The following is a 56721-nucleotide window of genomic DNA, read 5'->3' on the forward strand; positions in this document are numbered from 1 at the left end:
CGCCGCCGGATGCGGGTGGCGCCGCCTGCGGAGCCAGCCGCTTGTGATGGCCCCCGCAGTCAGTGCGGCTTACTCCACAGCCTCGTGGCCGGGCCACTTTTTGGCTTTTTGATTTCCTTCTGCATTTGCAGGACACAACGCTAGGCGCTTGCCGGTCGCCGGTCGCCGGTCGCCGGTCGCCGGTCGCCGGTCAAGCGTTGATCTGCGCCCACAACTTGTCCAGCCGCTTGATGCTCACCGGCTGGGGCGTGCGCAGTTCCTGCGCGAAGAAGCTCACCCGCAGTTCCTCCAGCAGCCAGCGCATTTCCTGCATGCGGGCATCGACTTGGCCCTTGCGCTCGGCCACCAGGCGCCAATAGCGCTGTTCCTGCGGCCGCAGTTCCGCGAGCCGTGCGGCGTCCCGCGCCGGGTCGGCGCGGTATTTGTCCAGGCGCTGGGTGATGGCCTTGAGGTAGCGCGGGAAGTGCGCCAGTTGCGGCCAGGGCGCCGCCGCCATAAACCGACCGGGCATCAGGCGCTGCAGCTGCTGCTGAGCGTCCTGCGTCGCATCGGCGGCGTTCTTCGTGTCCTTGATCTTGCGCACGGCGGTGGCGTATTCCACCAGGATGGTGCCGGCCAGACGGGCGACCTCGTTGGCGATCAGGGTCAGGCGGCCCCGACCCTCTTCCACCCGGCGCTTGAAGTCGGCTTCGCCCGTGGGCAGCGGGTCCTGAAGGAAGGCGCGCTCCAGGGCGATGTCGAGGATCTGCTGGCGCAGCTCTTCCTGCGTGCCCAGGGGCATGTAGGCCACGGCCATCTTCTGCAGGTCGGGCAGGTTCTTTTCCAGGTACTTCAGCGCGTCCCTGATCTGCAGCGCGAACAGCCGCCGCAGGCCGGCGCGGTGCTTCGCGGCGGCCACTTCCGGTTCGTCGAACACTTCGATGGTGACGGCATCGCCGCCGTCGATCAGCGCCGGAAAGCCGATCAGCGTCTGCCCGGCCTTGCGGATTTCCATCAGCTCGGGCAGCTCGCCGAACGTCCACGCGGTGTAGCGCTGCCCCGCCGGCGCCGCGGCATGGGGCGTGCCGGCCGCGGGGGCCTTACCCGTGGCAGCAGCGCCTTTTGCTACACCTTTCATAGCTGCTCGCGCAGATGGATCGGGCGCTGGCGCCTGATTTGGCACTGAAACCGGTGCCCCGGCCGCCAGCTTCAGCCCGGCCAGCGCCTGGAAAGCGCCACGCGCCTTGGCGCCCCATTCGGCCTTGAGGGCACCCAGGTTGCGCCCCTGCCCCAGCTGCCGGCCGTGTTCGTCGACCACGCGGAAGTTCATGAACAGGTGCGGAGACAGCATGTCGAGCTTGAAGTCGGCGCGCTTGACGTCCAGCGACGTCTCGGTCTGCACCTGCTTGAGCAGCACGTCGGTCAGGCTGCCGTGCCCGAAGCGCTCGGGCGTGCCGAACAGCGCGGCCAGGCGTGCGGCGCTCTCGGGCAGCGGCACGAAGCGGCTGCGCGGGCGCTGGGGCAGGCTTTTCAGCAGCGCCTGGATCTTGGCCTGCAGCATGCCCGGCACCAGCCACTCGCAGCGTTCGTCGTTCACCTGGTTCAGCACGAAGAGCGGCACCGTCACGGTGATGCCGACGCGCGCGTGCGCCGCTCGCCTCGGTATCGGTCTCGGTGCGGATGCTGAGCATGGGCACGCGGTGGCGCAGCACGTCGGGCGCGAGCTCGGCCATGTCCTGCGGCAGGGCGTAGCCGCGGCCGCGCAGCAGGGCCAGCGCCTGCGCGCCTTCGGCCAGGGCGATGGTGGCGCGGGGGCTGGCGCCGGTGGCGATGCGGCCGGCCAGCTCCGGCAGGCCGTGGCGCGCCGGCTCCCGCGTGGCGGCCACCAGCCGCACGGCGTACTGCAGCAGGGCCGGGTCCACATAGACCCGCCGGCAGTCGGCCTGCAGCGCCGCCAGCTGCTGGGTGCTTGCCACCGCCGCCACGGCCACGGCGGGCTGCAGGGCCCGCTGGGCGATGACGAATTCTTCTTCCTCGCTGGGGTAGTCCACCCGCACCTTCATCATGAAGCGGTCCACCTGCGCCTCGGGCAGCTGGTAGGTGCCCTCTGTCTCGATCGGGTTCTGCGTGGCCATCACCAGGAACGGGGCGGGCAGGGGGTGCGTCTCGCCGGCGATGGTCACCTGCCGCTCCTGCATCACCTCCAGCAGCGCGCTCTGCACCTTGGCCGGCGCGCGGTTGATCTCGTCGGCCAGCAGCAGGTGGGTGAAGACGGGGCCCAGCACGGTGGCGAATTCGCCCGTGCGCTGGTGGTACATGCGCGTGCCCACCAGGTCGGCCGGCACCAGGTCGGGCGTGAACTGGATGCGCTTGAAGCCGCCCTGCACGGCGCCGGCCAGCGTTTTCACCGTCAGCGTCTTGGCCAGGCCGGGCACGCCCTCCACCAGCAGGTGGCCGCCCGCCAGCATGGCGACCATCACGCGTTCCAGGAAGCGGTCCTGCCCCACCACGACGCGCTTGACCTCGTAGAGGATCTGCTCCATCAGCGTGGCGGCGTGGGCGTGCGTCGGTGCGACGGGGGCGAATTCGGCGGCGGGAGGCTGGGTCATGGGCTGGGTCCTCGATGGGGCGCGGCGATCAGAAGGGCGGCATGCCGACGGCGGAGGCGGCGTTCTCGATGGGCACCGCGAAGCCGATGCCGATGAAGGTGCGTGCGGAAGTGGGGTTGAGGATGGCGGTGACGATGCCCACCACCTCGCCATCCATGGTGACCAGCGGCCCGCCGGAATTGCCGGGGTTGGCGGCCGCGTCGAACTGGATCAGGTTGCGCATTTCCTGGCCGCTCTCGGGCGAGTCGAACTCCCGCTCCAGCCCCGAGACCACGCCCGCCGACACCGACGGGCCGATGCCGAACGGAAAGCCCAGCGCCACCACCGGGTCGCCGGGGCGCAGGTTCTGGGTGGACCGCAGGGGCGCGGCCTGCAGGTCGTCGGGCACCTGCTGGGCCTGCAGCACCGCCAGGTCGTTCTGCGGCTGGATGCCGGTGACGCGGGCAGGCGACTCGGTGCCGTCGGCGAAGGTCACCTGCACCCGGTGCATGCCCTGCACGACGTGCAGGTTGGTGAGGATCACGCCCCGGTCCACGATGACCACGCCGCTGCCCACGCCGCGCTCCACCTCCTTGCCCTTCTTGGTGCGCGCAAAGCCCACCACGCGCACCACCGACGGCGCCACGGCGGCTGCCGCGCGGGCGGTGGGCGAGGGCAGGGTGCGGGTCTGCAGGGTGTGCAGCACGGCGGCGTCGATGTCGTCCTGCGTCAGCCGCTGGGGCGGGGCCTGCCGGCCCGCCCAGAGCGCGGCGGCCAGCAGGGCCGCGAGCACGAGCACGGCGGACCAGAGCGCGGCTTCGGTGCGGCTGCGGCGGGTGGCCGGCGCGGCCGCGGAGGGTGGCGGGCCGGCGGGTGGGGCCTCCGGGGCGGACGCCGGCGGGCCGTCCGGCGGCAGGGCGGCGCCAGCGGCAGGGCGGCGTGACGGGCTGTAGCGGGCGGGCCGGGGCATGCGGGCACCTCTCTGGCAGGCGGAACAGGGCGTGGCGGAAGGGCGGGGCGGGTGGCCCGAACCACGGTAGCACGGAACCGGAGCCCGCGCGCGCCAGGCGGAATCTCCTACGCCCCGGCCGTGGCGCTGCGGCATCATCGGCCGCATGACGATCTGGATCGACACCCATTGCCACCTGGACGAATTCGAGGCCCATGCCGGCATCGACCACCTGGACGGCGTGCGCGCCGATGCGGCCCGCGCCGGGGTCGCCCATTGCGTGCTGCCGGCGGTGGAGCGCGCCAACCTGGATGCGGTGCGCACCCTGGCCCACCGCCACGGCGACAGCTATGCGCTGGGCATCCACCCGCTCTTCACCGGCCGCGCGGGGGACGGTGACCTGGCGGTGCTGGAGCAGCAGGTGCAGGCCCACCGGGACGACCCGCGCCTGGTCGCCATCGGCGAGGTCGGGCTCGACTACTTCGTGCCGGGACTGGATGCGGACCGGCAGGAGCGGTTCTTCCGCGCCCAGCTCGGGCTGGCGCGGCAGGCGGGGCTGCCGGTCATCCTGCACACGCGCCGCTCGGTGGACAAGGTGCTCAAGGGCCTGCGCGACGTGCCCGTCGCGGGCGGCATCGCCCATGCGTTCAACGGCAGCCTGCAGCAGGCGCAGGCTTTCATCGGCCTGGGGTTCAAGCTCGGCTTCGGCGGTGCGGTGACCTACGACCGGGCACTGCAGTTGCGGCGGCTGGCGGCGCAGCTGCCGCTCGAATCGCTGGTGCTGGAGACCGACGCGCCCGACATTCCGCCGCACTGGCTCTATGTGACCGCCGCCCAGCGTGCCGCCGGCCAGCCCGCCGCGCGCAACACGCCGGGCGAGCTGCCCCGCATCGCCGAGGTCATCGCCGGGCTGCGCGGCATGCCCGTTCAGGCCCTGGCCCGGGCCACCCGCGCCAACGCCTGCGCCGCGCTGCCCCGCCTGGCGGCGCTGCTGCCGGATGCCGAGGTCGGGGCCGAGGTTGGGGCCGGGGCTGGTACCTGAGCCCGGCATCACGCCGCGAATCTGGAGTGTTTCAGGCCTCCCGCGCTTGATCCACCTTGGCATCTAGCTATAAAAATAATATCAAGCGTTCCACGCCCGCCTCCTCATGCCCATCGACCCCGCCGCGCCTTCCCCACCCGCCGCGCCCCTGCTGCGCGGCCTGCCGCCCGTGGTGCGCGGCGGCACGCGGGTGCTCATCCTCGGCAGCTTCCCCGGGGCTGCCTCGCTGCGCGCCGGCCAGTACTACGGCCATCCGCAGAACCAGTTCTGGCGCATCCTGCAGGCGCTGTGGCCGCAGCATCCGCCGCCCGGCCCCGGGGACTACGCCGGCCGCTGCGCCTGGCTGCTGGCGCGCGGGCTGGGCCTCTGGGACGTCTATGCGGCCTGCGAGCGCGAGGGCAGCCTGGACGCCGACATCCGCCACGCCCGGGTAAACGACTTCGCCGGCCTGCGCGCCGCGCTGCCCGCCCTGGCCGCCATCGCCCACAATGGGGGGGAAAGCTTTCGCCACGCCCGCGCGGTGCGGGCCAGCCTGGAGCAGGGCGGGGCAGGAGCCCCGGGCACCATCGCGTCGCTGCGGCTGCCCTCCACCAGCCCGGCCCACGCGGCGTGGAGCTTCGAGCGCAAATGCCAGGCCTGGGCCGACGCCCTGGCTCCCTATCGACAGGTATCACCATTTTGACGACCAAGACGACTTCGCCCACCGCTGCCGATGCAGCCGCCCCCGCCCCCCGCAAACGCGCCGCCTGGGCGCCCGCGCTGCCGGAGGTGAGCGTCTCCGACGACGGCGAGGTGCGCCACCTGCACCTGGGCACGCCCTGGATCCAGGGCTCCATGCGCGTGGCTGAGCCGTTCGAGATCGAGCTGGAATACGTGCAGCGGATGATGGCCTGGCTGCTCTTCATGGAGCCTGCGGGCGTGGGCAAGCGCCACGCCATGCAGCTGGGCCTGGGGGCCGGCGCCATCACCAAGTTCTGCCACAAGAAGCTGCGCATGTGCAGCACCGCCATCGAGCTCAACCCGCAGGTCGTCGCCGTGTGCCGCAGCTGGTTCAAGCTGCCGGCCGATGGCCCCAAGCTGCGCGTGGTGCTGGCCGATGCCGCCCAGGAGATCCGCAAGCCCGAGTGGCTGGGCACGGTCGATGCGCTGGCGGTGGACCTGTACGACCACGACGCCGCCGCCCCGGTGCTCGACAGCGCCGAGTTCTATGCCGACTGCCGCGCCCTCCTGACCGACGACGGCGTGATGACCGTCAACCTGTTCGGCCGCGCCTCCAGCTACGACCGCAGCCTCGCCAAGATGGTCGAAGCCTTCGGGCCCGACGCCCTCTGGGCCTTCAAGCCGACCCGCGAGGGCAACACCATCGTGCTGGCCCTGCGCACGCCCCGGGCGTTCAAGCGGGCCGAGCTGATGGACCGCGCCGAGGCCGTGCAGGCCCGCTGGGACCTGCCCGCCGCCAAATGGCTGCGCGTGTTCAAGCCGGTCGCATGACCGGGCGCCGCCACCGACACCGCGCACAGGCCCGCTGACCCATGAACCCCACCCCTGCGCCTTCTGGGCTGCCGCCTTCCGGCTCCGCGCCCGCAGCGTCCCCGTCCGCCCCGTCCGCCGGTCCGCTGGACTGGCGCCGCGTCGTGCAATGGCTGCGCGCCGACGGCGTCATCAGCGACGAAGAGGCCGACCGCACCATCGCGCGCTGCGCCCAGGCTGAGAGCCAGCAGCACCCGCTGGTGCGCCTGGCCAACGTGGCGATAGCCCGCCAGTCCGACGGCAAGCCGCTCGACGTGGAGATGCTGACGCAGTACGTCGCGGGCCGCAGCGGCCTGGCCTACCTGCGCATCGACCCGCTGAAGGTGGACGTGGGCCGCGTGGCCGACGCCATGAGCGCGAGCTATGCCGAGCGCCACAAGGTGCTGCCCGTGCAGGTGACGGCGCAGGAGGTGGTGGTGGCCACGGCCGAGCCCTTCATCGACGACTGGGTGGCCGAGGTGGAGCGGCAGTCGCGCCGCGCCGTGCGCCGGGTGGTGGCGAACCCGCTGGACATCCACCGCTACACGGCCGAGTTCTATGCGCTGGCCAAGTCGGTGCGGGCCGCGCAGAAGGCCGGTGGCAGCGCGGGCTCCAGCAGCTTCGAGCAGCTGGTGGAGCTGAACAAGAGCAACAAGCAGCTGGACGCCAACGACCAGGGCGTCGTCAAGGTGGTGGACTGGCTCTGGCAGTACGCGTTCGACCAGCGCGCTAGCGACATCCACCTGGAGCCGCGCCGCGAGCAGGGCGTGATCCGCTTTCGCATCGACGGGGTGCTGCACCCCGTCTACCAGATGCCGATGGGCGTGCTCAACGCCATGGTCGCCCGCGTGAAGCTGCTCGGCCGCATGGACGTGGTGGAGCGCCGCCGCCCGCAGGACGGCCGCATCAAGACCCGCAACCCGCGCGGCGACGAGGTGGAGATGCGCCTCTCGACCCTGCCCACCGCCTTCGGCGAGAAGATGGTGATGCGCATCTTCGACCCGGACAACGCCGTCAAGGACCTGGACGCGCTGGGCTTCTCGCAGCACGACGCGCAGCGCTGGGAGCAGCTCGTCAAGCGCCCGCACGGCATCATCCTGGTGACGGGGCCGACCGGCTCGGGCAAGACCACCACGCTGTATTCCACGCTCAAGCGGGTGGCGACGGAGGAAGTCAACGTCAGCACGGTGGAAGATCCGATCGAGATGATCGAGCCCAGCTTCAACCAGACGCAGGTGCAGCCGCAGCTGGACTTCAACTTCGCCGAGGGCCTGCGCGCCCTCATGCGCCAGGACCCGGACGTGCTGATGGTGGGCGAGATCCGCGACCTGGCCACCGCCGACATGGCGGTGCAGGCGGCGCTCACCGGCCACCTGGTCTTCAGCACGCTGCACACCAACGACGCGCCCAGCGCCGTCACCCGGCTGATGGAGCTGGGCGTGCCGCCCTATCTCATCAACGCCACGCTGCTGGGCGTGCTGGCGCAGCGCCTGGTGCGCACGCTGTGCAAGCACTGCCGCGCGCCCGATGCCGACGCCCGGCCCGAGGCTTTGGCCGAAGTCATCAAGCCCTGGAAGATCAACGGCAGCTACCAGCCCTTCAAGCCGGTCGGCTGCGTCGAATGCCGGATGACCGGGTTCCGGGGCCGCATGGGCCTGTACGAGCTGCTCACCGTGAGCGAATCGCTGAAGGAGCGCATCCACCAGACGCCCTCCATCGACCAGCTGCGCCGCCAGGCCGTGCAGGACGGCATGCGCCCGCTGCGGCTGGCCGGCGCGCTGCGCGTCGCCGAAGGGCTGACCACGCTGGAGGAAGTCATCGCCTCCACGCCGCCGCTGGAGCACGAGCGGCACTGAGCGGCACTGCGCCGCATTGAGTTGCATTGAGTCGCCTGGAGCGGACGGGCCGGCGGTGCCACGCCGCCCCCGCTCGCTCTTCCCAAGCGCCTGGGCCCGCGCCTGCCGCCCACCGCCGCCATCGCTGCACGCGGCAAGCGAGGAGGACCCGCCGCCCCGCCTGCGGTGGAGCCTTGCGGTTTTCCCTAGGTCCCCGGTAGGTGGTATCCACAACGCACGCATGAGGGGCGAACTGCACAATCGCCCGTCAAGTTCGCGTAAGGAGGCTTTTTCGTGAAAATCAAGAGTCAGAAAGACTTTTTCTCGGGGCTGATGTTCATGGGCATCGGCGTCGCCTTTGCCGTGGGTGCCAGCAACTACACCGTCGGCAATGGCGCCCGCATGGGCCCCGGTTATTTCCCGCTCATCCTGGGCATTCTGCTGGCCGTGCTGGGCAGCGCCATCGTGTTCTATTCCACCGTGGTGGAGAGCGCCGGCGGCGACAAGATCGGCAAATGGGCCTGGAAGCAGATCTTCTTCATCCTGGCATCCAACTTCGCCTTCGGCGTGCTGCTCGCGGGCCTGCCGAGCTTCGGCGTGCCGGCCATGGGCCTGATCGTGGCGATCTACGGGCTGGTGTTCATCGCCAGCCTGGCGGGCGACACCTTCAACGCCAAGGAAGTGTTCATCCTCGCCACGGTGCTGGCGGTGGGCAGCTATGTGGCTTTCGTGTGGGCACTGAAGCTGCAGTTCCCTGTGTGGCCCAGTTTCATTTCGGGTTAAGCAGGAGCATCGACGACCATGGAATTGTTTGACAACCTGGCGACCGGCTTCGGCGTCGCCTTCACCTTCCAGAACCTGATTTACTGCCTGATCGGCTGTATCTTGGGCACCCTGATCGGCGTGCTGCCGGGCATCGGCCCCGTGGCGACCATCGCCATGCTGCTGCCCGCCACCTACGCGCTGCCCCCCGTGGCCGCGCTCATCATGCTGGCCGGCATCTACTACGGCGCGCAGTACGGGGGTTCCACCACCGCCATTCTGGTGAACCTACCGGGCGAGTCATCCTCGGTGGTGACCGTGATCGACGGCTACCAGATGGCGCGCAAGGGCCGGGCCGGTCCGGCGCTCGCCGCCGCGGGCCTGGGTTCGTTCTTCGCCGGCTGCGTGGGCACGCTGATCCTGGCCGCCTTCGCGCCGCCGCTGACCGAAGTCGCCTTCAAGTTCGGCCCCGCCGAATACTTCTCGCTGATGGTGCTGGGCCTGATCGGTGCCGTGGTGCTGGCCTCCGGTTCGCTGCTCAAGGCCGTGTCGATGATCGTGCTGGGCCTGCTGCTGGGCCTGGTGGGTACCGACGTGAATTCGGGCGTCGCCCGCTACAGCTTCGACATTCCCGAACTGACCGACGGCATCAACTTCGTCGTGATCGCCATGGGTGTGTTCGGCTACGGTGAAATCATCGCCAACCTGTCCAAGCCGGAAGAAGACCGCGAGGTGTTCACCGCCAAGGTGCAGGGCCTGTTCCCGACCAAGCAGGACTTCAAGCGCATGATCCCCGCCGTGCTGCGCGGCACGGCCCTGGGCTCTGCCCTCGGCATTCTGCCCGGCGGCGGCGCGCTGCTGGCGGCCTTCGCGGCCTACACCATCGAGAAGAAGACCAAGCTGCAACCGGGCGAAGTGCCCTTCGGCAAGGGCAACATCCGCGGCGTGGCGGCTCCCGAGTCGGCCAACAACGCCGGTGCGCAGACCTCCTTCATCCCGCTGCTGACGCTGGGCATTCCCCCCAACGCCGTGATGGCGCTGATGGTGGGCGCCATGACGATCCACAACATCCAGCCTGGTCCCCAGGTGATGACCAGCAACCCCGAACTGTTCTGGGGCCTGATCGCCTCGATGTGGCTCGGCAACGCGATGCTGATCATCCTGAACCTGCCGCTGATCGGCATGTGGATCAAGCTGCTGACGGTGCCGTACCGCTGGCTATTCCCCTCCATCGTGCTGTTCTGCGCGGTGGGCGTGTACGGCACCAACAACAACACGTTCGACGTGTGGCTGGTGGGGATCTTCGGCTTCATCGGCTACGTGTTCCACAAGCTGGGCACCGAACCCGCGCCGCTGCTGCTGGGCTTCATCCTGGGGCCGATGATGGAAGAGAACCTGCGCCGGGCCCTGCTGCTGTCGCGCGGCGACTGGAGCGTGTTCGTCACGCGTCCGATCTCCGCCGGCCTGCTGGTCGCCGCCGTGCTGCTGCTCATCATCGTGCTGCTGCCCGCGGTGAAGAACAAGCGCGAAGAGGCCTTCGTCGAAGACTGACGAGCTCCCGCACACCGCCGCCACCCGCCGCCGCTCCCTTGCGCGACGGCTGGGCTGGCGAATCGAGACGGCACCTTCGGGTGCCGTTTTGCGTTGGGGAGCCGTCCAGGCGCGGACAATGCGGGCAGCACCCCGATCGCGGCCACACCGCCGGCGGCATGCGGCCTGAACCAGGCCTGCCGGGCCGGAGTGCCGCTCCGGCCGACCGCCGCTCCCACGGAACCCCCCACCTTGCCTTCCTCTCCACCGCCGCCGTCAACGCCGCCGTCCTCGCCCGCTCCGCCATCCCAGGCCACCGGGCTGCTGCTCGCGTTCCTGGGCGCCATCGCCTTCAGCGGCAAGGCGATCATCGTCAAGCTGGCCTACCGGCACGGGGTGGATGCGGTCACGCTCATCATGTACCGGATGCTGTTCGCGCTGCCCATCTTCGCGGTCATGGCGTGGTGGGCCAGCCGGGGGCGCGCCCCGCTCACCCGGCGCGACTGGGCGGGCGTGGCGTGGCTGGGGTTCACCGGCTACTACCTCGCCAGCTTCCTCGACTTCGCGGGACTGGCCTACGTCAGCGCCAGCCTGGAGCGGCTGATCCTCTATCTCAATCCCACCCTGGTCGTGCTGCTCGGCTGGGCGCTGTACGGGCGCCGCGTGCGCTGGCCGCAGATGGTGGGCATGGGCATCAGCTACTGCGGCGTGCTGCTGGTGTTCGGCTCAGAGGCCAGCCTGCAGGGCCCCCACGTGGCCTGGGGCGTGCTGCTGGTGTTCCTCTCGGCGGTGAGCTACGCCGTCTACCTGGTCTACAGCGGCGAGATGGTGCGCCGCCTGGGCGCGCTGCGGCTGGTGGGGCTGGCGACCACGGTGGCGTGCCTGTGCTGCCTGCTGCAGTTCGCCGTGCTGCGGCCCTGGTCCGCCGCGCTGGTGGCGCCCGAGGTGGTGTGGCTGTCGCTGCTCAACGCCACGCTCTGCACGGCGGTGCCGGTGCTGCTGGTCATGCTCGCCATCGAGCGCATCGGCGCCGACCTCACGGCGCAGACCGGCATGATCGGCCCTCTGTCCACCATCCTGCTGGGCGTGTGGCTGCTGGGCGAGCCGTTCACGCCGACCGTCGCCGCCGGCACCGTCCTGGTGATCGCGGGCATCTACGTCTTCACCCGCATGGCACGCCGGCCCTCGGCCTGACGCCGTGCCTCGCCCACGGCGCGGTGCCTGGCGGAAAGCTGCCGCCGGCAGCCGGCCGGGGCGGGCGCGCCGCACTATCATCTTCGCGAACCGAGGCGGCCCTAGGGCCGCCGCACCCTTCGACGAATCAACGGAGCGAACGACTTATGGATTTGGGCATTGCCGGAAAATGGGCGCTGGTCTGCGGCGCCAGCAAGGGGCTGGGCCTGGGCTGCGCCGAGGCGCTGGTGCGTGAAGGCGTCAACGTCGTCATCAATGCGCGCAACGCCGAGGCGCTGCAGCAGGCTGCTTCTTATTTGATAGCAGCAGGCGCAGACGCCACCAGGGCGGGAGGCTTCAAGGGCCCCCAACCCGAAGTGCTGGCCGTGGCCGCCGACATCACCACGCCCGAGGGCCGCGCCGCGGCTTTCGGCGTGGCGGGCGGGCCGGGCACGGCGTTCGACATCGTCGTCACCAACGCCGGCGGCCCGCCCACCGGCGACTTCCGCGACTGGGACCGCGACGCCTGGATCCGGGCGGTCGACGCCAACATGCTGACACCCATCGAGCTGATCCGCGCCACGGTGGACGGCATGGCCGGGCGCGGCTTCGGGCGCATCGTCAACATCACCTCCAGCGCGGTGAAGGCGCCCATCGACATCCTGGGCCTGTCGAACGGCGCGCGCAGCGGCCTGACGGGTTTCGTGGCGGGGGCGTCGCGCAGCGGCATCGCCGCCCGGGGCGTCACCATCAACAACCTGCTGCCGGGCAAGTTCGACACCGACCGCCTGGCCGCCACCGTGCAGGCCGCCTCGTCCAAGTCGGGCAAGAGCGTGGACGACGTGCGCCGCAGCCAGCAGGCCGCCATACCGGCCGGGCGCTACGGCACCCCGCAGGAATTCGGCGCCATCTGCGCCTTCCTTTGCAGCGTGCATGCCGGCTACATGACCGGGCAGAACGTGCTGGCCGACGGCGGCGCCTATCCCGGTACCTTCTGACGGGCGGGAGCGGCTGCCGCTTTTCCCGGCTTTGGCGCCGCCAAAACCCGATCACAATGGCCACGGTGGATTCGCTCTCGTGCCCGGTCCAGAGGAGTTGTGATGCCGTCGTCGTTATTCCCGTCGGTTCGCCGCGCAGTGCGCCGGCTCGCACTGTGCGCGTGCCTGGCCGCGCTGCCATGGGCCGCAGCGGGGCAGGACGCAGGCACGCCGGGCGACGGCTCCGCGTCGGCCCCGGGGCCCAAGCCGGCGGCCGCCCGGCCCCGCCCGCACAAGAGCCCTGACGCGCCGATCCGGCTGCGGGTGGTGGGCGGGCTGGGCCTGGTCACGCAGTACACCCAGTTCGAAGAGCCCTTCTGGACGCGCGAGCTGCCGCGCCTGAGCGGCGGCCGGCTGGTCGCCGACATCGTTCCCTTCGACCGCGCGGGCGTGCCTGGCGTCGAGATGCTGCGCCTGCTGCAGCTGGGCGTGGTGCCCTTCGGCACCGCGCTGATGAGCTCCTTTTCCGCCCAATACCCGCAGTACGCGGCCGTCGACCTGCCCGGCCTGAGCGCCGACATCGCCAGCCTGCGGCGGGCCTCGGCCGCTTTCCGGCCGTACCTGGAGCAGGCCCTGCGCGACGAGCATGGCGTGGAGTTGCTGGCGGTCTACGTCTATCCGGCGCAGGTGGTTTTCTGCAAGAAGCCGCTGGCGCGGCTGGACGACCTCGCCGGGCGGCGGGTGCGGGTGTCCTCCCCGGCGCAGGCGGACTTCGTCGCCGCCCTGGGCGCCGAGCCGGTGGTGACGGCCTTCAACCAGCAGCGCGCCAGCCTGGAGTCCGGCGACGTGGAGTGCGCGGTCACCGGCGCCATGTCCGGCAACACCCTGGGCCTGGACCTGGTGGCCTCGTACCTGTACCCGCTGCCGCTGAACTGGGGCATGGCGGTCTTCGGCGCCAACCGCGCCGCGTGGAACGCCCTGCCGGCCGAGGCCCGCACGCTGCTGCGCACCGAGCTGGGCCGGCTGCAGGCGGCCATCTGGGCCCAGGCCGAGCGCGACACCGCCCAGGGCATAGCCTGCAACACGGGCCAGGCCGCATGCCGTGACGGGCGCAAGGGCGCGATGGTGCTGGTGCCCGTCTCCGAACGCGACGACCTGCGCCGCGTGGAGGTGTTCCGCACCTCCGTGCTGCCCAAGTGGCGCCGCCGCTGCACGGTGCGCTGCGACGAGATCTGGGATCGCACCATCGGGGCGGACAACCGGGTCGGCACGCCGGCTCCCGGTCGATGATGGGCTCCACGACCTCCCGCACCCGCTTCGCGGTCTGGACCGGCGTGGGCCTGCTGCTCGCCGCGCTGGGGCTGGCGGCCTCGTCGCTGATCCTGAACGCGCGCAACACGGCGCTGTCCGAGAGCGAGGAGCAGGTCCGGCGTTTCGCTTCCGGGGCGGAATCGGCGATGAACCGGGCGCTTCTTTCGTTCGACGTGCTGCTGGCCAGCACGGGCGATCTGCTCGACCTGTCCACCAGCCAGCCGTCCGAACTGGGCGGGCGGGGCGCGCGGCAGTTGCTGCGCAGCGCCGCACGGCAGAATCTGATGGTGCGCTACGTGGCGCTGATGGACGAAGGCGGCGCGGTGGTGGCCGCGTCCGACCAGGCCGGCCTGCACGCGGCGCGCGATCTGCCCCCCGGCTTCTTCGACGAGGCGTTGGGCCAGGCCGTGCCTGTGCTGGTGGCCAGCGCGCCCACGGTGAGCTTCACCAGCTCCGAGCGGGTGATCTTCTTCGCCAAGCCGGTGCAGATGCCCAGCGGCCAGCGGCTGCTGGCGCTGGCGCAGGTGCCCTCGAACATGCTGGTGTCCGTGCTGATGCAGGGCAGCGACATCCCCGCGCTCGAAGTGACCATGGAGCATGGCGCCGGCGACGTGCTGCTGGGCATCTCCAGCCGCGGCGAGGTGCGCCGCGCGGCCACGGTGCAGCCCCTGGGCGAGCAGGCGCCGCCGCCGGAAGGCGCGGGTGGCGCCACCCCCGCACGCTGGCAACAGCCGGCGCGGCTCTCGGGCACGCCCGGCATGGTGGTGGCGCGGCCCATTCTCTATCCGGACCTGTGGATCTCCGCCAGCCTGCCGCTGCGCGACGCGCTGGAGACTTGGCGCAGCGAGCGCAACACCATCGTGGTGGTGGCGCTGCTCTTCGGCGCCGCGCTGCTCGCCATCGCGGGCTTTTCCGTGGCCTACCTCAACCGCCTGCACCGCGCCCGGCGGGCCATGGCGCAGTCGCAGGCCACGCTGGAGCAGGCGCTCTCGTCGCTGGTGACGGGCTTTCTGCTGCTGGATGCCGAGCAGCGCGTGCGGCAGTGGAACCTGCGCTTCGAGGAGATCTACCCCTGGGTGATCCCGTCGCTGCGCGTGGGCATGCCCTTCGAGGAAATGCTCAGCCTCTGCTCGCCCTACCAGCTGCCCGCGGGCACCGAGGCGCAGCGGCGCGACTGGGTGGAAAAGCGCATGCTGCTGCAGCGCTTTCCCCGGGGCACGCACGAGCAGGAGCTGCGCAACGGCCACTGCATCCAGATCACCGAGCGCCAGACGCCCGACGGCGGCATGGTCATCTCCTACCACGACGTCACCGACATCCGGCGCGCGTCGGCCGAAATCGAGAGCCTGGCCTTCTACGACCCGCTCACCGGCCTGCCCAACCGGCGCCTGCTGCTGGACCGGCTGCACCAGGCCGAGTCGGCCGCCGAGCGGTCGGGCGAGCGCGGCGCGCTGCTGTTCCTCGATCTCGACCAGTTCAAGACGCTCAACGACACCCTGGGCCACGAGGTGGGCGACCAACTGCTGCAGCAGGTGGCCCGGCGCCTGTCGGACAGCGTGGGCATCACCGACACGGTGGCCCGCCTGGGCGGCGACGAATTCGTGGTCATGCTGCGCGACCTTTCCCCCGACGAGGGCGAGGCCGCAGCCGCCGCCCGCCGCACCGGCGAGAAGATCCTGCACCAGCTCAACCGCCCCTACCTGCTGGGCGCCCACAGCCACCAGAGCAGCTGCAGCATCGGCGCGACCCTGTTCGGCCACAAGCCGCAGTCCGCCGCCGAGCTGCTCAAGCAGGCGGACATCGCCATGTACCAGGTCAAGGCCCAGCGCGGCAACGGCCTGTGCTTCTTCGACCCCGGCATGCAGGAGGCCATCAGCGCCCGCGCCCGGCTGGAGCACGACCTGCAGGAGGGCCTGGCCGCCGGGCAGTTCGTGCTGCATTACCAGCCGCAGTTCAAGCTGAGCGGGGCGCTCGTGGGCGCCGAGGCCCTGCTGCGCTGGCAGCACCCGGAGCGCGGCATGGTGCTGCCCGGCCAGTTCATCGGCGTGGCGGAAGACAGCGAATTCATCATTCCGCTGGGCCTCTGGGTGCTGCGCACCGCCTGCGAGCAGCTGGCGCTCTGGCAGCAGGAGCCGGCGCTGCGCGATCTGCACCTGTCGGTGAATGTGAGCGCCCGGCAGTTCCACCAGCCCGACTTCGTGCCGCAGGTCATCCAGATCCTGCAGGACACGGGCGTGCGTCCCCATCTGCTCGACCTGGAGCTGACCGAATCGATGGTGCTGGACAACGTGGAGGAAACCGTCGCCAAGATGCACCTGCTGCGCACCAAGGGCGTGCGCTTCTCGGTGGACGATTTCGGCACCGGCAATTCGTCGCTGGCCTACCTCACCCAGCTGCCGCTGCACCAGCTCAAGATCGACCAGTCCTTCGTGCGCAACCTGGGCGTGCGCCACACCGACGACGTGATCGTGCAGACCATCATCGGCATGGCCCGCAACCTGGAGCTGGAGGTGATCGCCGAGGGCGTGGAAACCGCCGGGCAGCGCGACTTCCTCGCCCGCCACGGCTGCGACCTGTACCAGGGCTACCTGCTGGGCCGGCCCATGCCGGCGCAGGCGCTGCGCGCGCTGGCGGACGCCCCGGTGCGCCCACTGGCGGAATGATCGAAACGCTATTTACTTGATAGCAACAGGCGCCCATACGACGGGCGTTACGGCCTATTTTTATGGTCCAAGCCGGCCTGGCGGCGGGCCGTTCAGCGGCGCGACGAGGCCACGATCCCGCCGACGATCAGCGCGAAGGCCACGGCATGGTAGAGATGCGGCACCTCGCCCAGGAAGGCCGCCGACAGCACCGCCGCGAAGAGGGGCGTGAGGTTGATGAAGAACCCGGCCACCGCCGGCCCCGCCCGCTGCACGCCCACGCCCCAGCAGCGGTAGGCCAGCACGGCGGGCCCCACGGCGATGAAGGCCAGCGCGGCCGCCAGCGGCCAGCCCCATTCCACGTGGCGCGGCGCCACGGCCCACTCCGCCCCCGCGAAGGCGCCCGACCATGCCAGGCCGAACACCATCTGCGCCATGAGGAAGGCGGCCCAGTGGCCGCGCACCGAGGCCGGCTCGCTGGTGCGCGACAGCAGCCAGCTGTAGAAGGCCCAGCACATCGTGGCCAGCACCATGTAGAGGTCGCCCGGCACCAGCCGCAAGGCCGCCAGCTGCCCCCACTCGCCACGGCTCAGCACCACCGCGACGCCCGCGATGGACAGCACCGCCCCCAGCACGTGCCGCCGCGTGACCGGCGCGCCGAAGAAGAGCGCCCCGATGGCCAGCATCCACACCGGCAGGCCCGCGCCCACCAGGGTGACGTTGAGCGGCGTGGAGGTCTGCAGCGCCAGGTACTGCAGCGCGTTGTAGCAGCCGACCCCCAGCAGCCCCAGCAGTGCGAAGCGCCGCCAGTGCGGCCAAACGGGGCTGCCGGGCCGCAGCACGCCGTGCGCCAGCGGCAGCAGGATGGCGAAGGCCAGCGCCCAGCGGATGAAGTTCAGCGTGAGGGGCGGCACCAGCGTGTGCACCAGCCGGCCCACCACGGCGTTGCCGGCCCACAGCAGCGGCGCTGCGGCCAGCATGCCCACGGTGGCGGGCGAGAGTCGTTGCGTCATGGGCTGCAACTGTAGTCGCAGGCGGGCGCCAGCACGGCCCGCCGAAACATGGCAGGATGCCCCGCGTGCCCGCATTCCACGCGCGAGCCGTCCCGCAGACTTTCCCCTCGTTCCCACTGCACCAGGAGACCGATTTCCATGAGCCTCGCCGTCCAGATCCGCCAGCATGGCGGCCCCGAAGAACTGCATGTCACCGACGTCGAGGTGGGCCAGCCCGGCCCGGGCCAGGTGCGCATCCGCCACCATGCGGTGGGCCTGAACTTCATCGACGTCTATCACCGCACGGGCCTGTACCCGCTGCAGATGCCGGCCGGCATCGGCATGGAAGGCGCCGGCGTGATCGAGGCGGTGGGCGAGAGCGTCACCCACCTGCGGGCCGGCGACCGCGCCGCCTATGCTGCCAACCCGCCCGGCAGCTACTGCGAGGTGCGCGTGATGCCGGCGCAGAACGTCTGCCGCCTGCCGGACGGCATCGACTTCGAGACCGGCGCGGCCATGATGCTCAAGGGCCTGACGGCGCAGTACCTGCTCAAGAAGACGCGCCCGGTGGAGGGCCTGGAGCCGGGCGACTTCGTGCTGTTCCATGCCGCCGCCGGCGGCGTGGGGCTGATCGCGTGCCAGTGGGCCAAGGCCCTGGGGCTGCAGCTGATCGGCACGGCCGGCTCCGACGCCAAATGCCAGCTGGCGCTGGACAACGGCGCGGCCCACGCGATCAACTACGCCCGCGAAGACTTCGCGGCGCGGGTGAAGGAGATCACCGGCGGCCGTGGCGTGAAGGTGGTCTATGACTCGGTGGGCAAGGACACCTGGGACAAGTCGCTCGAATGCCTGCGCCCCTTCGGCCTGATGGCCAGCTTCGGCAACGCCTCCGGCCCGGTGCCGCCGTTCGCGCCGGGCAGCCTGGGCGCCAGGGGCTCGCTCTACGTCACGCGCCAGACGCTCTTCACCCACATCTCCAGCCGCGAGGCCACCCAGGCCATGGCCGACGACCTGTTCAAGGTGGTGGAAAGCGGCGAGGTCAGGATCCACATCGACCAGCGCTACCCCCTGGCCGATGTGCAGCAGGCGCACCGCGACCTGGAGGCGCGCAAGACCACCGGCTGCACCATCCTCACTCTGCCGTGAGCGCACCCGTGGTGGTCCGGCCCGGCTGGGTCGATGCGGCCCGCGCCCGCGCGCAACGCCCGCCCGCACGGCCCCGGCTGCCGTTCGCGGTGGGCGGGCACACGGTCGGGTCGGTGGATGCCCAGGTTTTTGGACAAATCGCTGCCCGGCGCTTGCTGGATGAGCGTTGGCAGCTATCAAAAGAGGAGCGTTCGGACGGCTGGGCGTGGCAGCTGGGTGCGGCGGATGTAGGAGAGTTAGATGCCACCGACGCCCTGAACGCGCTGGCGCGGGTGCTGCGCGCCACCGGCCACTGCGGCCCCTGGCGCGACGAGCAACTGGCCGTGTGCGACGCCGCCGGCCGGCGCATCGGCACCGTGGAGCGCGGGGCGGTGCGGCCGCTGGGCATTACCACCCGGGCGGTGCACCTGGTGGCAGCGACGCCCGAGGGCGACCTCTGGGTGCAGCAGCGCGCCTTCAGCAAGCCCTCCAACCCCGGCATGTGGGATACGACCATGGGCGGCATGGTCTCCGCCGCCGACACGCTGGAGCAGGCCCTGGCCCGCGAGACCTGGGAAGAGGCGGGCCTGGCGATCGATACCTTGCAGCGCGTGGCCCACGGCGGCCATGTCGATTTCGCCCGGCCGTGCGAGGCCGGCGGCGACGGCGGCGATGGGGGAGGTGAGGGCGCGGAGACGGGCTATATGCAGGAGCGCATCGACTGGTTCAGCGCCACCGTGCCGGCGGGCACGGAGCCCGTGAATCAGGATGGCGAGGTCGAGCGCTTCGAGGCCTGGCCCGCCGAGGAAGTGCAGGCGCGCCTTGCCGCCGGCGCGTTCACGCCCGAGGCGGCACTGGTGCTGGCGGGCTACTACGGCTGGTAGCCGTCCGGCTGCGCGCCACGTCCCGCACCAGCTCCCATGCGGCCTGGGCGAGCGGCGACAGGGCGCGGCCCTTGCGGTGCACCAGCATGATGGCGCGGTCGATGCGCGGCGCCAGCGGGCGCACCACCAGGCGCTGCAGCCCCTCGGGCGGCACGGCCAGCGTCGGGATGACCGAGATGCCCAGGCCGGCATCGAGCATGCGGAAGATGGTCGTGGGGTGGCCGACTTCCTGCGCCACCGTGTGCGGCACGGCGTGCGCGGCCAGCGCCCGGTCGATCAGGCGGCGGCTGCCCGAGGCATGGTCCAGCAGCACCAGCGGTTCGCCGGCCAGGTCGGCCCAGCGCACCCGGCGCCGGCTGGCCAGCCGGTGGCCGGGCGGGCAGGCCAGGCAGAACGGGTCGGTCAGGATGGTCTCGCAGTGCAGGGCGTCCCGTTCGCTCGGGTCGATCACCACGCCGAAGTCCACCTCGCCCGAGAGCACGCTGGCCAGCACGTCGTTCTGGATGCGGTCGAGCAGCAGCAGCTCCACCCCCGGCAGCGCCTCGCGGCAGCGGGCGATGCAGTCGGGCAGCAGGTGGGCCGACAGCGTGGGGCTGCTGGCCACGCGCACCCGCCCGCGGCGGGCCGTGCCGATGCCGCGTACGTCCAGCAACAGCCCCTCCAGCTCGTCCAGCAGCCGCGGCAGGCGGGCGGCGAGGCTCGCGCCCGCCTCGGTCAGCTCGACCTCGCGGGTGGTGCGGTGGACCAGCTTCACGCCCAGCTGCGCCTCCAGCTCGGTGATGGACCGGCTCACGGCAGGCTGCGTCAGGCCCACCGCGTCGCCCGAGCGGCTGAAGTGGCGGTGGGTGGCCACGGCCTGGAACACATGCAGCTGGCGCAGGGTGACATTCATGCGCCGAGATCATAGAACCATCACTCGAATCCATTTCACTTCTAGATGGGGCTAGGTTCCAATCGGAGCCTTCCCGTTCATTCACCCTGATCCGAAACCGCCATGGCCCGACCCCGATTCCTGCCCGACAACTACGTGCTGGCGCTGCTGGCCACCGTCGCCCTGGCCAGCGTGCTGCCCGCCTCCGGCCTGGTGGCCCGGGCGTTCGAGGGGCTGACCATCGCGGCCATCGCGCTGCTGTTCTTCCTGCACGGCGCCAAGCTCTCACGCGAGGCCATCGTGGCCGGCATATCGCACTGGCGGCTGCACCTGCTGGTGGTGGCCTGTACCTTCGTGCTGTTCCCGCTGCTGGGCTGGGCGCTGCGGCCGGTGCTGGAGCCGCTGGTGACGCCCGAGCTGTACCTGGGCGTGATCTACCTCTGCGTGCTGCCGGCCACCGTGCAGTCGGCCATCGCCTTCACCGCCATGGCGCGCGGCAACATGCCGGCGGCGATCTGCAGCGCGTCGGCCTCCACCCTGCTGGGCATCGTCATCACGCCGCTCCTGGTCAGCCTGCTCATGCCGCAGATGGTCAACGGGAGCGGCTCGGCCCAGCATGCCGACACGCTCGCCAGCATCGGCCGCATCATGCTGCAGCTGCTGGTGCCGTTCATCGCGGGGCACCTGCTGCGGCCCTGGATCGGCGGCTTCATCAAGCGCCACGGCGGGGCGCTGAAGTACGTGGACCAGGGCTCCATCCTGCTGGTGGTCTACACCGCCTTCAGCGCCGCCGTGATCGAGGGGCTGTGGCAGCAGATTCCGCTGGGCGCGCTGCTGGGGCTGCTGCTGGTCTGCGCGGTGATCCTGGCGCTGGCCATCGTGTCCACCACGCTGCTCGCCCGGCGGCTGGGTTTCTCGAAGGAGGACGAGATCACCATCGTTTTCTGCGGCTCCAAGAAGAGCCTGGCCAGCGGCGTGCCCATGGCCAAGGTGCTGTTCGCCTCCAGCGCCGTGGGCGCCCTGGTGCTGCCGCTGATGCTGTTCCACCAGATGCAGCTGATGCTGTGCGCCGTGCTGGCCCAGCGGTATGCCCGCCGGCCGGAGGCGGCCGAGCCGGTGGCGGCGGCTGCGACCGTGGCTGCGGCCGTGGCGCCCGCCGGTGCCGAGCCACCGCGCCGCTGAATCCGGCGCCCGCCCGCGTTGCCGCGGCGGGCTACACGCCCGCCTGCTGGTGGCGCCATTCCTGCGTGCGGCCGCCCCAGCCGTAGGCCGCCGCCCGCGCATCGATCAGGTGCACGTAGCTCACCTCGTGCAGGCGCGGCAGCAGCGCGGCGAAGGCCGCGTGGATCTCGCGCAGGTAGCGCGCCTTCTCGGCCTTGGTGTTGGTCTCGTCGGTGATGCTGATGTCCAGGTGAAAGGCGTTCTGGCCCAGCTCGGCTAGCGACGCGCCGCCCACGAACCATTGGTCTGCCGCGATGAACTGCACGGTGGTGGCGATCACGGCCAGCTGCTTGCCCAGCACGCGCTGGGTGGGCTCGGCGACGGCATCGACCGCGCGGCGGGCGAGGGCGGCATCGGGCGTGCCGCTGAGGTGGATGACGATGTGGGGCATGTGGGGCCTTCGAAGCGAAGAAGTTGTTGGAAAGGCCATTGTTGGACTTCTCCTTTCAGCAGAAAAGCGGGATGATGCGATGCCATCCATCGGCATACCCGTTGGATCGGTCCACCACCATGCAGCACTTTCCCCTCGACCAGCTCCAGTCCTTCATCGCGGTGGCCGACGCCGGCAGCGTGACGGCCGGGGCACCGCGGGTGTTCCTGTCCCAGTCGGCCGTCAGCGAACAGCTGCGCAAGCTGGAAGAGCGGGCCGGCCAGCCGCTGCTGGTGCGCTCCAAGGCCGGCGTGGCGCCGACCGAGGCGGGCCTGCGCCTGCTGGCCCATGCCCGCCAGCTGCTGGCGATGAGCGAGGCCGCGTGGCGCGACCTGCACGGGGTGCCGCTGCAAGGCACGCTGCGCCTGGGCGTGACCGACTACTTCCGCCCCGCCGAACTCGCCGCGCTGCTGGCGCGCCTGCAGGACCGGCACCCGGGGGTGCGGCTGCAGGTCAGCGTGCAAAAGAGCGGCGAGATCGAGGCCGCCTATGCGCAGGGTGCGTTCGACGTGGGCATCACGATGCGGCTGCCCCAGGCGCCCGGGACCGGGTCAGGTTCAGAGGCGGGCGTTGTGCTGCGGCGCGAGCCGCTGCGGTGGATGGGGGCGGCGCAGTCTCTGGGCGCGCCGCCTGCCGCCGGGGCGCCATTGCACCTGCTGGCACTGCCCGATACCTGTTCGCTGCACCGCTTCACGGTTGCCCTGCTGCAGCGCCGCCGCGTTCCGTTCGTGGTCACGCTGATGGCCTCGGGCGTGGCGGGGCTGCAGTCGGCCCTGGCGGCGGGCCTGGGCGTGGCCTGCCTCAACGCATCGGCCCTGTGCGACGGAGTGCGGGTGCTGCCCGCCGCATGGAAGCTGCCGGCCCTGCCGCAGGCCCGCTTCGTGGTGCTGGCGCCGCGGACGGGCGAGCCCGAGTTCACCCAGCGGGCCCGTCAGCTGCTGGTGGCCGACTTCGCCTGACGGCGACGTCAAGCGGCAAGGCGGCACTCAACGTTTGGCGCGCTCCGCCTGCTCTTCCTCGCCGGGCGGCACTTCCAGCCGCTCGTTGCGCACTTCCTTCATCATGTCCTCGCCCACCGGATCGGTGCCGTCGAGCGGCACGTCGCGTTCCTGGGTGACCTCGGGTTCGTCGCTGGCGGGCTTGCGGGGACTGGTGGACATGGTGGGCTCCTGGAAATGGGCGAAACGGCGGGCCACCGGACTCCAGGGCAGTCCCGCAGGGTCCTGGCAGGCAGGTCGCGGGGTTCTGCAGCGGCGAGGGCGGCCCTCTCGCCACAGGTTAAGCCGTGGTGGCAAGGGCCACCGTAGGACGGCGGGCCAAGCCCGCCGCAGAGCCGTCCCGACGCGCCAGCGCGGCCCCAGCGCGTGGCTCAGGAGGGCAGGGACGCCTCCGGCGCGGGCGCGCTCGCCACGCGCAGCCGGTTGGGCGCCAGCGCCCCGGCCGAATCGAGGATGGGATAGGCGATCGAGCAGATATGCGAATTGATGCGCTTGAGCTCGCTGATGAGGTCGATGTGCAGCGAGCTGGTCTCCATGCTGGGCACGGTCTTGTCGGACAGGCGCACCAAGTGGGTCGCGGCGTAGGCACGCTCCAGGTCGCGGAAGCGCGCCTTTTCTTCCAGCAGCTTCTGCGCATCGCGCACGTTGCCGTTGAGGAACACGCTCATCCCCAGGCGCAGGTTGTCGATCAGGCGGCGGTGCAGCTCGGTGATCTCGGCCGTGCCGGCTTCAGAGAACTGGCGGCCCTTCTTGATCTTCTTGTCCTCGATGTCCAGCAGCACGCGCTCGATGATGTCGCCCACCTGCTCCATGTTGATGGTGAAGCTGATGATGTCGGTCCAGCGCCGGCTCTCTTCCTCGCCCAGCGCCTCGCGCGAGATCTTGGTCATGTAGTACTTGATGGACGAATACAGCTCGTCCACCTCGTCGTCCATCTTGCGCAGCCGCTCGGCCAGTTGCAGGTCGTTCTTCTGGATCACGTCGAGCACGCCGACCAGCATGGTCTCCACCACGTCGGCCTGGTAGAGCGCCTCGCGCGCGGCGCAGGAGATGGCAAGCGAGGGCGTGGAGAGGGCGGACGGGTCGAGGTGGTGCGGCCGGCGGCTCTGCACGCCCTGCGGCTTGGGCAGCAGCCGCGTCACCCAGTGCGCCACCCACTGCGTGAAGGCGATGAAGCCCAGGCTGATCACCACGTTGAAGCCCAGGTGGAACAGCACCACGCCCTGCGCCGCGCCCGGCAGGTGCGGGTGCACGTGCCGCAGCCACAGGCCGATGAAGGGCGCCACCAGCACCACGCCCATGAGCTTGAAGACCAGGTTGCCCACGGTGACCTGTCGCACCTCCACGGCCGACTTGGCCGTGGTCAGCACCGCCAGCAGGCCGCTGCCCAGGTTGGCGCCCAGCACCAGGCCCAGCGCCACGTCGAGCGGCACCACGCTGGAGGCCGCCATCGCCGCGATCAGCAGCACGATGGCCAGGCTGGAATAGGCCAGGATGGCGAGCAGCGAGCCCATCACCACTTCCAGCACGATGTCGCTGTTGAGCGAGCCCAGCATCGCCTTGATGATGGGCGAGGACAGCATCGGCCCGCTGGCCTGCACCACCATCTCCAAGGCCAGCAGCATCAGCCCGAGACCGATCAGCACCCGGCCGACGCGCCCCGCGGTGCTGGCCTGGCGCGAGATGAACAGCACCACGCCCACGAAGATGAAGAGCGGCGACAGCCACGACAGGTCAAACGAGAACAGCACCGACATGAGCGCCGTGCCCACGTCGGCCCCGCGCATCACGGCCAGGGCCGCCGGCAGGGTGATGAGGCCCTGCCCGACGAAGGACGAGGTCATCAGCGAGGTGGCCGTGCTGGACTGCACCAGCGCCGTCACGCCCATGCCCGAGAGCGCGGCGGTGAAGCGGTTGCCCATGCTGCGGGCCAGCATGGTGCGCAGGTTGGCGCCGAACACGCGCAGCACGCCGGTGCGCACCAGGTGGGTGCCCCAGACGAGCAGCGCCACGGCTGCCAGGAGATTCAACAAATGCTTCATGAAAAAGGAAAATCGGGTCCTGTGCCGGGAAGGTGCGGAAGGCACGCGGGGGTGCGGAGGGCGGTCGCCGGGCTCGCGGACAAGCGGTACAGCATACTCCTGCTTCGATAGCAGAAGCCGGGCCCGCGCCGCCGGTTCGGGCCTTGCGCGGCGCTGTCAACGCCCTGCGTCGGGGGCCGAGAGTATGCGCCGCACGCGGCGGCCCCGGTGTAGGAGCCGGACTACGGCAGCAGGCCGCTGCCCGGCTTTTCGGCCGGCGGAAAGCAAGAAGCCCGCATGGCGCGGGCTCGTGATGTGCGGGCGAGACGCGCTCGCTCGCTCGCCCCGCCGCCGGTCAGCGGCCGCGCCGCACCCGCAGCAGCTCGTCCACGATCAGGCACACAGCCCCGATCGTGATGCCCGCATCAGCGATGTTGAACGCCGGAAAGTGCCAGCCCCGCAGGTGGAAGTCGAAGAAGTCCACCACGTAGCCGTGCATCATGCGGTCCACCACGTTGCCGACCGCGCCGCCCAGGATGCTGGAGAGCGAGAAGCAAAAGAGCTTCTGCCCCGGATGGCTGCGCAGCTGCCACACGATGAAGAGCGCCGCCGTGACCCCGATGGCGGTGAACAGCCACCGCTGCCAGCCGCCCGCGTCCGCCAGGAACGAGAACGCCGCCCCCGTGTTGTGCGCGCGGACGATGTTGAAGAAGCTGGTGATGTAGGTCGCGTCGCCCAGGCGGTAATAGCCGAGGATCAGCGTCTTGGTGAACTGGTCGGCCACCAGGATGAGCACGGCCCAGGCCAGCCAGGGCCAGACGGAGCCGCCCCCGGCGGACGGCTTGAGCGAGAGGGAGGAGCCGGATGCGCCGCGGGCCATTTATGCGTGCTCCCGCTGTTCGCCCGCGCCGAACAGGTTGCTCACGCAACGGCCGCACAGGGTGGGGTGGGCGGCGTCCGCGCCCACGTCGGCGCGGTAGTGCCAGCAGCGCTCGCATTTCGCGTCGGAACTGGGCTTGACGCCGATGGATAAGTCGTCTCCTGCTACCAATTCAATAGCGGACGTGATGAACACGAACTTCAGGTCGTCGCCCAGGCTGGCCAGCAGGGCGTGGTCTTCCGGCGCGGCCGTCAGCGTCAGGTTGGTCTGCAGCGACGAGCCCACCTGGCCGGTGGCGCGCAGCGCCTCGATTTCCTTGTTCACCACGTCGCGGATGGCGCGCAGGCGCATCCACTTGGCGGCCAGGCCTTCGTCGGCGCTGGCGATGGGCTGGTAGGTCTCCAGGAAGATGGAGTCCGAACTGCCGAAGGTCTTCCAGGCTTCTTCGGCCGTGAACGACAGGAACGGCGCCATCCAGCGCAGCATGGCGTGGGTGATCTGGTAGAGCGCCGTCTGCGCGCTGCGGCGCGCCAGGCTCTTGGGGGCGGTGGTGTAGAGCCGGTCTTTCAGCACGTCGAGGTAGAAGCCGCCCAGGTCTTCCGAGCAGTAGAGCTGCAGCTTGGCGACCACCGGGTGGAATTCATACGCCTGGTAGTGCGCCAGCAGGTCGGCCTGGAACTCGGCGGCACGCGTCAGCGCGTAGCGGTCGATCTCCAGCATCTGCGGGAAGGGCACGGCGTCCGTGGCCGGGTCGAAGTCGCTCACGTTGGCCAGCAGGAAGCGCAGCGTGTTGCGGATGCGGCGGTAGGCGTCCACCACGCGTGCCAGGATCTTATCGTCGATACCCAGGTCGCCCGAATAGTCGGTGGAGGCCACCCACAGGCGGATGATCTCGGCGCCCAGCTTGTTGCTCACCTGCTGGGGCGAGACGGTGTTGCCCAGCGACTTGCTCATCTTCTTGCCCTGGCCGTCCACCGTGAAGCCGTGCGTGAGCAGGCCGCGGTAGGGCGCGCGGCCGAAGATGGCGCTGGCCAGCAGCAGCGAGGAATGAAACCAGCCGCGGTGCTGGTCGTGGCCCTCCAGGTACAGGTCGGCCTCGGGGCCGCTGTCGTGGTGCATGCCGGCGTGCGTGCCGCGCAGCACGTGCCAGAAGGTGGAGCCCGAGTCGAACCAAACCTCCAGGATGTCGGTGCTCTTGGTGTAGTGCGCGGCGTCGTCGGCGCCCAGGATCTCCTCGGCCGTCACGCGGCTCCAGGCCTCGATGCCGCCGGCTTCGACGATGGCGGCGGCCTGGTCCATGATCTCCAAGGTGCGCGGGTGCAGCTCGCCCGAGTCCTTGTGCAGGAAGAACGGGATGGGCACGCCCCAGCTGCGCTGGCGCGAGATGCACCAGTCGGGCCGGCCGGCGATCATGTCGCGCAGGCGGGACTGGCCGTTCTCGGGGTAGAACTTCGTTTGCTCGATGGCGGCCAGGGCGATCTGGCGCAGGGTCTGGGCGGGCTTTTGCGCCGGGTCGGTGAACACGCCTTCGCCTTCATCCATGCGGATGAACCATTGCGCGGCGGCGCGGTAGATCACCGGCGTCTTGTGGCGCCAGCAGTGCGGGTAGCTGTGCGTGATGTCCTTGGTGGCCATCAGGCGGCCGGCGTTCTTCAGCGCCTCGATGACGACCGGCACGGCCTTCCAGATGTGCTGGCCGCCGAAGAGCGGGAAGTCCGGCGCGTAGGCGCCGTTGCCCTGCACGGGGTTCAGGATGTCGTCCAGCGCCAGGCCGTGGCCCACGCAGGAGTTGAAGTCTTCCAGGCCGTAGGCGGGCGACGAGTGCACGATGCCGGTGCCGTCGTCGGCGGTGGCGTAGTCGGCCAGGTAGACCGGGGACAGGCGCCGGAAGCCGTGGCTGCCGTCCTCGCTGGCCACGTCGTAGAGCGGATGCTCGAATTCCAGCCCGCCCAGCTGCCGGCCGGCGGTGGTGGCGATCACGCGGCCCGTCAGGCCGTAGCGCTCCAGGCAGGACTGCACCAGCGGTTCCGCGACGAGCAGGATGCGCTCGCCCGTGTCCACCAGCGCGTAGGTGATCTCGGGGTTGAGGTTCAGCGCCTGGTTGGCGGGGATGGTCCAGGCGGTGGTGGTCCAGATGACGACGAAGGCTTCCTTGTCCAGCGCGGCCAGGCCGAAGGCGGCGGCGAGCTTGGCGTTGTCGTGCGCCTTGAAGGCCACGTCCAGGGTGGTGCTCTTCTTGTCCTGGTACTCGATCTCGAATTCGGCCAGCGACGAGCCGCAGTCGAAGCACCAGTAGACGGGCTTCAGGCCCCGGTAGACGAAGCCGCGTTCCATGACTTTTTTGAGCGCGCGCAGCTCGCCGGCCTCGCTCGCGAAGTTCATGGTCTTGTACGGATGGTCCCATTCGCCCAGCACGCCCAGGCGCTGGAAGTCCACCATCTGCTGGGCGATCTGCTCGGTGGCGAAGGCGCGGCCCTTGGCCTGCATCTCGTCGCGCGGCAGGTTGCGGCCATGCAGCTTCTCGATGGCGTTCTCGATGGGCAGGCCGTGGCAGTCCCAGCCCGGGGCATAGAGCGCGTCGAAGCCCTCCAGCTGGCGGGCCTTGGTGATCATGTCCTTGAGGATCTTGTTCACCGCGTGGCCGATGTGGATCTGGCCGTTGGCGTAGGGCGGGCCGTCGTGCAGGATGAACTTCGGCGCTCCCCGGCGGGCGTCGCGCAGGCGCTTGTAGATGCCCTTGTCTTCCCATTCCTGGACCCAGCCCGGCTCGCGCTTGGGCAGGTCGCCGCGCATCGGGAAGGGCGTGTCGGGCAGGTTCAGCGTGGCGCGGTAATCCGTGCCGGCGGCGGGGTTGGATGCGGTGGGTTGGTTTTCGGACATGGCAGGACCTGGGGGCTTTCCGGGCGGCGGCCCGGAAGGCGAGGGAAGAGGAGGGGGTGAGCGTTCGGCGGCGGCGCCGCGGCGTGGAGGGCGGCGGCGTCGGGCGGATCGTCAAATTCGGTCGCGCGTGGTCTGGCGGTGGGTTTCGGCGTGCGCGCTGCCGGCGAAGAACGCCCGCGCGTCGTCGCAGTCCTTGGCGATGCCGGCGGTCAGGGCGTCGAGGCTGTCGTATTTCAGCTCGTCGTGCAGTTTGAGCAGGAGTTCCACGCGGATGATTTTACCGTAGGCCCCTTCCGGCCCCAGGCTGGCGGGCCATTGCAGGCAGTGCGTCTCCAGCAGCACGCGGCCGCCGTTCACGTCGTTCGGGTCGAGCGAGGGGCGCACGCCCAAGTTGGCCACGCCGGGCAGGGGCGTGTCGCCCAGGCCATGCACGCGCACGGCGAAGATGCCGCTGGCGGCCGGCTTCCAGTGCGAAAAGCGCAGGTTCAGTGTGCGGAAGCCGTCGGCAGCGCCCGCCGCGCTGGCGCCCAGTTCACGGCCGAGCTTGCGGCCATGCACCACGTGGCCGCTGATGGCATAGGGGCGTCCCAGCAGGCGGGCAGCGCCGTCCATGTCGCCACGCGCAAGCGCATCGCGCACGGCCGAGCTGGAGACGCGCAGGCCGTGCACTTCATAACTGTTCATGCGCGCCACATCGAAGCCGCGCTCGCGGCCGGCCGAATCGAGCAGTGCATAGTCGCCCGCGCGCTGGGCGCCGAAGCGGAAGTCGTCGCCCACCAGCACGTAGCGGGCGCCCAGGCCGGCCACCAGCACCTCGTCGATGAAGGCCTGCGCCGGCTGGCGGGCCAGCCGCTCGTTGAAGGGCAGCACCACGGCCTGCTGCACGCCGCAGGCGGCGAGCTCGGCCAGCTTGTCGCGCAGCGTGCCGATGCGGGCGGGGGCGAGCTCGGGCCGCTGGCGGGCGGCGGCGAAATAGTCGCGCGGATGGGGTTCGAAGGTGAGCACGCAGCTGGGCACGCCCCGGTGCGCGGCTTCGTTGTTCAGCAGCGCCAGCATCGCCTGGTGGCCGCGGTGCACCCCGTCGAAGTTGCCGATGGTGAGCGCGCATTCCCGGGCGATGCTCGGGTGTTGGAAGCCGCGGAAGATCTTCATCCGTTTGCTCTGCTTTTGATAGCGTCAGGCGCAGGTAAATCAAGCGCTGGACGCGAATTTGTCATGAAAAGAGTATATTGTGCGCCAGGGATGCTCTTCACGGATGGAGCGGCCAGTGCGCACTGCGGATCAGGATGGGCTGCAAGGTGCAAACCGCAGTGATAGCCGCAGCTATCACGAGGATTTGCAACGCCGCAGACCCCCTGAGGCCGCAGATGCACACGGCGCGGTGATTCGTGAAGAGCATCCCCAGGGGACTGCCGGTTTCCGTGACACGCACGGCGAGCGCTGGATGCGTGCAGCGGCAAGGCCGGGCGATCTCCCTGGGCGGCCCGGCGCGGCCGCCGCGAGACATCAGCGTTCCGATCCTCGTTCTTTCGGCAGGAGGCGTGTTGTGAAGGTCCTGAAGTTGTCGGCCCAGGGGCTGCCCCAATCATGGATCACGCTCGAGCAGGCGGTCATCCACTACGCCGCCGGCGAAGTGCGCTGGGAATCGGGCGGCCACGTGGCGCGCTTTCGCGGCGGGCACAACGCCATCACCGGCGAGCAGTCGGTGATCGACGTCAACAGCATCATCGGCACCCGGGGCGTGCCGGCGATCAACCCGTTCGAGCTCAAGCCCGGCCTCACCAACCAGAAGCTCTTCGCGCGCGACCGCAACGTGTGCGCCTACTGCGGCGGCCACTTCCACGAAGACGTGCTGACGCGTGAACACATCGTGCCCTACGCCCGCAACGGGGTGGACCACTGGATGAACGTGGTCACCGCCTGCCGCGCATGCAACCACCGCAAGGGCCCGCGCACGCCCGAACAGGCGCACATGCCGCTGCTCTATGCGCCCTACGTGCCCAGCCTCTGGGAGGACTTCATCCTGCGCAACCGCCGCATCCTGACGGACCAGATGGAGTTTTTGCTGGCGCACGTGCCCAAGTCGTCCCGGCTGCTGGAATGAGCCGCCGGGCGGCTCGCCGCAGGCCGGGGGGCAGGCGGGCGGCGCGTGGTTTCCCGTACACGGGCCGCGCCGCCGAGGGGGGATAATTTCGCCTCGCTTTCTCGTCACCCGGCCCTGCGGGGCTTCACAGATCGGACCGTTCCCATGCGCATCGTTTCCCGCCGCCTGGCCCTGGCTGCTGCCTCGGCCGCTGCCGTTGCCGGCTTCGCCGCCACTCCCGCATTCGCCCAGCAGGCCAAGGAAGTCAAGCTCGGCTATGCGCTGGCCGTCAATTCGCACTACGGCGCCGCCGCCCAGGCCTGGTCGGAATCGGTGGAGAAGGCCACCAACGGCAGCATCAAGTTCAAGCACTTTCCCTCCAGCGCGCTGGGCGGCGAGCGCGAACTGATCGAAGGCCTGCAGCTGGGCACCGTGGAGGCCGTCATCGTCTCCACCGGCGCTTTGAGCAACTTCGTGCCCGACGTCGGCGTGGTGGACATCCCCTTCCTCTTTCGCGACACGGCCCATGCCCGCGCCGTGCTCGACGGCGCCTTCGGCCAGGAGCTGCTGGGCAAGTTCCAGAAGCGCGGCCTGATCGCGCTGGCCTGGGGCGAGCAGGGCTTTAGGCACCTCACCAACAACAAGCACCCGGTGAACACGCCCGCCGACCTGAAGGGCCTGAAGATCCGCGTGACCGAGAACCCGGTGCACATCACCGCCTTCCGCACGCTGGGCGCATCGCCCACGCCCATGTCCTGGCCCGAGGTGATCGGCGCGCTGCAGCAGGGCACCATCGACGGGCAGGAGAACCCCATGTCGGTGATCGTCTCGGCCAAGTTGCCGCAGGTGCAGAAGTACCTGTCGCTCACCGGCCACGTGTATGCGCCCATGGCGCTCATCGTGTCGCCCGGCTTCTGGGGTGGCCTCTCCGACGCGCAGAAGGCCGCCTTCACGCAAGGCGCCAAGGCCGGCGCGCTGGCCTCGCGCAAGTTCGTCGATGACGTCGAGCAAAAGGGCCTGGCCGAGGTCAAGGCCGCCGGCATGCAGGTGGTGGAATCGGTGGACAAGAGCGCCTTCCAGAAGGCGCTGGAGCCCGCCTACAAGCAATACGCCACCAAGTTCGGCCAAAAGACCCTGGACCAGATCACCAGCGTGAAGTGAAGTGAAGGCTTCTGCGGCCCGCCCGGCTCGAGCCGGGCGCCGCCGCACCGTGCCAGCCCGCCCGGCCCCGCGTCCGGGCTTTGTTTTTTCCAGACTACCCACCATGCTCCAACGCCTCGAGCGCGCCCTGGTCGCCGGCAACCGCTGGCTGCTCATCATCCTGCTGCTGGCCATGGCCTGCATCGTCTTCGCCAACGTGGTGCTGCGCTACACCACGGGCGATTCCATCGTCTGGGCGGAGGAAGTCGCGCGGCACCTCATGATCTGGGGCACCTTCCTGGGCGCGGGCCTGGTGCTGCGCTTCGGCGGCCACGTGGCCATCGACAACCTGCACCACGTGCTGGGCGAGCGTGCCGCGCGCGTGCTGCGCGGCTTCGTGGTGGTGGCGCTGGGCGTGTTCTTCCTGGTGATGGCGTGGTTCTCGGTGCAGTACGTGTGGGCCACGCGCTTTCAGACCACGCCGGCCACCGACATCGCCTTCGCGTGGATCTACTCTGCCATGCCGGTGGGCTTCGTGCTGCTGTTCGTGCACCTGCTGTTCATAGCGCGCGGCTACATCCTGGGCGGGCGTTTCGCCGAGTCCGACGAAATGGACGCCGAATCGGCGGCCTCGCTCTGATGCCCCGGCAACGCACCCGCGCAAGGACCTGACACCATGGCCATCACCCTCTTCGTTTCCGCCATCGTCCTCATGGCGCTGGGCTTTCCCGTCGCGTTCGCGCTGGCCATGTCGGCCGCCATCGCGGTCTTCGTGGGCGGGCGCTATCCGCAGCTCATCGTGTTCAAGGAGATGTTCACCGGCATCGACAGCTTTCCGCTGATGGCCGTGCCGTTCTTCATCCTCGCGGCCGAGATCATGTCAGGCGGCGCGCTCACCGTGGTGCTGCTGCGCTTCGCGGCGCAGTTCGTGGGCCACCTGCGCGGTGGCCTGGGGCACGCCAACATCCTGTCGCTCACGCTGTTCTCGGGCATCTCCGGCTCGGCCCTGGCCGATGCGGCGGGCCCGGGTTCGATGATGGTCAAGATGATGGACAAGGCCGGCTATTCGCGCGCCTATGCCGCGGCGCTCACCGCCAGCACGGCCATCGTGGGGCCGATCATCCCGCCCTCGATCATCATGATCATCTACGCGCTGCAGGACGAGCAGGTCTCGGTCGGCGCGCTCTTCATCGCCGGCTTCGCGCCCGGCATCCTGATCGCCGTGGCCATGGCCATCGTCAACTGGCGCGTCTGCGTCAAGCGCGACTACCGCTCGCGCGAGCCGCGCCCGAGCGGCCGCGAGATGCTCGCCAACAGCATCCGCGCCATTCCCGCGCTGATGCTGGTGGTGCTGATCCTGGTGGGCATCCGCTTCGGCATCTTCACGCCCACCGAGGCTTCCGTCGTGGCCGTGTTCTACGCGCTCGTCTGCGGCAAGTGGGTCTACCGCACGCTGGAATGGAAGGCCCTGCCGCACATCGCCGCGCGCTCGGCGCTGCTCACCGCGTCGGTGCTGCTGGTGGTGGCCGCCTCGGCCGCCTTCGCCTGGGTGCTGACCGTGGAGGGCGTGCCCCAGCAACTGGCAGAGACCATCGTCGGCTGGAACCTCTCGCCCGTCACCTTCCTCATCGCGGTCAACATCCTGCTGCTGCTCTTCGGCATTTTCATGGAGCCGCTGCCGGGCGTGATGATCCTGGTGCCCATCCTCGCGCCCATCTCGGCGGCGCTGGGCATCGACCCGATCCACTTCGCGATGGTGGTGATCGTCAACCTGACGCTGGGCATGATCACGCCGCCGGTGGGCGGGCTGCTGTTCGTCACGTCAGTGGCCACCAAGGTGCCCCTCGCGGCACTCACGCGCGAGCTGCCGCCCTTCCTCGTCGCACACCTGGTGGTGCTGGTGCTGCTGACCTTCGTGCCGGCGATCTCCACCTGGCTGCCGCACGCGCTGGGCTTTTGACGCGGGGGCCGCGTAGGGCCAAAGAAAAAGCGCCCGTCCCGGGCGCTTGCGTCAGGTGGCGGTGGCAGGGGCGGTGCCCTGCCAGCGTGCCGATCAGGCGGGCTTGCGCGCCGTGACCAGAAAGCCCTGCACCGGTTGGCCGCCTTCCTGGCGCAGCACCATGTCTTCGATGTCCACCGGCTGAAAGCCCGCGTCGCGGCACAGCTGCTCCACGTGGCTGCGCTTGTGGGCGTAGCGGCCGGTGCCCTGCAGCACCAGGTCGGGGCCGTCCTCCGGCGCGGCTTCGCACGAGAAGTACAGGTCGCCGGCGGGCTTGAGGATGCGGAAGGCGTCGGGAATGGCTTCGCGCAGGTCGCCCGCGTAGATGAACACGTCGAGCGCGGCCATCACCTCGTAGATGTCGCCGGGCGTCTCGCGCAGGGCGTCCAGCAGGTTCACCGTGTGGAAGCGGTCGTACACGCCGTGGCGGATCGCCTGTTCGATCATCTTCTTGGAGATGTCCACGCCGATGAGGTAGCCGTCCAGCCGGCCCAGGCACACGCCCAGCAGGCCGGTGCCGCAACCCAGGTCCAGCACGTTCAGGGCTTTCTCGGGAAAGCGCGCCAGGATGCGGTCGGCCACGATCTTGGGCAGCTGGTAGCGCAGGCCGCGCACGGTGTGCTGGTCGTAGATCTCCGCCAGGTTGTCGAACAGGCTGCGGTTGAGCTCGGTGGGCTGGTGCGCGGGCGTCACGCCATGCGCCAGCGCGTTGTAGTAGGCGTAGACCGAATCGCCGGGCGCCAGCTCCAGCAGGCGCGTTGTGTCGCCCACGGCCTGCGAGGGCTTGCCGGCGGCCAGCAGCGTCTGCACGCGGCCCAGCAGCGCCTCGGTGTCGCCCGCGTCCTGCACGATCAGGCTGTCCCACACCTGCAGCGACTCCGCGTGCTGGCCCAGCGAGGACAAATCGCGCGCCAGCAGGCGGCGCAGCTGCACGTCGCCCGGCACCATCTCCAGGCCGCGGCGCAGGTGGCGCACGGCCATCTCGGTGTGGCCGGCACGGTGGGCGATGTCCACCACGCCCGCCAGCACGACCGGGTTGCCCGGCTCCAGCGCCGCGACCTTCTCGGCCAGCTGCAGGGCTTCGTCGTTCTGGTGGTGGCGCGCCAGCATCAGCGCCAGCTCCAGCAGGCCCGGGCCCCAGTCCGGCGAGATGGCCACGCTGTGGCGCAGCGAATCGATGGCCTTGGGGATGTTGCCCGCCTGCTCGGCCATGAGGCCGGCCAGCATGAAGACGCGCGGGTCGTTGGGGATCTTCTGCTGCGCCTTGTTGAGCGTGCGCGCGGCCTCTTGCAGTTGGCCGTCGGCGATCTGCGTGCGCGCGGTTTCGAGGAGCTTGCGGTTGGGGTCGGCTTGGGGGGCGATGGCGCTCATGGACTCGGAAAAGTAAGAGCCGGGCGCTGGGCCCGGCTGCATGGAAATTGGGGGGGATTATCCCGGAATCCCGATGCGGGCCTCAACTGGCCGCGCGCTGGCGGGCGATGGTCAAGGTGAAGCATGTCCCCCGGCCGATCTGGGAGGCGACATCGATATCGCCTCCGTGCAACCGGGCCACCCTGCGCGCCACCCAGAGCCCGAGACCGAATCCCTGCGTACGGTCCGTCCGGTCGCCGCGCTCGAACTGCTCGAACATCCGCTGGATCGATTCCGGCGAAATGCCATGCCCCTCGTCAGACACTGAGAACTCCAGCTGACCGGTGGTGTTCACCGCCGCCGTGACCACGATTTCCCCGCCCCTGGCATGCTTGACCGCGTTGTCCACCAGGTTGGACAAGGCGATGCGAACCAGCGTGGCATCGCACATCCATTGATCGGGCGCTTCGTGAGTGACCAGGCGCAGTTGGTGCCGCGGCGACCAGCGCACCAGTTGCGCCGCGTGTTCCAGAAGCTCGTTGACCGCAACCATGGTTGGAAAGATGTGAAAGCCCGAAGCGTCCATGCGGTCCGTGATGAGGCAGCTGTCGACCAGCGAGGTCAGCCGCCGGCAGGCCCGCCGGATCTGGGACGCCCGCTCCATCTGGCCTTCGAGCGCATGCGTGGGAAAGCTCAGCTGCTCCGAGGCGGCACTGTCGATCACCGCCAGCGGCGTCCGGAACTCATGGCTGATCATCTGGAAGAACTGGCGCTGTTCCTGGCGCAAGGCGCGTTCGCTTTCCAGGGCCTGGGCCAGGGCCGCCTGGGCCCGCAACGCGTCCGTGGTGCGGCGTTCCACGCGCTGCTCGAGGATCTGCTCCGACTGCGCGAGGTGCCGCAGCGCGGCCGTCTGGGCCTCGGTGGCCTTCCGATACCGCAACACCATCTCGACGAAGACGGCGCAGGCCGTCAACAGCATGAAGAGCAGGGACTCGGTTTGCCAGACCAGCGTGGCGTTCACTTCCATGCGAAACCAACCCAGCAGCGAGAAGGTGGGAAGAATGCCCGACGCCGCATGCACCATGTAGGCCGCCAGCAGCACCGCGTGAACTGTGCTGCGCCGATGGCGGTGCAGGGTGGCCACGCACAGCGTGATCGCCATCGCGTCGCACGCACCCATCAGCACCAGGTTCATCCATGCGACGGAACCGTAGAGTCCGACGACAGGACTGATGGCGCCGGCACACGCCAAGCACGCGACCACGGACAGGGCCTTGCGCATGGACCGATGCTGTTGCGCAGAGGTCAGCTGCAGCCTGATCTGCCACGCGAGGGCAGAGGTGAGGGCAAACGCCCCCATGCCGACCGCGTGGCTGGCCCATTCCGTCATCGTGGCTGGCACCCACAGGCTAAGGTATCCGTGCAGGTTGAAGATGTGGATGCAGCCCACTGTGCACAGTCCAGCCAGCCCGTAGAGCTGCGGTGTGCGGAAGATCGCGGCGGCCCCCACCACAGCGGCCAGCAAGGCGAACAGCACCCCGAAGAACAATCCCTGGTGCCGCTCGTCCTCGACGAGCGTCTGCCGCAGCTGAGAGTCCGTCAACACCCGGGCGTCGAACTGCATGGCGCTGGTGGTGCGGATGCGCACGAGTGTCAGCTGGTGGGGCTGCAACTCGAAGAGCGGCTGCCGCACTCCCGCCTTCTCGCGCCCGGGCACCAGATCGCCGGAGGCCTGCGCCTTCCACGAGCCCGGCGCGCTTTCGTCCGGTTGGTAAAGCGTGATCGAGTCCACATAGCTCGGACCTGCCAGAAGCCAAAGCGTGGATGTTGGCCCACCGTCCGCGCCCGGGCTGTGGAAGCGCAGCCATACCGTTTGGCTGACATAGCCCGCGCTCAACGGCAACTGCATGTTGGGGACGATCCGGCCCTCGCCCGCCGCCGCTATGTCCGCTGGCGTGAGCGCATGGGTGGGGTCGTTGATGCGCTCGACCGACAGGCGACCTTGCATGCCCGAGGGCGGGCGGCTGTCGTCATCACGCGTCCCTGCCGCGCAACCCAGTGTCTCCAGCACCGCGAAGGCGACAAGCAGCCAGCAGCACACCCGGCGGAGCGAGGCGGCCCGGAACCAGCGGAATGTGAGTTTTTGTGAGTGTTCGTGCATGGAGCAGCAACGTGGCTCAATCGACAATACGGAATCAATTGTTTACGTTTGATCTCTGGAATGTTGCCGGAATTCGAGATAGCCGTCGTGGAAGACGACGAAGACATCCGCAACAACGTGTGTCGATATTTGGAAAAGACAGGGTTCCGCGCCTGGTCGGCGGAGTCGACAGAGGACTTCTACGTTCAGCTGTTGCGCAAACGTGCGGATCTGGTTGTCGTCGACATAGGGTTGCCGGGCGAAGACGGTCTGAGCCTTGTGCGCCGACTCTCCGAAATGGGGATAGCCGCCGTACTCATGACGGCAAGGGCCGAAGTGGAGAGCCGCATCCTCGGCCTGAACTCGGGTGCGCTCCAGTACTTCGTGAAGCCTGTGGACATGGAAGAGCTGGTGGCAGGGATCCGGTCGCAACTGCGCCGCGGGGTGTCGCAACTGGCCAGGCCAGCGCTTGCGCCGGCTTGGCGGCTTGACCGCTCCCGTGCGCGCTTGATCGCGCCCAATCAGGAGGCCGTGGAGTTGACCAGCCGGGAACTGGAACTGTTGGGCTGCCTGATGGCGCAGCAGGGTGCCCTGGTGACCAAGCAGGACTTGACCGAGGCGGTGGGCGCCGACGCCGCCGAAGACGGGTTCCACCGGGTCGAGTCGCAGCTGACTCGTCTGCGCCGCAAGACGTTGGAGGCCACCCGACTGGCTTTGCCGGTTCGATCGGTGTTCGGGCGGGGACTGGTATTCGTGGGCTGAGTGACCGACAAGGCTCGGGGCGCATCGGCCTTTGTTTGGCCGAGGCCGGTGCCGGCCTCCTGAGCCGGGTCGTCGTTCCTGCGCATGTGGTTCGAAGGGATGCCGAGCCACGGGCCGCGGAAATCACCTGCATTGATGGGTTGGGCTTGGCGCAAGGCTGCAGGCAGATGCAGTGGTGCCCGGCCCGCAAGTTTTGACGACAGAAAGTGCTTCACAGAGGAGATGGGAAATTGATCACCGAAAACTTTTTTGCAGCGCTGCGCGGAAGGCCTGACAGGCTGCTGCGCCGCACGGGGTTGTTATGGCTGACCTTGCTCGTCCTGCTGCTTGCCGCAGGGTCTGCACGCGCCGGCTTCTTGAACGGTGGGTTCGAGAACGACCTGGCCAACTGGAACATCCGTCACCTGCTGGTACCCGGCTCGGGCATACCTTCGGCCAACTTTCCGCCTGACACCGAAAGCGATCTGGGTCTCACGACCAACACCTCGTCCACCCCTGCGCCTACCGATGCCGTGGGCAATGGCGCGGACACCAACGTAAACAACCAGGTGCGCTTTCCGCTGTATGGCGCCAAGAGCGCTCGCATCAACTACCTGGGTGCCTCCAACCGTGCTGCGTCCATCGACCAGACCGCCACGATGACCCTGGGCGATGTGGACCCGGCCGACGGCAAGGCGCACGTGCGCTTTGCCATCGCGCCCGTGCTGCAAAACCCGGGCCATTCGCCAGAGGAGCAGCCCTATTTCTTCGTCGAGGTGTACAACGTCACGAAGAACAAGCAGCTGTTCTATACGTTCAATTTCTCCGGGCAGTCCGGCGTACCCTGGCAGACCGTGGGCGGCTTCCAGTACACCAACTGGCAGACCATCGACATCGCGCCAGGCGCCGGTGTGCTGGACGTGGGCGATCAGGTCAAGGTCACCGTGATCGCAGCCGGCTGCAGCGCGGGCGGCCACTCCGGTCACATCTACGTCGATTCCGGAGCCGGGCTCACCAACCTTCCAGGCCCGGGCATCAAGGCCGACGCGCCTGAATACGCGGCTGCCGCCAGCAACGTGACGTACAGCTATCTGTACTCCAACCAGGGCGATGTTCCGCTCACCAGCACCGTGGTGACCATCGTGTCGCCGCAGGACAACACGGCCGGCACGCCGAAGAACCTGCGTGTCGACCCGTCGTCCGTGCCGGGCTCCTGCACCGTCAGCACGTCGGGCGCTGCCGGCAACCAGATCGACACCGTGTCCTGCCCCGTCGGAACGCTGAACCCGGGGAGCAGCGGAACCCTTCCGTTGACCTTCATCACGCCCGGCACCACCACCGGCCCGATCAACCATGGCAACTACTCCATCGTGGGAGACGCCATTTCTCCACTGCTGGGACCGCTGGTGCAAAGCCAGATCACGACCGATCCGCTGGTCGACCTGGCCGTGACGCTGACGGACGGACAAAATTCCGTGATCTGGGGCCAGGCCCTGAACTACACGATGTCCGTCACCAATTCGGGACCAACGGCGGTCCCGGCCGGCACGACCATCCAGGAGACGGTTCCCTCCTCGCTGACCAACGTCACCTGGACCTGCACTGCCAGCGGCGGTGCGGTCTGCCCGGTGGCTTCGGGCTCCGGAGCGGTCAGCCAGATCCTGCCAGGCCCTGTCCCGGTGGGCGGCGTGCTCACCTACGCCATCTCCGCGCAGGCCGATCCGGCAGGCAGCGGTGCCAGCACCATCCTGCACACGGCCACCGTGACCGCGCCAGCGGGCGTGAGGGATCGCGAGAACTCCAACGACACCGCCACCGACGCTGATCCCGTCGGCTCGGGCCTGTTCGCGCTGACGGTGAGCAAGGTCGGCACGGGAGTCGTGACCTCGGTGCCTTCGGGCATCAGCTGCGGCGCCACCTGCACCACCAATGCGCCCGGCGGCTCTCAGGTCATCCTGTATGCCACTGCGCCTTCAGGGTCGATCTTCTCCGGCTGGAGCGGTGGCGGTTGCTCCGGCACCGCCCCCAGCTGCACGGTGTCCATGGATGCCGCGAAGACCGTGACGGCCAACTTCACGGTGCCCCTGGACGTGACACCCACGGTGGGTGCGAACGGCGCGGTCACCCCCGCCGTCACGCAGCCCGTGGCGCCTGGTGGCACGACGTCGTTCACCGTGACGCCCAACGCAGGGTATGCGCCCGTCGTCACCGACAACTGCGCAGCGGGCGGCACGCAAACCGGCGGCGCCCTGGTCGGGAGCACCTACACCACCAACGCCATCGCGCAAACTTGCACGATCAACTTCAGCTTCGTGAATACCGGCGTGTCCACGGTCACGCCCACGGTGGGCACCGGCGGCTCCCTGACGCCCAATGCGCCCAAGACCGTGGTGACCGGTGGCTCCGCCGCCTACGTGGTGACGCCGAACACCGGCTACACCCGAGGCGCGACCACGGGCACCTGCGCTGCAGGCACCTGGTCCGGCACCACCTACACCATTGCTCCGGTGACGGGCGACTGCACGGTCAACTTCGCGTTCGTGCCCCCGGTGGCAGTGACGGCGTCGGTGGCCTCGGGCAACGGCGCGGCCAGCCCCGCTTCCCAATCGGTAGCCGTGGGTGGCACGGCGGTGATCACGCTCACCCCCGGGGCCGGGCAGCGCGCCACCCTGGCGGCCGGCAGCACGTGCACGGGCGGCAGCTTCAATGCCGACACCACGGTCTACACCATCCCGGCCGTGGCGGGTGCCTGCTCTGCAGCGTTCGCGTTCGTGCCCAACCCCGTCGCGACCGCATCGGTCCTGTCGGGCACTGGCACCGTGTCGCCGGCCTCGCAGTCCGTGATGCCCGGCTCCAGCGCCGTGTTCACGCTGACTCCCGGTGCCGGCTTGCGTGCCTTGCTGGATGCCTCCAGCACGTGCACGGGCGGCAGCTTCGACGCGGCCTTCACCACGTACACCGTGCCCGCCATGGCGGCCGACTGTACGGCGGTGTTCCGGTTCGAGGCGGTTGCAGGCCCTGCGCCCGTTCCCACGCTGTCCGAGTGGGGCATGATCCTCCTGTCAGGGCTGCTGGCTTTCATGGTCTGGCTGCATCGCCGCAGGTTCGGCGGTTGAAGTGGCCTGAACACTGATCCGATCCATCGCTCACAGCGCTACGCGAACCTCGCCAGACGCCCCACGGGGCTCTGGCACCCCCATTGCCCCTGCTCCATGAAGAAAATCCTCTTGTGCGTTGCCGCTGTCTCACTCTCGGCTGGCTTTGTATGGGTGTCGCCGGCCCGCGCCGATGACCTGCCCGTTCGCAAGCCCGGTCTGTGGGAGGTGTCGATCATCGGGGCGGGCCAGTCCGTCATGCGCCAGCAGAAGGTGTTGCAGTGCACGACGAAGGACGTGGATGCGGTCACCATGCTCGCCGTGGTGCCCGGGCAGGACCATTGCCACGAGACCTCGGTCAAGAAGGTCGACGGCCAGTTCACCGTCCAGACCGTGTGTTTCGTGCATGACAACCGCGTCACTGCGCGGATTCGACTGCAGGGCGACTTCCAGCAGTCCTATCAGGGGGACTTCGAAGTGGCCTATTCCAAGCCTGTTGGCAACCAGGCCCGCGGGGTCACCCAGTTCAGCGGCCGGCGGCTGGGGGATTGCAAGGCCGGCATGAAGCCGGCCGACATGGTGCTGCCCAATGGCGTCACGGTGAACATCGTCGAAAGCATGAAGCAGCGTGAAAGCCACGAAGGGCACAAGCACTGAGCAGTGAGCAAACCGGCGGCTCCTGCCGGCCCGACCAGCGAATTCCCACAGGTTCTTCCTGTGGGTTTTTTTTTGCCTGCCGCGCCTGATGGCGCGCTGGCGCCCCGCACGCGTGGGGTGCCAGGGCGGCAGGCGTTCAGTCGAACACGCCCGCCGTGTCCCGCATGGAGTCCGACACCACGCCCAGGTGGTGCAGCGTGTCGCCCCAGGTCATTTCCAGCTGGGTGAGCTTCTTGAAGTAGTGGCTGCCGATGTATTCGTCGGTCACGCCGATGCCGCCGTGCAGCTGCACCGACTGCTGGCCCACGAAGCGCATCGACTGCCCCAGCTGCACCTTGGCGCGGGCCAGCGCGCGGCGGCGTTCCTGCGGCGCCTCGCCCAGCTTGAGCGTGGCGTAGTAGCTCATCGAGCGGGCCAGCTCCAGCTGCATCTTCGCGTCGGCCACCCGGTGGCGCAGGGCCTGGAAGCTGGCGATGGGCACGCCGAACTGCTTGCGTTGGTTCATGTAGTCCACCGTCAGCGCGAGGGTCTGGTCCATCACGCCCACCGCTTCGGCGCAGGCGGTGGCGATGCCGACGTCCACCGCCAGCTCCAGCGCGGCCAGGCCGTCCGTGGTGACCAGGGTGGCGGGGGCGCTGTCGAACTGCACCTCGGCGGCGCGCCCTTCGTCCTGCGTGCGGTAGCCGCGGGTGGCAACGCCAGGGGCCGAGCGTTCGACCAGGAACAGCGCGATGCGGCCGTCCAGCTGCGCGGGCACCAGGAAGGCGTCGGCCTGGTCGCCGGCGGGCACTATGCTTTTGATAGCTGTCAGCGTATATGAATCGGGCGCTGGAGCCGCTTTTGCCTCGCAAATGTCGAGGCGGTAGCGCGCCTTGCGCTCCTGGTGGGCCAGCACCACCAGCGTCTCGCCACTCGCGATGCGCGGCAGCCAGTCGGCCTGCACGGCCTGGGATGCATGGTCGCCCAGCACGCGGCTCACGATGAAGGCCTGCGCCAGCGGCTCCAGCACGATGCCGCGCCCCAGCTCCTCCATCGCCACCATGGCGTCCACCGCGCCCTGGCCCAGCCCGCCGTGGGCCTCGGGCACCGTCAGCGCGGTCAGGCCCAGCTCGGCCAGCTCGCCATAGGTCGCACGGTCGAACCCGCCCGCCGCCACGATGCGCTGGCGGCGCTCGAAGCCGTAGCCCTTCTCGACCCAGCGGCGCACCGCATCGCGCAACGATTGCTGGTCTTCAGAAAAATCAAAATCCATGTCATGTCTCCAAAAGCCGATCAGGGCAGGGCGCTTGTGCAACCCCGACAAAGATCAGCGAAGCTCTAGCGGGAACCCCCTCGCGGAGGAGGCAAGGGGGAGCAGTCCTGTCGCGCCCCGCGCGGACCGTTCCGGGCGTCAGCCCAGAACGGTCTGCGCGACGATATTTCGTTGCACCTCGTTGGAGCCGCCGTAGATCGTGGTCTTGCGCAGGTTGAAGTAGGTCGATGCGAGCGGCGCGTTCGCCACATCCCCGCCCGGGAATCCACCCAGCGCCCCAGCGGCAGCGTCGCCCTGCCAACCCGCCTCCATCGCCTCTTCGATGAAGGGCAGGCTGAACGGGCCGGCGGCCAGCATCATCAGCTCGGCATAGCGCTGCTGGACCTCGCTGCCCCGGATCTTCAGCAGCCCGGCGATGTCCAGCGAGTTCTTGCCCGACTTCTCGTTGGAGAGCACGCGCAGCACCAGCATCTCGAGCGCGACGATGTCCACCTCCAGCAGCGCGATCTGGTCGCGGTACCGCGGGTCGTCCCATACGCCTTCCGCCTTGGCGATGCGCTTCAGGCGCTCCAGCTCGCGCTTGCTGCGGTTCACGTCGGCGATGTTGGTGCGCTCGTGGGAGAGCAGATGCTTGGCATAGGTCCAGCCTTTGTTCTCCTCGCCGATCAGGTTCTCGGCGGGCACCTCGACGTTGTCGAAGAACACCTCGTTGACCTCGCATTCGCCATCGAGCAGCTTGATCGGCCGCACGGTGACGCCGGGCGACTTCATGTCCAGCAGCAGGAAGGAGATGCCGGTCTGCGGCTTGCCCTCGGTGCTGGTGCGCACCAGGTTGAACATCCAGTCGCCGTGCTGGCCCAGCGTGGTCCAGGTCTTCTGGCCGTTGACGATGTACTTGTCGCCCACCCGTTCGGCGCGCGTCTTGACCGAGGCCAGGTCCGAGCCCGAGCCCGGCTCGCTGTAGCCCTGGCTCCACCACACCTCGCCGCTGGCGATGCCGGGAAGAAAGCGTTGTTGCTGCTCGGCATTGCCGAAAGCCATGATGACCGGCGCCACCATCACCGGCCCGAACGGAATGATGCGCGGCGCCCCGGCCAGCGCGCATTCCTCCTCGAAGAGGTGCTTTTGCACGGCCGTCCAGCCCGGGCCGCCGAATTCCTTGGGCCAGCCGTAGCCCAGCCAGCCCTTCTTGCCGAGGATCCTGGCCCAGCCCTGCAGATCGTCACGCGACAGGCGCAGCGCGTTGTGCACCTTGTGCGCGGTCTCCTGCGGCAGATGGGCGCGGACCCAGCTGCGCACTTCCTCTCGGAAGGCCTGTTCTTCGGGGGTGAATGCGAGATCCATGCAGCCTGTCTCCTGTCCTGAAAAGCCGTCGTATCGATCTCACTGTTGTAGCACGGTCGTGCTTTTCAGTCCTGTCCGGGCGGCGACACGGGCGGCTGCGGCGCGGCGATGCCCAGCTCCTGGCACAGCTGGCGCACCACGCCGCGCAGCTCGGCGACTTCCGCCTCCAGCGCGGCCACGCGGCCGGCCAGTCCTCCCGTGCCGCCTTCGCCGCCGGCCGGGGCCGCGGCCAGGCTGGCCACGTCCACCGGCCCGCACAGCAGGTGCGCCCAGCGCGGCTCGCGGGCGCCCGGGGCGCGGGGCAGCAGCACGACCAGCGGGCCGCCCTTTTCGTCGCTGCGCTCGGCCAGCTCGTTCAGAAAGCCCTCCACCGACGAGATGTCGGCGAAGCGGTGCCAGCGCTCGGCGTTGATGCGCAGCTCGCCGGCGGTCTGCGGGCCGCGCAGCATCAAGAGCGACAGCAGCACCGCCGACTGGTCGGGCACGCCCGCGCCCCGCGGGAAGTTGTGCTCGAAGCGGGTCGCCCGGTTGCCGCCGATCTCCACCGACAGCGTGCGCTGGCGCAGGGCGTCCAGCGCCTCCTGCGCCTCTGCATCGGTCAGCTGCATCACCGGGTCGCGGCCGGACTTCTGGTTGCAGCCGGCCACCACGCCGTTCAGCGTGAGCGGGTAGCTGTCGGGCACGGTGCGCGACTTCTCCATCAGCGTGGCGAGCACGCGTGCCTGGATCGGAGTCAGGGGTTGGGTGCGGGGATCGAAGGGCATGGCGGACGGGATAATTGCGGGCAAATGAAGAACATCGTGATTTTGATCTCAGGCGCCGGCTCCAACATGGCAGCCATCGTGCAGCAGGCCCGCGAGCAGGACTGGGCCGGCCGCCACGGCGTGCGGGTGGCCGCCGTGCTGAGCAACAAGGAAAGCGCGGGCGGCCTGGCGCTGGCCCGCGCCCAGGGCATCGCCACCCAGGTGGTGGACCACCGCCAGCACGCCACGCGGGAGGACTTCGACGCCGCGCTGGCCGCCGCCATCGACGTGCACCAGCCGGCGCTGGTGGTGCTGGCCGGCTTCATGCGCATCCTGACCGAGGGCTTCGTGGCGCACTACGCCGGGCGGCTGGTCAACATCCACCCCTCGCTGCTGCCGGCGTTCACCGGCCTGCATACCCACCAGCGCGCCATCGACGCGGGCTGCAAGGTGGCCGGCTGCACGGTGCACCAGGTGACGGCCGAGCTGGATGCCGGCCCCGTCCTGGCGCAGGGTGTGGTGCCGGTGCTGCCGGGCGACACGGCCGGCAGCCTGGCCGCCCGCGTACAGGCGCAGGAGCATGCGATCTACCCGCCGGCCGTGCTGGGTTTGCTCATCAATCGATAGCTACAGGCGCTTGCGCAGTCGGCGCTGGAGCCGGATTTCGCCTGAAATTCCGGCGCAGGATCAGTCCCGTACCGGCGCGAAGCGCGGCTGCGCGACGCCCTCGATCACCACCGTCTCCTGGAACATGGCCGCCGGCCGCACCCAGAGGCCGTGCGCGCCGTAGAGCGCGCGGTACACCACCATCGGCGCCAGCGTTTCGCTGTGGCGCGCCAGCCCCAGCACGTCGTAGAGGCCGCCCTTGTAGTGGCGGTAGCGGCCGGCGGGCAGGTCGGGGAGCGGCGGGAGGTCGTCGTCTTGCGGGATGGTGTTCATGGCGAGTGCGTGTATTGCTATAAAAATTATAGCTGCCGGCGCTGGATGAATGAGCGCTGGTGGTCATTTTGATGCTGGACGGCGCGCCCGGGCAGGCACGGGGTGCCGCCGCCGGCCCGGCAGCGCGGGCCGCGATGGGACAATCGCCCCATGCACCCTAAAGCCCTTCTGGACGCCTGCGCCGAACTCGTCAGGCTGACCTTGACCTTCGAACACCCGGCGGATTCCGTCGTTTCCCGGTTCTTCCGCGACAACCGCTCGCTGGGCCCGCGCGAGCGCGCGACCCTCGCCGAGACCACCTACGCCGTGCTGCGCAAGAAGCTCCTGTTCGAGCAACTCGCCCGCTCCGGCAGCGGCCCCAAGGAGCGGCGCCTGGCCATCCTGGGTTTCCACGGCCCGCGCGACTTTCTGAAAAGCGCGCTCAACGACCAGGAGAAGAACTGGCTGGAGCAGTGCGACACCCTGCAGCCCGGCGACCTGATGGACCGCCACCGCCACAACCTGCCCGAATGGCTGGTCGCGCCGCTCAAGGAGCAGCTGGGCGACGGCTTCTGGCCGCTGGCCGAGAGCATGCAGCAGGGCGCGCCGCTCGACTTGCGCGTGAACGCCCTGTCGGACAAGCGGGCCGAGGTGCAGAAGGAGCTGTCCCAGGCCGGCATCCAGGCCGTCGCCACGCCCTATTCGCCCTGGGGCCTGCGCGTTGATGGCAAGCCGGCGCTCACCAAGCTGCCCGCCTTCGTGCGCGGCGCCATCGAGGTGCAGGACGAAGGCTCGCAGCTGCTCGCCCTGCTGCTGGACGCCAAGCGCGGCGAGATGGTGGTCGATTTCTGCGCCGGCGCCGGCGGCAAGACGCTGGCCATCGGCGCCAGCATGCGCAACACCGGCCGGCTCTATGCCTTCGACGTGTCGGCCCACCGGCTGGATGCGCTGAAACCCCGGCTGGCACGCAGCGGCCTGTCCAACGTGCACCCGGCCGCCATCGCGCATGAGCGCGACGACCGCGTCAAGCGCCTGGCCGGCAAGATCGACCGGGTGCTGGTCGATGCGCCGTGCTCCGGCCTGGGCACGCTGCGCCGCAACCCCGACCTGAAGTGGCGGCAGTCGCCCGAGGCGCTGCAGGAGCTGGCCGCCAAGCAGACCGCCATCCTGGCCAGCGCTGCCCGGCTGCTGAAAGCCGGCGGCCGGCTGGTCTACGCCACCTGCAGCGTGCTGCCGCAGGAGAACGAAGCCATCGCCGATGCCTTCGGCGCCGCGCACCCCGACTTCGTGCCGGCCGACGCGGGCGAGCTGCTGACCCAGCTGAAGGTGGAGCACGCCGCCAGCCTGTGCAGCGGCGGCGCCACCGGCACCCGGAACCTGCGCCTCTGGCCCCACACCCACCAGACCGACGGCTTCTTCGCCGCGGTGTGGACGCGCAAGGGCTGAGACCGCTGAGGCCCGGGTGGGGCGGGCCGGAGCGCTCGCAAATCAGCAGGGCGACCTCAGGCCTGCGATGCCTGCGGTGCTTACGATGTGGCGCCGGCAGTGGCCGTCGCCCGCGCCCGCTGCCGCCAGCCCGCCAGGCGTGCCGGCAGGCCTGCCAGGGCGCTGGTCCATGCGGCAAAGCGGGCGGGCGCCGGAGGGGGGTCGGCCAGCGCGACGCACGCCCTGTCCGGGCCGGCGTTCGTCAACTGCACCCAGGCCGCGCCACCGCCTGATGGCACGCACCAGGCCTGGCCGGCCTCCAGCAGGTGGGGCAGGCCGCTCGCCAGCAAGACCTGTCCGCACATCGCCGGCCCGCCGGCCAGCCGGATGCGGCCGCTTTCCACCTGCAGCGTGGCGCCCGGCGGCAGGCTCACCCAGGTGCTGGAGCGGGCGGGCAGGTCGGTGCGCGCAGCGGCGTTCGCCAGGGCGCCGGCGGCGCGGGCGGCGGTGGTGTTCGGCATGGGGCTGGAAGGCATGGAGGGCTCCTTGAGCGGTGAGTGGCCTGAAAACGGGGGGTGAGACAGCTTTCAGGAATGGCCTTGAGCTTAGGTTTCACGGCCCGGTCGCGGCAGGCACAGGCGCCGATCCACCGGTCCATAACAGCCGTGGATTTTTCTGCGCTGTTATGGTGATTGGCCCGCCTGCCTGTATCTGCCCGGCCCAGGCGGGCTTTGGCATGATCGTTGTCGCCGCCTCCAAGCCCGCGCCGTGCTCCCATGACCCTCCACTCCGTCCATCCCCCCTTGCCCGACCCCGCCGGGGCCGCGGCGGCACCCCGGCCGGCGGGCGGCAACGCACCGCGCTACCGCCAGCTGGCGGCCTTGTACGAGCAGGCGATTGCCGCCGGCACGCTGGCGCCAGGCATGCGCCTGCCTTCGGTGCGCGAGCTGTGCCAGCGCCACGGTGTCAGCCTGACCACGGCCTTGCAGGTGCTGCGGCAGCTCGAATCCGACGGCCGCGTGGAAGCGCGCGAGCGGGTAGGCTACTTCGTGCGCAGCCCGCAGCGGGCCGATGCGCTGCCCACCGTGCGCGAGCCCGACCTCCACGAGCCGCTGCAGCCCGACCCGCAGGTGTTCGCCGGCATCAACGAGCGCATCTCGCTGTTTCTGGAGAAGGCGAGGCTCGCCGGCCCGGGCGTGCTCGATCTGGGCAGCGCCATGCCGGCGCCCAGCCTGTTCGATGCCGCCGCGCTCAACCGGCTGGCCACGCAGCTGCTGCGCGAGCAGCCCGACGTGCTGGTCTACGGGCCCTCGGCGCCCACCACGCACCCGGAGTTCCAGCAGGCCATGGCGCGGCATGCGCTGACCTTCGGCGTCAGCCTGTCGCCGGACGACATCGGCGCGACGCACGGCAACTCGGAAGCCGTCAACCTGGCGCTCGACGCCATCGCCGGGCCGGGCGACGTCATCGCGGTCGAGTCGCCCACCTTCTTCGGCATCCTGCAGGCGATCGAGGTGCGCGGCCTGCGGGCGCTGGAGATTCCGAGCAGCCCGCGCACCGGCATCTCGCTGGAGGCGCTGGAGCTGGCGGCCCGCAACGAGCCGCGTCTGAAGGGCGTGGTGGTGGTGCCGCACCTGCAGATGCCGCTGGGCAGCGTCATGCCCGATGCGCACAAGGAGCGGCTGGTGGCCCTCTGCGTCGAATACGGGCTGGCCCTGATCGAGGACGACATCTACCGCGAATTCGTCGAATCGCCCGTGCCCCTGCGGCCGGCCAAGGCCTGGGACCGCCCGGGCGACGCGGGCCAGGTGATCTATTGCGCCTCGCTCAGCAAGAGCTTCGCGCCCGGCCTGCGGCAGGGCTGGATGAGCGCGGGCCGCTGGCATGCCCGCGTGCAGATGCTGAAGTTCGCCCGCACGCGCAACATGCAGTCGTGGTCACAGCTGCTGGCGGCCCGGAGCGTGGATTCGCCCGCCTATGAGCGCCACATGCGCCGCATGCGCGGGCAGCTGCGCGCGCAGCGCGAGGCGGGCGCCCAGGCCATCGCCCGGTACTTTCCGCCGGGCACGCGCCTGAGCCTGCCGCCCGGCGGCATCAGCCTGTGGATGGAGCTGCCGGCCGGCATTTCCACCAGCCGCCTGTATGACGACGCCCTGGCGCGCGGCATCCGCGTGGCGCCGGGGTCGATGTTCTCCAACACCGGGCGCTACGAGCACTTCCTGCGTATGAGCTGCGGCATGCCGTTCACCCCCCAGGTCGAGGCGGGCTACCGCGTGCTGGGCGAACTGATGGCGGCGCAGCAGCGCCAGCCAGCGCCCGCGGTACCCGCCGCCCGGATCTTGCGGGCATAAAAAAACCGCCCGGTGGGGCGGTTCTTCGAGGGGAATGCGCCGAAGGATTACTTCAGCTTCATTTCCTTGTATTCGACGTGCTTGCGAGCCTTGGGATCGAATTTCACGATCAGCATCTTCTCGGGCATCGTCTTCTTGTTCTTGGTCGTGGTGTAGAAGTGGCCGGTACCCGCAGTGGATTCCAGCTTGATCTTGTCGCGTCCGCCTTTGGTTGCCATGGTCGGTCTCCTGTTTAAGCCTGGCCGCGTGCACGCAGGTCTGCGAGCACGGCGTCGATACCGTTCTTGTCGATCAGGCGCAGACCGGCGTTGGAAATGCGCAGGCGCACCCAGCGGTTTTCGCTCTCGACCCAGAAACGGCGGTATTGCAGGTTCGGCAGGAACCGGCGCTTGGTCTTGTTGTTGGCGTGGGAAACGTTGTTCCCGACCATGGGGCCTTTGCCCGTGACTTCACATACGCGTGCCATAAGGACACTCCGAAAGTTTTTTAACGGCCGCTTCGCGAAGGGCCCTGCGGCGACTGCCGCGGGGCCTGCTCTTGCGGCCTCACCTCGCCAGAAAGGGTGGCGGTAACCCGATTGCTTTCGTCCCGATGCACCCGTGAAAAAGTGCGCAGAAATCAGCAAAGCCGCAGATTATAGCCTGCGCCTTCAGATCACGCCATCCTGCTCCAGAAAGCGCTGCGCATCGAGGGCCGCCATGCAGCCCGTGCCGGCGCTGGTGATGGCCTGGCGGTAGACGTGGTCCTGCACGTCGCCAGCCGCGAACACGCCCGGCACGCTGGTCTGCGTGGCGAAGCCCTTGAGCCCGCCCTGCGTGACGATGTAGCCGTTGTCCATCGCCAGCTGGCCGTTGAAGATGTCGGTGTTGGGCGCGTGGCCGATGGCGATGAAGCAGCCCTGCAGCGCGATGTCGTGCGTGCTGCCGTCCAGCGTGCTCTTCACGCGGATGCCGGTCACGCCGGTGGCGTCGCCCAGCACCTCGTCGAGCGTGTGGAAGGTCTTGAGCTCGATCTTGCCGGCGGCGACCTTCTCGTTGAGCTTGTCCACCAGGATGGGCTCGGCCTTGAACTTGTCGCGGCGGTGCACCAGCGTCACCTTGCGGGCGATGTTCGACAGGTACAGCGCTTCCTCGACGGCGGTGTTGCCGCCGCCCACCACGCACACGTCCTGCTCGCGGTAGAAGAAGCCGTCGCAGGTGGCGCAGCCCGACACGCCCTTGCCCATGAAGGCTTCTTCCGAGGGCAGGCCCAGGTACTTGGCCGATGCGCCGGTGGCGATGATGAGCGAGTCGCAGGTGTAGGTGCCGCTGTCGCCCGTGAGCGTGAAGGGCCGCTTGCTGAAGTCGACGGTGTGGATGTGGTCGAACACGATCTGGGTCTTGAAGCGCTCGGCGTGCTCCAGGAAGCGCTGCATCAGCTCGGGGCCCTGCACGCCGTTCACGTCGGCGGGCCAGTTGTCCACCTCGGTCGTGGTCATCAGCTGGCCGCCCTGGGCGATGCCGGTGATCAGCACCGGGTTCAGGTTGGCGCGCGCGGCATACACGGCGGCGGTGTATCCGGCGGGGCCGGAGCCGAGGATCATGACTTTGGCGTGTTGGGAGTTGGGCATGTGAGTGTGGAGCGGTGATGAAGAAGGCGCAGGCGGGTCGCCCCGGCGCAGGGTCCTGGAACTCGTTCCCAGATGGGCGGCGCTTGCCGAGTATCAACCCGGCCGGTGCCGGGCAAGCCCCAGGATTTCCAATCGCGCCGATTGTAAGAACGTGTTGACGATCTCGCAGGGGATCGCGTTGGAGCGCAATCGGGATGAGTGGATGCTGCGGATGCGCCGCATGGGCTCGTGCCCATGCAAGCAGCCGGAGCCTCCAATCGCCCGATTTCGCTCCAACCCGAAGGGCAGCGGTGTGGGCGGGCGCTCTGCGGCGTTGCGGCGCTTGTGGATAGCATTGCTATTCACTGCGCACCGCGCCTTGCACCCCACCCGCCCACACCGCTGCGCGACCCCTGGGAGATCGTCAACACGTTCTTAGAACCCATCGCCAGCCCCTGCAGTGGCGGGCCCATCCGGCAACGGTGGGCCCGCCATGGCCATCGGGTAAGCTCGGCCGCGCACCGCTATGACCTATTCCCTCAATACCCTGAACGCTTCGTCTGGAAAGTCCGCTCCTCCCACCAGGGCGGCGCGCTTCGGCCATGAAATCGGCCTGGTGCTGGGCCTGCTGGGCCTGGTGTTCTGGCTGCTGGCGCTGGCCAGCTATTCGGGCCACGACGCGGCCTGGTCCACCTCGGGTGCCAACGACGGGCGCGTGCTGACCAACTGGGCCGGCCGCCTGGGCGCGTGGCTGGCGGACTGCAGCTACTTCGCCTTCGGGTTCTCCGTGTGGTGGTGCCTGGCCGCGGGGGCGCGGGCCTGGCTCGCGTCGCTGGCGCGCTGGATGGGCGGCGGCGAATCGGCGCAGGACGGCAGCCCGCGCAGCCCGTGGGCGCGGCGGCTGCTCTTCTGGGGCGGCCTGGTCATTCTGCTGTGCGCCAGCACCGGCCTGGAGTGGTCGCGCCTCTACCGGTTCGAAGGCGCCTTGCCCGGCCAGGCCGGCGGCGTGCTCGGCCACGCCATGGGCTCGCTGGGCGTGAAGTGGCTGGGCTTCACCGGCTCGGGCCTGGTGGGCGTGATGCTGGTGGTGCTGGGCGCGGCGCTGGTGTTCCGGTTCTCGTGGGGCCACGTGGCCGAACGGCTGGGCGGGCGCATCGACGGCATGGTGCAGTTCGGCCGCGCCAAGCGCGAGAAGGCGCGCGACGTGGCGGTGGGCAAGCGGGCCGCCCGCGAGCGCGAGGAGGTGCTGCAGGAAGAGCGCCACGACAGCGGCGAGCACCCCCCGCAGCCGGTGCAGATCATCGAGCCCGTCTTCACCGACGTGCCGCAGAGCGCGCGCGTGGTGAAGGAGCGGCAAAAGCCCCTCTTCACCGACATGCCCGACAGCCGCCTGCCGCAGGTCGACCTGCTGGACGCGGCGCCTGCCCAGCGCCAGGAAACCGTGTCGCCCGAGACGCTGGAGATGACCAGCCGGCTGATCGAGAAGAAGCTCAAGGACTTCGGCGTGGAAGTGCGCGTGGTCGCCGCCATGCCCGGGCCGGTCATCACCCGCTACGAGATCGAGCCGGCCACGGGCGTGAAGGGCTCGCAGATCGTGGGGCTGGCCAAGGACCTGGCGCGTTCGCTGTCGCTGGTCTCCATTCGCGTGATCGAGACCATTCCCGGCAAGAACTACATGGCGCTGGAGCTGCCCAACGCCAAGCGGCAGTCGATCCGGCTGTCGGAGATCCTCGGCTCGCAGGTCTATCACGAAGCCAGGAGCATGCTCACCATGGGCCTGGGCAAGGACATCGTCGGCAACCCGGTGGTGGCGGACCTGGCCAAGATGCCGCACGTGCTGGTGGCCGGCACCACCGGCTCGGGCAAGTCGGTTGGGATCAACGCCATGATCCTCTCGCTGCTCTACAAGGCCGAGGCGCGCGACGTGCGCCTGCTGATGATCGACCCCAAGATGCTGGAAATGTCGGTCTACGAAGGCATTCCGCACCTGCTGGCCCCGGTGGTCACCGACATGAAGCAGGCCGCGCACGGCCTGAACTGGTGCGTGGCCGAGATGGAGCGGCGCTACAAGCTCATGTCCAAGCTGGGCGTGCGCAACCTGGCCGGCTACAACACCAAGATCGACGAGGCCAAGGCGCGTGAGGAATTCATCTACAACCCCTTCAGCCTGACACCCGAGGAGCCCGAGCCGCTGCAGCGCCTGCCGCACATCGTGGTCATCATCGACGAGCTGGCCGACCTGATGATGGTGGTGGGCAAGAAGATCGAAGAGCTGATCGCCCGCCTGGCGCAGAAGGCGCGCGCCGCCGGCATCCACCTTATCCTGGCCACGCAGCGCCCCAGCGTCGATGTGATCACCGGGCTGATCAAGGCCAACATTCCGACACGGATCGCCTTCTCGGTGGGCTCCAAGATCGACAGCCGCACCATCCTCGACCAGATGGGTGCCGAGGCGCTGCTGGGCATGGGCGACATGCTCTACATGGCCAGCGGCACCGGCCTGCCGATCCGGGTGCACGGCGCCTTCGTGTCCGACGAGGAGGTGCACCGCGTCGTCAATTACCTGAAGAGCCAGGGCGAGCCCGATTACATCGACGGCGTGCTGGAAGGCGGCACCGTGGACGGCGACGACGGCCCGATGGGCGACGGCGAGGCCGGCGGCGAGAAGGACCCGATGTACGACCAGGCGGTGGAGGTGGTGCTCAAGGACCGCAAGGCCAGCATCTCCTACGTGCAGCGCAAGCTGCGCATCGGCTACAACCGCTCCGCCCGGCTGCTCGAAGACATGGAAAAGGCGGGGCTGGTGAGCGCGCTCACGTCGAGCGGCCAGCGCGAGGTGCTGGTGCCCAACCGCGCCAGCGAGTGACCGGCCGGTGCGCGCCCTGGCGCCGTGCCCGTTCCGTTCACTTGAACGGCGCGGCGGCTGCCCCATCTGAAGCCTTTAGCCATTCGTCCGAGGAGACCCCGTGAAGCAGTGGATTGCTATGTTTTTGATAGCTGCAGGCGCCCAATCTGCAAGCGCTGACGGCCTGAAAAGCCTGGAATCCTTCATGCGCGGCGCCCAGTCGGGCCGGGCCGACTTCACGCAGACCGTCACCTCACCCGCCAAGGACGGCCAGGCGCCCCGGGTCAAGACCTCCACGGGCACCTTCGAATTCCAGCGCCCCGGCCGTTTCAAGTTCGCCTACAAGAAGCCGTTCGAGCAGACCATCGTCGCCGACGGCAAGACGCTGTGGCTCTACGACGCCGACCTGAACCAGGTCACCCAGCGCTCGCAGGACCAGGCCCTCGGCTCCACGCCGGCGGCGCTGCTGGCTTCCGCGCCCGACCTGAAGGCGCTGCAGAAGGACTTCGCGCTCGAGGCCGCCCCCAACCAGGACAGCCTGCAGTGGGTGGTCGCTACGCCCAAGGCGGCCGACGGCCAGTTGAAGAGCGTTCGCGTGGGCTTCGAAGGCGACAACTTGGCGGCGCTGGACATCCTAGACAGCTTCGGCCAGCGTTCGCAGATCCGGTTCGCATCCATGCAGGCCAATGCGGCGCTGCCGGCCTCAACCTTCCAGTTCAAGGCGCCAGCGGGTGCCGACGTGGTCAAGCAGTAAGCCGTCGGCGCGGTTAGCTGGCGTGGGGCGCACGCCCCGTGCCGGCAGGCCCGTTCAGCGCGCCGCCGCCATCACCAGCAACAGCCCGAGGGCGGCAGGAACCGCCTGGATGAACAGGATCTTGCGGCTGGCCGTAAGCGCGCCGAAGACGCCCGCGACCAGCACGCACAGCAGGAAGAACACTTGCACCTGCCGACCCATGTCGCCGCCGAGCCACAGGCCCCACAGCAGGCCAGCGGCCAGAAAGCCGTTGTAGAGGCCCTGGTTCGCGCCCAGCACCTTGGTCGCGCTCGCTTTCTCCTGGGTCATGCCGAACGCCCGCAGGCCCGCGGGCTTGTCCCACAGGAACATCTCCAGCACCAGGATGTAAATATGGAGGAGGGCGATCAGCCCGACGACGATGGCGGCGGCGGTGTGCATGGGCAGTCCTGGGCACGATGGGGCTGGCAGCATAGCGGCTTCGCGCCAGCCAGCGCTGTCGCCGGCGCGGCCGCATCGACCCGCCATCGCCCTCGCCGAAACCCCGCCACCCACACGCCGCCATGAACGCCCGAACATCCACCCCCGCCGCCGCGCCCGCCCACCAGCCCCTGGCGGAGCGCCTGCGCCCGCGCACGCTGGGCGAGGTGATCGGCCAGCAGCACGTGCTGGGGCCGGGCATGCCGCTCAGGCTGGCGTTCGAGTCGGGGCGGCCGCACAGCTGCATCCTGTGGGGCCCGCCGGGCGTGGGCAAGACCACCATCGCCCGGCTGATGGCGGACGCCTTCGATGCGCAGTTCATCAGCATCAGCGCGGTGCTGGGCGGCGTGAAGGACATCCGGGAGGCGGTGGAACGGGCCCAGTCGGCGCGCGACGGGCTGATGCAGCAGCGCACCATCGTCTTCGTGGACGAGGTGCACCGTTTCAACAAGAGCCAGCAGGACGCCTTCCTGCCGCACGTCGAATCGGGCCTGTTCACCTTCATCGGCGCCACCACCGAGAACCCCTCGTTTGAAGTCAACTCAGCGCTGCTCTCGCGGGCCGCCGTCTACGTGCTGCAGCCGCTCACGGCCGACGACTTGAAGCAGATCGTGGCCCTGGCGCAGGCGGACAAAGCACTTCCTGCTATTGAAAGCGTAGCAGAGGAGCGTCTGGTCGCCTACGCCGATGGCGATGCCCGGCGGCTGCTCAACACGCTGGAGACGCTGGCCATGGCGGCCACGCAGGAGAAGCTGGACACCATCACCGATGCGTGGCTGCTGAAGGTGCTGGGCGAGCGCATGCGTCGTTACGACAAGGGCGGCGAGCAGTTCTACGACACCATCAGCGCGCTGCACAAGTCGGTGCGCGGCTCCGACCCCGATGCCGCGCTCTACTGGTTCGTGCGCATGCTCGACGGCGGGGCCGACCCGCGCTACATGGCGCGGCGCCTGGTGCGCATGGCGAGCGAAGACATTGGCCTGGCCGACCCACGCGCGCTGCGGCTCGCGCTCGACGCGGCCGAGGTGTATGAGCGCCTGGGCACGCCCGAGGGCGAGCTGGCGCTGGCCGAGTGCGTGATCTACCTGGCCGTGGCGCCCAAGTCCAACGCGGTCTACAAGGCCTATAACGCCGCCCGCGCCCACATCAAGCAGGACGGCACCCGGCCCGTGCCGATGCACCTGCGCAACGCGCCGACGAAGCTGATGAAGGAGCTCGACTACGGCCGGGGCTACCGC

The 56721-nt window shown here is 69.4% G+C and carries 47 protein-coding genes and 2 pseudogenes (1 of these 49 only partly in view); 27 read left to right on the forward strand and 22 right to left on the reverse strand.

The window, feature by feature from the left end; all coding sequences use genetic code 11:
- Positions 1-190: 190 nt before the first annotated feature.
- The 3 genes and pseudogenes from ABWV53_RS19655 to ABWV53_RS19665 form a co-directional block, all read right to left on the reverse strand.
- Positions 191-1624 (reverse strand): annotated as a pseudogene (locus ABWV53_RS19655) (DUF3418 domain-containing protein); the annotation flags it as partial.
- Between the two features lie 43 nt (positions 1625-1667).
- Positions 1668-2588: pseudogene (locus ABWV53_RS19660) on the reverse strand (AAA family ATPase); the annotation flags it as partial.
- A gap of 28 nt (positions 2589-2616) precedes the next feature.
- Positions 2617-3537, reverse strand: a complete 921-nt coding sequence (locus tag ABWV53_RS19665; protein ID WP_353367661.1) for a S1C family serine protease — start codon at positions 3535-3537, stop codon at positions 2617-2619.
- Between the two features lie 145 nt (positions 3538-3682).
- Here ABWV53_RS19665 and ABWV53_RS19670 point away from each other — a divergent pair, with 145 nt between their 5' ends.
- The 10 genes from ABWV53_RS19670 (at position 3683) to ABWV53_RS19715 (ending at position 16318) form a co-directional block, all read left to right on the forward strand.
- The gene (locus ABWV53_RS19670; protein ID WP_353367660.1) at positions 3683-4558 is read left to right on the forward strand and encodes a TatD family hydrolase; all 876 of its coding nucleotides are present in this window, start codon (positions 3683-3685) and stop codon (positions 4556-4558) included.
- Positions 4559-4664: 106 nt separating this feature from the next.
- A complete protein-coding gene (locus tag ABWV53_RS19675) occupies positions 4665-5240 on the forward strand; it encodes a DNA-deoxyinosine glycosylase (protein ID WP_353367659.1) in 576 nt (191 codons plus the stop codon).
- Complete coding sequence (locus tag ABWV53_RS19680; protein WP_502903937.1) at positions 5237-6049, forward strand: class I SAM-dependent methyltransferase; 813 nt, start codon at positions 5237-5239, stop codon at positions 6047-6049. Before ABWV53_RS19675 ends, ABWV53_RS19680 begins: the two co-directional genes overlap by 4 nt.
- A gap of 41 nt (positions 6050-6090) precedes the next feature.
- Entirely contained in the window at positions 6091-7923 is a 1833-nt protein-coding gene (gene tfpB / locus ABWV53_RS19685) for a type IV pilus assembly ATPase TfpB (protein WP_353367837.1), read from the forward strand.
- A 273-nt stretch (positions 7924-8196) separates the two neighbouring features.
- Positions 8197-8685, forward strand: coding sequence for a tripartite tricarboxylate transporter TctB family protein (locus ABWV53_RS19690; protein ID WP_353367838.1), 489 nt, complete (start codon positions 8197-8199; stop codon positions 8683-8685).
- An 18-nt stretch (positions 8686-8703) separates the two neighbouring features.
- The gene (locus tag ABWV53_RS19695) at positions 8704-10215 is read left to right on the forward strand and encodes a tripartite tricarboxylate transporter permease (RefSeq protein WP_353367839.1); all 1512 of its coding nucleotides are present in this window, start codon (positions 8704-8706) and stop codon (positions 10213-10215) included.
- A gap of 231 nt (positions 10216-10446) precedes the next feature.
- Entirely contained in the window at positions 10447-11388 is a 942-nt protein-coding gene (locus ABWV53_RS19700; protein WP_353367840.1) for a DMT family transporter, read from the forward strand.
- Between the two features lie 146 nt (positions 11389-11534).
- Positions 11535-12365 carry an SDR family oxidoreductase gene (locus ABWV53_RS19705; protein WP_353367841.1) on the forward strand — a complete coding sequence of 277 codons (831 nt, stop codon included), beginning with the start codon at positions 11535-11537 and terminating at the stop codon, positions 12363-12365.
- Between the two features lie 102 nt (positions 12366-12467).
- Positions 12468-13634, forward strand: a complete 1167-nt coding sequence (locus tag ABWV53_RS19710; RefSeq protein WP_353367842.1) for a TRAP transporter substrate-binding protein — start codon at positions 12468-12470, stop codon at positions 13632-13634.
- Positions 13634-16318 (forward strand): bifunctional diguanylate cyclase/phosphodiesterase, encoded by a 2685-nt coding sequence (locus tag ABWV53_RS19715; protein WP_502903949.1) that lies wholly within the window; start codon positions 13634-13636, stop codon positions 16316-16318. Before ABWV53_RS19710 ends, ABWV53_RS19715 begins: the two co-directional genes overlap by 1 nt.
- A gap of 92 nt (positions 16319-16410) precedes the next feature.
- On the opposite strand, the gene ABWV53_RS19720 is transcribed toward ABWV53_RS19715, so the two are convergent.
- Positions 16411-17310 (reverse strand): DMT family transporter, encoded by a 900-nt coding sequence (locus ABWV53_RS19720; RefSeq protein WP_353367844.1) that lies wholly within the window; start codon positions 17308-17310, stop codon positions 16411-16413.
- A 138-nt stretch (positions 17311-17448) separates the two neighbouring features.
- Here ABWV53_RS19720 and ABWV53_RS19725 point away from each other — a divergent pair, with 138 nt between their 5' ends.
- Together ABWV53_RS19725 and ABWV53_RS19730 are read left to right on the forward strand one after the other, a co-directional pair.
- A complete protein-coding gene (locus tag ABWV53_RS19725; protein WP_353367845.1) occupies positions 17449-18435 on the forward strand; it encodes a quinone oxidoreductase family protein in 987 nt (328 codons plus the stop codon).
- Positions 18432-19298 (forward strand): NUDIX hydrolase, encoded by an 867-nt coding sequence (locus tag ABWV53_RS19730; RefSeq protein ID WP_353367846.1) that lies wholly within the window; start codon positions 18432-18434, stop codon positions 19296-19298. The genes ABWV53_RS19725 and ABWV53_RS19730 overlap by 4 nt, the downstream gene beginning before the upstream one ends.
- On the opposite strand, the gene ABWV53_RS19735 is transcribed toward ABWV53_RS19730, so the two are convergent.
- On the reverse strand, positions 19252-20190 hold the full coding sequence (locus ABWV53_RS19735) for a LysR family transcriptional regulator (protein ID WP_353367847.1): 939 nt from the start codon (positions 20188-20190) through the stop codon (positions 19252-19254). The genes ABWV53_RS19730 and ABWV53_RS19735 overlap by 47 nt on opposite strands.
- 102 nt (positions 20191-20292) lie before the next feature.
- Between ABWV53_RS19735 and ABWV53_RS19740 the strand changes: the two genes are divergently transcribed.
- Positions 20293-21351 (forward strand): bile acid:sodium symporter family protein, encoded by a 1059-nt coding sequence (locus ABWV53_RS19740; RefSeq protein ID WP_353367848.1) that lies wholly within the window; start codon positions 20293-20295, stop codon positions 21349-21351.
- Between the two features lie 31 nt (positions 21352-21382).
- On the opposite strand, the gene ABWV53_RS19745 is transcribed toward ABWV53_RS19740, so the two are convergent.
- The gene (locus ABWV53_RS19745; protein WP_353367849.1) at positions 21383-21781 is read right to left on the reverse strand and encodes a tautomerase family protein; all 399 of its coding nucleotides are present in this window, start codon (positions 21779-21781) and stop codon (positions 21383-21385) included.
- 119 nt (positions 21782-21900) lie between these two features.
- On the opposite strand from ABWV53_RS19745, the gene ABWV53_RS19750 reads away from it, so the two are divergent.
- Positions 21901-22779, forward strand: coding sequence for a LysR family transcriptional regulator (locus tag ABWV53_RS19750; RefSeq protein ID WP_353367850.1), 879 nt, complete (start codon positions 21901-21903; stop codon positions 22777-22779).
- Positions 22780-22806: 27 nt separating this feature from the next.
- On the opposite strand, the gene ABWV53_RS19755 is transcribed toward ABWV53_RS19750, so the two are convergent.
- From ABWV53_RS19755 to ABWV53_RS19775, 5 genes are all read right to left on the reverse strand, one after another.
- Positions 22807-22980, reverse strand: a complete 174-nt coding sequence (locus ABWV53_RS19755; RefSeq protein WP_353367851.1) for a hypothetical protein — start codon at positions 22978-22980, stop codon at positions 22807-22809.
- Between the two features lie 209 nt (positions 22981-23189).
- A complete protein-coding gene (locus ABWV53_RS19760) occupies positions 23190-24860 on the reverse strand; it encodes a Na/Pi cotransporter family protein (RefSeq protein WP_353367852.1) in 1671 nt (556 codons plus the stop codon).
- Between the two features lie 334 nt (positions 24861-25194).
- Positions 25195-25719, reverse strand: a complete 525-nt coding sequence (gene lspA, locus ABWV53_RS19765; protein WP_353367853.1) for a signal peptidase II — start codon at positions 25717-25719, stop codon at positions 25195-25197.
- Positions 25720-28599: an isoleucine--tRNA ligase gene (gene ileS / locus ABWV53_RS19770; RefSeq protein ID WP_353367854.1), complete on the reverse strand. Its 2880-nt coding sequence runs from the start codon at positions 28597-28599 to the stop codon at positions 25720-25722.
- Between the two features lie 111 nt (positions 28600-28710).
- A complete protein-coding gene (locus tag ABWV53_RS19775) occupies positions 28711-29751 on the reverse strand; it encodes a bifunctional riboflavin kinase/FAD synthetase (protein ID WP_353367855.1) in 1041 nt (346 codons plus the stop codon).
- Positions 29752-30145: 394 nt separating this feature from the next.
- On the opposite strand from ABWV53_RS19775, the gene ABWV53_RS19780 reads away from it, so the two are divergent.
- From ABWV53_RS19780 to ABWV53_RS19795, 4 genes are all read left to right on the forward strand, one after another.
- On the forward strand, positions 30146-30703 hold the full coding sequence (locus ABWV53_RS19780) for an HNH endonuclease (RefSeq protein ID WP_353367856.1): 558 nt from the start codon (positions 30146-30148) through the stop codon (positions 30701-30703).
- Positions 30704-30847: 144 nt separating this feature from the next.
- Positions 30848-31843, forward strand: coding sequence for a TRAP transporter substrate-binding protein (locus tag ABWV53_RS19785; protein ID WP_353367857.1), 996 nt, complete (start codon positions 30848-30850; stop codon positions 31841-31843).
- 103 nt (positions 31844-31946) lie between these two features.
- Positions 31947-32462: a TRAP transporter small permease gene (locus tag ABWV53_RS19790; protein WP_353367858.1), complete on the forward strand. Its 516-nt coding sequence runs from the start codon at positions 31947-31949 to the stop codon at positions 32460-32462.
- A gap of 36 nt (positions 32463-32498) precedes the next feature.
- Positions 32499-33782, forward strand: a complete 1284-nt coding sequence (locus tag ABWV53_RS19795; RefSeq protein ID WP_353367859.1) for a TRAP transporter large permease — start codon at positions 32499-32501, stop codon at positions 33780-33782.
- Positions 33783-33875: 93 nt separating this feature from the next.
- Here ABWV53_RS19795 and ABWV53_RS19800 read toward each other — a convergent pair whose 3' ends face one another.
- Both ABWV53_RS19800 and ABWV53_RS19805 read right to left on the reverse strand, forming a co-directional pair.
- Positions 33876-35192, reverse strand: coding sequence for a tetratricopeptide repeat protein (locus ABWV53_RS19800; RefSeq protein WP_353367860.1), 1317 nt, complete (start codon positions 35190-35192; stop codon positions 33876-33878).
- An 82-nt stretch (positions 35193-35274) separates the two neighbouring features.
- Entirely contained in the window at positions 35275-37332 is a 2058-nt protein-coding gene (locus ABWV53_RS19805; RefSeq protein ID WP_353367861.1) for a sensor histidine kinase, read from the reverse strand.
- Positions 37333-37392: 60 nt separating this feature from the next.
- Between ABWV53_RS19805 and ABWV53_RS19810 the strand changes: the two genes are divergently transcribed.
- The 3 genes from ABWV53_RS19810 to ABWV53_RS19820 all read left to right on the forward strand — a co-directional run bounded on the left by ABWV53_RS19810 (position 37393) and on the right by ABWV53_RS19820 (position 41804).
- Positions 37393-38073, forward strand: a complete 681-nt coding sequence (locus ABWV53_RS19810; protein WP_353367862.1) for a response regulator transcription factor — start codon at positions 37393-37395, stop codon at positions 38071-38073.
- A gap of 356 nt (positions 38074-38429) precedes the next feature.
- A complete protein-coding gene (locus ABWV53_RS19815) occupies positions 38430-41168 on the forward strand; it encodes an IPTL-CTERM sorting domain-containing protein (protein WP_353367863.1) in 2739 nt (912 codons plus the stop codon).
- 96 nt (positions 41169-41264) lie between these two features.
- The gene (locus ABWV53_RS19820) at positions 41265-41804 is read left to right on the forward strand and encodes a DUF3617 domain-containing protein (protein ID WP_353367864.1); all 540 of its coding nucleotides are present in this window, start codon (positions 41265-41267) and stop codon (positions 41802-41804) included.
- Between the two features lie 136 nt (positions 41805-41940).
- On the opposite strand, the gene ABWV53_RS19825 is transcribed toward ABWV53_RS19820, so the two are convergent.
- The 3 genes from ABWV53_RS19825 to ABWV53_RS19835 form a co-directional block, all read right to left on the reverse strand.
- On the reverse strand, positions 41941-43056 hold the full coding sequence (locus ABWV53_RS19825) for an acyl-CoA dehydrogenase family protein (RefSeq protein WP_353367865.1): 1116 nt from the start codon (positions 43054-43056) through the stop codon (positions 41941-41943).
- A 138-nt stretch (positions 43057-43194) separates the two neighbouring features.
- Positions 43195-44400: an acyl-CoA dehydrogenase family protein gene (locus ABWV53_RS19830; protein WP_353367866.1), complete on the reverse strand. Its 1206-nt coding sequence runs from the start codon at positions 44398-44400 to the stop codon at positions 43195-43197.
- 65 nt (positions 44401-44465) lie between these two features.
- Positions 44466-45164: a YceH family protein gene (locus tag ABWV53_RS19835; protein WP_353367867.1), complete on the reverse strand. Its 699-nt coding sequence runs from the start codon at positions 45162-45164 to the stop codon at positions 44466-44468.
- Positions 45165-45188: 24 nt separating this feature from the next.
- Between ABWV53_RS19835 and purN the strand changes: the two genes are divergently transcribed.
- Positions 45189-45770, forward strand: coding sequence for a phosphoribosylglycinamide formyltransferase (gene purN / locus ABWV53_RS19840; protein WP_353367868.1), 582 nt, complete (start codon positions 45189-45191; stop codon positions 45768-45770).
- A gap of 60 nt (positions 45771-45830) precedes the next feature.
- On the opposite strand, the gene ABWV53_RS19845 is transcribed toward purN, so the two are convergent.
- The gene (locus ABWV53_RS19845; RefSeq protein WP_353367869.1) at positions 45831-46082 is read right to left on the reverse strand and encodes a DUF1653 domain-containing protein; all 252 of its coding nucleotides are present in this window, start codon (positions 46080-46082) and stop codon (positions 45831-45833) included.
- A 150-nt stretch (positions 46083-46232) separates the two neighbouring features.
- Between ABWV53_RS19845 and ABWV53_RS19850 the strand changes: the two genes are divergently transcribed.
- Positions 46233-47507, forward strand: a complete 1275-nt coding sequence (locus ABWV53_RS19850; RefSeq protein WP_353367870.1) for an RsmB/NOP family class I SAM-dependent RNA methyltransferase — start codon at positions 46233-46235, stop codon at positions 47505-47507.
- Between the two features lie 80 nt (positions 47508-47587).
- Here the strand turns inward: ABWV53_RS19850 and ABWV53_RS19855 are convergent, their stop codons facing one another.
- Positions 47588-48022 carry a hypothetical protein gene (locus tag ABWV53_RS19855; RefSeq protein ID WP_353367871.1) on the reverse strand — a complete coding sequence of 145 codons (435 nt, stop codon included), beginning with the start codon at positions 48020-48022 and terminating at the stop codon, positions 47588-47590.
- 240 nt (positions 48023-48262) lie between these two features.
- Between ABWV53_RS19855 and ABWV53_RS19860 the strand changes: the two genes are divergently transcribed.
- Positions 48263-49837, forward strand: coding sequence for an aminotransferase-like domain-containing protein (locus ABWV53_RS19860; RefSeq protein ID WP_353367872.1), 1575 nt, complete (start codon positions 48263-48265; stop codon positions 49835-49837).
- A 47-nt stretch (positions 49838-49884) separates the two neighbouring features.
- Here ABWV53_RS19860 and rpmG read toward each other — a convergent pair whose 3' ends face one another.
- The 3 genes from rpmG to trxB form a co-directional block, all read right to left on the reverse strand.
- Positions 49885-50055: a 50S ribosomal protein L33 gene (gene rpmG / locus ABWV53_RS19865; protein ID WP_092941986.1), complete on the reverse strand. Its 171-nt coding sequence runs from the start codon at positions 50053-50055 to the stop codon at positions 49885-49887.
- Between the two features lie 14 nt (positions 50056-50069).
- Positions 50070-50303 (reverse strand): 50S ribosomal protein L28, encoded by a 234-nt coding sequence (gene rpmB / locus ABWV53_RS19870; protein ID WP_056667014.1) that lies wholly within the window; start codon positions 50301-50303, stop codon positions 50070-50072.
- A gap of 183 nt (positions 50304-50486) precedes the next feature.
- Complete coding sequence (trxB, locus tag ABWV53_RS19875; RefSeq protein WP_353367873.1) at positions 50487-51446, reverse strand: thioredoxin-disulfide reductase; 960 nt, start codon at positions 51444-51446, stop codon at positions 50487-50489.
- A 505-nt stretch (positions 51447-51951) separates the two neighbouring features.
- Between trxB and ABWV53_RS19880 the strand changes: the two genes are divergently transcribed.
- Positions 51952-54291 carry a DNA translocase FtsK gene (locus ABWV53_RS19880; protein ID WP_353367874.1) on the forward strand — a complete coding sequence of 780 codons (2340 nt, stop codon included), beginning with the start codon at positions 51952-51954 and terminating at the stop codon, positions 54289-54291.
- A 118-nt stretch (positions 54292-54409) separates the two neighbouring features.
- Positions 54410-55024: an outer membrane lipoprotein periplasmic chaperone LolA gene (gene lolA / locus ABWV53_RS19885; protein WP_353367946.1), complete on the forward strand. Its 615-nt coding sequence runs from the start codon at positions 54410-54412 to the stop codon at positions 55022-55024.
- 54 nt (positions 55025-55078) lie between these two features.
- On the opposite strand, the gene ABWV53_RS19890 is transcribed toward lolA, so the two are convergent.
- Positions 55079-55444, reverse strand: a complete 366-nt coding sequence (locus tag ABWV53_RS19890) for a DUF1304 domain-containing protein (RefSeq protein ID WP_353367875.1) — start codon at positions 55442-55444, stop codon at positions 55079-55081.
- 122 nt (positions 55445-55566) lie between these two features.
- On the opposite strand from ABWV53_RS19890, the gene ABWV53_RS19895 reads away from it, so the two are divergent.
- On the forward strand, positions 55567-56721 hold the 5' portion of the coding sequence (locus tag ABWV53_RS19895; RefSeq protein WP_353367876.1) for a replication-associated recombination protein A. It continues 189 nt past the right edge of the window; the window shows 1155 of its 1344 coding nt (coding positions 1-1155); its start codon is at positions 55567-55569; the stop codon falls past the right edge of the window.

It is taken from the genome of Acidovorax sp. FG27, from assembly GCF_040365715.1.
In the GTDB taxonomy this organism is placed as follows: Bacteria; Pseudomonadota; Gammaproteobacteria; order Burkholderiales; family Burkholderiaceae_C; genus Paracidovorax.

Coding starts and splice junctions, on each gene's coding strand:
- ABWV53_RS19665 (WP_353367661.1), bottom strand. CDS start 3,537: ATGCCCCGGCCCGCCCGCTACAGCCCGTCACGCCGCCCTGCCGCTGGC.
- ABWV53_RS19675 (WP_353367659.1), top strand. CDS start 4,665: ATGCCCATCGACCCCGCCGCGCCTTCCCCACCCGCCGCGCCCCTGCTG.
- ABWV53_RS19740 (WP_353367848.1), top strand. CDS start 20,293: ATGGCCCGACCCCGATTCCTGCCCGACAACTACGTGCTGGCGCTGCTG.
- purN (WP_353367868.1), top strand. CDS start 45,189: ATGAAGAACATCGTGATTTTGATCTCAGGCGCCGGCTCCAACATGGCA.
- ABWV53_RS19860 (WP_353367872.1), top strand. CDS start 48,263: ATGACCCTCCACTCCGTCCATCCCCCCTTGCCCGACCCCGCCGGGGCC.
- ABWV53_RS19845 (WP_353367869.1), bottom strand. CDS start 46,082: ATGAACACCATCCCGCAAGACGACGACCTCCCGCCGCTCCCCGACCTG.
- ABWV53_RS19805 (WP_353367861.1), bottom strand. CDS start 37,332: ATGCACGAACACTCACAAAAACTCACATTCCGCTGGTTCCGGGCCGCC.
- ABWV53_RS19855 (WP_353367871.1), bottom strand. CDS start 48,022: ATGCCTTCCAGCCCCATGCCGAACACCACCGCCGCCCGCGCCGCCGGC.
- lolA (WP_353367946.1), top strand. CDS start 54,410: ATGTTTTTGATAGCTGCAGGCGCCCAATCTGCAAGCGCTGACGGCCTG.
- ABWV53_RS19750 (WP_353367850.1), top strand. CDS start 21,901: ATGCAGCACTTTCCCCTCGACCAGCTCCAGTCCTTCATCGCGGTGGCC.
- trxB (WP_353367873.1), bottom strand. CDS start 51,446: ATGCCCAACTCCCAACACGCCAAAGTCATGATCCTCGGCTCCGGCCCC.
- ABWV53_RS19790 (WP_353367858.1), top strand. CDS start 31,947: ATGCTCCAACGCCTCGAGCGCGCCCTGGTCGCCGGCAACCGCTGGCTG.
- ileS (WP_353367854.1), bottom strand. CDS start 28,599: ATGTCCGAAAACCAACCCACCGCATCCAACCCCGCCGCCGGCACGGAT.
- ABWV53_RS19710 (WP_353367842.1), top strand. CDS start 12,468: ATGCCGTCGTCGTTATTCCCGTCGGTTCGCCGCGCAGTGCGCCGGCTC.
- ABWV53_RS19755 (WP_353367851.1), bottom strand. CDS start 22,980: ATGTCCACCAGTCCCCGCAAGCCCGCCAGCGACGAACCCGAGGTCACC.
- ABWV53_RS19880 (WP_353367874.1), top strand. CDS start 51,952: ATGACCTATTCCCTCAATACCCTGAACGCTTCGTCTGGAAAGTCCGCT.
- ABWV53_RS19720 (WP_353367844.1), bottom strand. CDS start 17,310: ATGACGCAACGACTCTCGCCCGCCACCGTGGGCATGCTGGCCGCAGCG.
- tfpB (WP_353367837.1), top strand. CDS start 6,091: ATGAACCCCACCCCTGCGCCTTCTGGGCTGCCGCCTTCCGGCTCCGCG.
- ABWV53_RS19890 (WP_353367875.1), bottom strand. CDS start 55,444: ATGCACACCGCCGCCGCCATCGTCGTCGGGCTGATCGCCCTCCTCCAT.
- ABWV53_RS19825 (WP_353367865.1), bottom strand. CDS start 43,056: ATGGATTTTGATTTTTCTGAAGACCAGCAATCGTTGCGCGATGCGGTG.
- ABWV53_RS19785 (WP_353367857.1), top strand. CDS start 30,848: ATGCGCATCGTTTCCCGCCGCCTGGCCCTGGCTGCTGCCTCGGCCGCT.
- rpmG (WP_092941986.1), bottom strand. CDS start 50,055: ATGGCAACCAAAGGCGGACGCGACAAGATCAAGCTGGAATCCACTGCG.
- lspA (WP_353367853.1), bottom strand. CDS start 25,719: ATGGCCCGCGGCGCATCCGGCTCCTCCCTCTCGCTCAAGCCGTCCGCC.
- ABWV53_RS19835 (WP_353367867.1), bottom strand. CDS start 45,164: ATGCCCTTCGATCCCCGCACCCAACCCCTGACTCCGATCCAGGCACGC.
- ABWV53_RS19670 (WP_353367660.1), top strand. CDS start 3,683: ATGACGATCTGGATCGACACCCATTGCCACCTGGACGAATTCGAGGCC.
- ABWV53_RS19725 (WP_353367845.1), top strand. CDS start 17,449: ATGAGCCTCGCCGTCCAGATCCGCCAGCATGGCGGCCCCGAAGAACTG.
- ABWV53_RS19735 (WP_353367847.1), bottom strand. CDS start 20,190: ATGAATGTCACCCTGCGCCAGCTGCATGTGTTCCAGGCCGTGGCCACC.
- ABWV53_RS19820 (WP_353367864.1), top strand. CDS start 41,265: ATGAAGAAAATCCTCTTGTGCGTTGCCGCTGTCTCACTCTCGGCTGGC.
- ABWV53_RS19705 (WP_353367841.1), top strand. CDS start 11,535: ATGGATTTGGGCATTGCCGGAAAATGGGCGCTGGTCTGCGGCGCCAGC.
- ABWV53_RS19800 (WP_353367860.1), bottom strand. CDS start 35,192: ATGAGCGCCATCGCCCCCCAAGCCGACCCCAACCGCAAGCTCCTCGAA.
- rpmB (WP_056667014.1), bottom strand. CDS start 50,303: ATGGCACGCGTATGTGAAGTCACGGGCAAAGGCCCCATGGTCGGGAAC.
- ABWV53_RS19695 (WP_353367839.1), top strand. CDS start 8,704: ATGGAATTGTTTGACAACCTGGCGACCGGCTTCGGCGTCGCCTTCACC.
- ABWV53_RS19760 (WP_353367852.1), bottom strand. CDS start 24,860: ATGAAGCATTTGTTGAATCTCCTGGCAGCCGTGGCGCTGCTCGTCTGG.
- ABWV53_RS19745 (WP_353367849.1), bottom strand. CDS start 21,781: ATGCCCCACATCGTCATCCACCTCAGCGGCACGCCCGATGCCGCCCTC.
- ABWV53_RS19715 (WP_502903949.1), top strand. CDS start 13,634: ATGGGCTCCACGACCTCCCGCACCCGCTTCGCGGTCTGGACCGGCGTG.
- ABWV53_RS19850 (WP_353367870.1), top strand. CDS start 46,233: ATGCACCCTAAAGCCCTTCTGGACGCCTGCGCCGAACTCGTCAGGCTG.
- ABWV53_RS19775 (WP_353367855.1), bottom strand. CDS start 29,751: ATGAAGATCTTCCGCGGCTTCCAACACCCGAGCATCGCCCGGGAATGC.
- ABWV53_RS19810 (WP_353367862.1), top strand. CDS start 37,393: ATGTTGCCGGAATTCGAGATAGCCGTCGTGGAAGACGACGAAGACATC.
- ABWV53_RS19795 (WP_353367859.1), top strand. CDS start 32,499: ATGGCCATCACCCTCTTCGTTTCCGCCATCGTCCTCATGGCGCTGGGC.
- ABWV53_RS19830 (WP_353367866.1), bottom strand. CDS start 44,400: ATGGATCTCGCATTCACCCCCGAAGAACAGGCCTTCCGAGAGGAAGTG.